The 53,150-nt window shown below is 67.0% G+C and carries 60 protein-coding genes, 4 tRNA genes, 2 pseudogenes and 1 other annotated feature (2 of these 67 cut by a window edge); of the genes and pseudogenes, 31 read left to right on the forward strand and 35 right to left on the reverse strand.

The window, feature by feature from the left end:
* The 4 genes in view from hemE to MAAFP003_RS09700 are tightly spaced (at most 28 nt apart) and all read left to right on the forward strand, a layout consistent with a single transcriptional unit that may run on beyond the window.
* Positions 1 to 53 carry the 3' portion of a uroporphyrinogen decarboxylase gene (gene hemE / locus MAAFP003_RS09685; protein ID WP_096286432.1) on the forward strand. Its footprint begins 997 nt before the window's first position, so 53 of the gene's 1,050 nt are visible here — the last part of the coding sequence; its start codon lies beyond the left edge, outside the window; its stop codon occupies positions 51 to 53.
* On the forward strand, positions 50 to 1,426 hold the full coding sequence (locus MAAFP003_RS09690) for a protoporphyrinogen oxidase (RefSeq protein ID WP_096286434.1): 1,377 nt from the start codon (positions 50 to 52) through the stop codon (positions 1,424 to 1,426). The genes hemE and MAAFP003_RS09690 overlap by 4 nt, the downstream gene beginning before the upstream one ends.
* A gap of 5 nt (positions 1,427 to 1,431) precedes the next feature.
* The gene (hemQ, locus tag MAAFP003_RS09695; protein WP_096286436.1) at positions 1,432 to 2,127 is read left to right on the forward strand and encodes a hydrogen peroxide-dependent heme synthase; all 696 of its coding nucleotides are present in this window, start codon (positions 1,432 to 1,434) and stop codon (positions 2,125 to 2,127) included.
* 28 nt (positions 2,128 to 2,155) lie between these two features.
* Complete coding sequence (locus MAAFP003_RS09700) at positions 2,156 to 2,908, forward strand: class I SAM-dependent methyltransferase (protein ID WP_096286438.1); 753 nt, start codon at positions 2,156 to 2,158, stop codon at positions 2,906 to 2,908.
* A gap of 84 nt (positions 2,909 to 2,992) precedes the next feature.
* Here MAAFP003_RS09700 and msrB read toward each other — a convergent pair whose 3' ends face one another.
* From msrB to MAAFP003_RS09720, 4 genes are all read right to left on the reverse strand, one after another.
* A complete protein-coding gene (msrB, locus tag MAAFP003_RS09705; protein ID WP_096286440.1) occupies positions 2,993 to 3,418 on the reverse strand; it encodes a peptide-methionine (R)-S-oxide reductase MsrB in 426 nt (141 codons plus the stop codon).
* A 15-nt stretch (positions 3,419 to 3,433) separates the two neighbouring features.
* Positions 3,434 to 4,780 carry an arabinofuranan 3-O-arabinosyltransferase gene (gene aftC, locus MAAFP003_RS09710; RefSeq protein ID WP_096286442.1) on the reverse strand — a complete coding sequence of 449 codons (1,347 nt, stop codon included), beginning with the start codon at positions 4,778 to 4,780 and terminating at the stop codon, positions 3,434 to 3,436.
* A gap of 20 nt (positions 4,781 to 4,800) precedes the next feature.
* Positions 4,801 to 6,381 (reverse strand): alpha/beta fold hydrolase, encoded by a 1,581-nt coding sequence (locus tag MAAFP003_RS09715; RefSeq protein WP_096286444.1) that lies wholly within the window; start codon positions 6,379 to 6,381, stop codon positions 4,801 to 4,803.
* Positions 6,382 to 6,599: 218 nt separating this feature from the next.
* Positions 6,600 to 7,421, reverse strand: coding sequence for a pyrimidine reductase family protein (locus MAAFP003_RS09720; protein ID WP_096286446.1), 822 nt, complete (start codon positions 7,419 to 7,421; stop codon positions 6,600 to 6,602).
* Between the two features lie 34 nt (positions 7,422 to 7,455).
* Here MAAFP003_RS09720 and zapE point away from each other — a divergent pair, with 34 nt between their 5' ends.
* Positions 7,456 to 8,520 carry a cell division protein ZapE gene (zapE, locus tag MAAFP003_RS09725; protein ID WP_096286448.1) on the forward strand — a complete coding sequence of 355 codons (1,065 nt, stop codon included), beginning with the start codon at positions 7,456 to 7,458 and terminating at the stop codon, positions 8,518 to 8,520.
* Here zapE and MAAFP003_RS09730 read toward each other — a convergent pair.
* The gene (locus tag MAAFP003_RS09730) at positions 8,498 to 9,046 is read right to left on the reverse strand and encodes a GNAT family N-acetyltransferase (protein ID WP_096286450.1); all 549 of its coding nucleotides are present in this window, start codon (positions 9,044 to 9,046) and stop codon (positions 8,498 to 8,500) included. The two genes, zapE and MAAFP003_RS09730, sit on opposite strands and share 23 nt — an antisense overlap.
* Positions 9,034 to 9,552 (reverse strand): hypothetical protein, encoded by a 519-nt coding sequence (locus MAAFP003_RS09735; RefSeq protein WP_096291019.1) that lies wholly within the window; start codon positions 9,550 to 9,552, stop codon positions 9,034 to 9,036. Before MAAFP003_RS09735 ends, MAAFP003_RS09730 begins: the two co-directional genes overlap by 13 nt.
* 134 nt (positions 9,553 to 9,686) lie before the next feature.
* Between MAAFP003_RS09735 and MAAFP003_RS09740 the strand changes: the two genes are divergently transcribed.
* Positions 9,687 to 10,028: a DUF732 domain-containing protein gene (locus MAAFP003_RS09740; protein WP_096286452.1), complete on the forward strand. Its 342-nt coding sequence runs from the start codon at positions 9,687 to 9,689 to the stop codon at positions 10,026 to 10,028.
* Between the two features lie 7 nt (positions 10,029 to 10,035).
* Here MAAFP003_RS09740 and MAAFP003_RS09745 read toward each other — a convergent pair whose 3' ends face one another.
* Positions 10,036 to 10,644, reverse strand: a complete 609-nt coding sequence (locus MAAFP003_RS09745) for a hypothetical protein (protein WP_096286454.1) — start codon at positions 10,642 to 10,644, stop codon at positions 10,036 to 10,038.
* 90 nt (positions 10,645 to 10,734) lie between these two features.
* On the opposite strand from MAAFP003_RS09745, the gene MAAFP003_RS09750 reads away from it, so the two are divergent.
* The 3 genes from MAAFP003_RS09750 (at position 10,735) to MAAFP003_RS09760 (ending at position 12,891) form a co-directional block, all read left to right on the forward strand.
* Positions 10,735 to 11,103, forward strand: a complete 369-nt coding sequence (locus MAAFP003_RS09750) for a DUF732 domain-containing protein (RefSeq protein ID WP_096286456.1) — start codon at positions 10,735 to 10,737, stop codon at positions 11,101 to 11,103.
* A 35-nt stretch (positions 11,104 to 11,138) separates the two neighbouring features.
* On the forward strand, positions 11,139 to 12,071 hold the full coding sequence (locus MAAFP003_RS09755) for a cytochrome c oxidase assembly protein (RefSeq protein ID WP_096286458.1): 933 nt from the start codon (positions 11,139 to 11,141) through the stop codon (positions 12,069 to 12,071).
* Positions 12,072 to 12,237: 166 nt separating this feature from the next.
* Positions 12,238 to 12,891, forward strand: a complete 654-nt coding sequence (locus tag MAAFP003_RS09760) for a hypothetical protein (protein WP_096286460.1) — start codon at positions 12,238 to 12,240, stop codon at positions 12,889 to 12,891.
* Between the two features lie 34 nt (positions 12,892 to 12,925).
* Here the strand turns inward: MAAFP003_RS09760 and MAAFP003_RS09765 are convergent, their stop codons facing one another.
* The 3 genes and pseudogenes from MAAFP003_RS09765 to MAAFP003_RS09775 all read right to left on the reverse strand — a co-directional run bounded on the left by MAAFP003_RS09765 (position 12,926) and on the right by MAAFP003_RS09775 (position 15,171).
* On the reverse strand, positions 12,926 to 13,633 hold the full coding sequence (locus MAAFP003_RS09765; RefSeq protein ID WP_096286462.1) for a cation efflux transmembrane domain-containing protein: 708 nt from the start codon (positions 13,631 to 13,633) through the stop codon (positions 12,926 to 12,928).
* Positions 13,622 to 13,977: pseudogene (cmtR, locus tag MAAFP003_RS09770) on the reverse strand (Cd(II)/Pb(II)-sensing metalloregulatory transcriptional regulator CmtR); the annotation flags it as partial. The pseudogene cmtR and the gene MAAFP003_RS09765, both read right to left, overlap by 12 nt.
* Before the next feature lie 33 nt (positions 13,978 to 14,010).
* Positions 14,011 to 15,171 carry a glycosyltransferase gene (locus MAAFP003_RS09775; RefSeq protein ID WP_096286466.1) on the reverse strand — a complete coding sequence of 387 codons (1,161 nt, stop codon included), beginning with the start codon at positions 15,169 to 15,171 and terminating at the stop codon, positions 14,011 to 14,013.
* Between the two features lie 188 nt (positions 15,172 to 15,359).
* Between MAAFP003_RS09775 and MAAFP003_RS09780 the strand changes: the two genes are divergently transcribed.
* Both MAAFP003_RS09780 and MAAFP003_RS09785 read left to right on the forward strand, forming a co-directional pair.
* Positions 15,360 to 16,043, forward strand: coding sequence for a GAP family protein (locus tag MAAFP003_RS09780; RefSeq protein WP_096286468.1), 684 nt, complete (start codon positions 15,360 to 15,362; stop codon positions 16,041 to 16,043).
* A gap of 46 nt (positions 16,044 to 16,089) precedes the next feature.
* On the forward strand, positions 16,090 to 17,196 hold the full coding sequence (locus MAAFP003_RS09785) for a glycosyltransferase family 4 protein (RefSeq protein ID WP_165796342.1): 1,107 nt from the start codon (positions 16,090 to 16,092) through the stop codon (positions 17,194 to 17,196).
* On the opposite strand, the gene MAAFP003_RS09790 is transcribed toward MAAFP003_RS09785, so the two are convergent.
* Positions 17,193 to 18,224 (reverse strand): polysaccharide deacetylase family protein, encoded by a 1,032-nt coding sequence (locus tag MAAFP003_RS09790; protein ID WP_096286472.1) that lies wholly within the window; start codon positions 18,222 to 18,224, stop codon positions 17,193 to 17,195. The two genes, MAAFP003_RS09785 and MAAFP003_RS09790, sit on opposite strands and share 4 nt — an antisense overlap.
* A gap of 82 nt (positions 18,225 to 18,306) precedes the next feature.
* Between MAAFP003_RS09790 and MAAFP003_RS09795 the strand changes: the two genes are divergently transcribed.
* The 4 genes from MAAFP003_RS09795 to MAAFP003_RS09810 all read left to right on the forward strand — a co-directional run bounded on the left by MAAFP003_RS09795 (position 18,307) and on the right by MAAFP003_RS09810 (position 21,779).
* Complete coding sequence (locus tag MAAFP003_RS09795) at positions 18,307 to 18,639, forward strand: DUF732 domain-containing protein (RefSeq protein WP_165796343.1); 333 nt, start codon at positions 18,307 to 18,309, stop codon at positions 18,637 to 18,639.
* A gap of 251 nt (positions 18,640 to 18,890) precedes the next feature.
* Positions 18,891 to 20,870, forward strand: a complete 1,980-nt coding sequence (locus tag MAAFP003_RS09800) for a serine/threonine-protein kinase PknD (protein WP_096286476.1) — start codon at positions 18,891 to 18,893, stop codon at positions 20,868 to 20,870.
* Between the two features lie 70 nt (positions 20,871 to 20,940).
* On the forward strand, positions 20,941 to 21,414 hold the full coding sequence (locus MAAFP003_RS09805; RefSeq protein WP_096291020.1) for a GtrA family protein: 474 nt from the start codon (positions 20,941 to 20,943) through the stop codon (positions 21,412 to 21,414).
* An 11-nt stretch (positions 21,415 to 21,425) separates the two neighbouring features.
* A complete protein-coding gene (locus MAAFP003_RS09810) occupies positions 21,426 to 21,779 on the forward strand; it encodes a VOC family protein (RefSeq protein WP_090601366.1) in 354 nt (117 codons plus the stop codon).
* Positions 21,780 to 21,801: 22 nt separating this feature from the next.
* Here MAAFP003_RS09810 and phoU read toward each other — a convergent pair whose 3' ends face one another.
* On the reverse strand, positions 21,802 to 22,476 hold the full coding sequence (gene phoU, locus MAAFP003_RS09815) for a phosphate signaling complex protein PhoU (protein ID WP_096286478.1): 675 nt from the start codon (positions 22,474 to 22,476) through the stop codon (positions 21,802 to 21,804).
* Between the two features lie 757 nt (positions 22,477 to 23,233).
* Between phoU and MAAFP003_RS29120 the strand changes: the two genes are divergently transcribed.
* The 4 genes from MAAFP003_RS29120 (at position 23,234) to MAAFP003_RS09830 (ending at position 26,567) form a co-directional block, all read left to right on the forward strand.
* Positions 23,234 to 23,407, forward strand: a complete 174-nt coding sequence (locus MAAFP003_RS29120; protein WP_165796344.1) for a hypothetical protein — start codon at positions 23,234 to 23,236, stop codon at positions 23,405 to 23,407.
* A gap of 540 nt (positions 23,408 to 23,947) precedes the next feature.
* Positions 23,948 to 24,274: a hypothetical protein gene (locus MAAFP003_RS09820; protein WP_243393845.1), complete on the forward strand. Its 327-nt coding sequence runs from the start codon at positions 23,948 to 23,950 to the stop codon at positions 24,272 to 24,274.
* A 12-nt stretch (positions 24,275 to 24,286) separates the two neighbouring features.
* The gene (locus tag MAAFP003_RS09825; RefSeq protein ID WP_096286480.1) at positions 24,287 to 25,960 is read left to right on the forward strand and encodes an alpha/beta hydrolase; all 1,674 of its coding nucleotides are present in this window, start codon (positions 24,287 to 24,289) and stop codon (positions 25,958 to 25,960) included.
* Between the two features lie 115 nt (positions 25,961 to 26,075).
* A complete protein-coding gene (locus tag MAAFP003_RS09830) occupies positions 26,076 to 26,567 on the forward strand; it encodes a hypothetical protein (protein ID WP_243393846.1) in 492 nt (163 codons plus the stop codon).
* Between the two features lie 16 nt (positions 26,568 to 26,583).
* Here the strand turns inward: MAAFP003_RS09830 and MAAFP003_RS29125 are convergent, their stop codons facing one another.
* From MAAFP003_RS29125 to MAAFP003_RS09860, 7 genes are all read right to left on the reverse strand, one after another.
* A complete protein-coding gene (locus MAAFP003_RS29125; RefSeq protein ID WP_165796345.1) occupies positions 26,584 to 26,727 on the reverse strand; it encodes a hypothetical protein in 144 nt (47 codons plus the stop codon).
* Between the two features lie 164 nt (positions 26,728 to 26,891).
* Positions 26,892 to 27,140, reverse strand: coding sequence for a hypothetical protein (locus MAAFP003_RS09835; RefSeq protein ID WP_096286484.1), 249 nt, complete (start codon positions 27,138 to 27,140; stop codon positions 26,892 to 26,894).
* A gap of 159 nt (positions 27,141 to 27,299) precedes the next feature.
* Positions 27,300 to 27,761 (reverse strand): Rv1419 family lectin, encoded by a 462-nt coding sequence (locus tag MAAFP003_RS09840; protein WP_096286486.1) that lies wholly within the window; start codon positions 27,759 to 27,761, stop codon positions 27,300 to 27,302.
* A gap of 56 nt (positions 27,762 to 27,817) precedes the next feature.
* Positions 27,818 to 28,225 (reverse strand): hypothetical protein, encoded by a 408-nt coding sequence (locus tag MAAFP003_RS09845; RefSeq protein ID WP_096286488.1) that lies wholly within the window; start codon positions 28,223 to 28,225, stop codon positions 27,818 to 27,820.
* A gap of 116 nt (positions 28,226 to 28,341) precedes the next feature.
* Positions 28,342 to 28,416 (reverse strand) — tRNA-Val (locus MAAFP003_RS09850).
* A 16-nt stretch (positions 28,417 to 28,432) separates the two neighbouring features.
* Positions 28,433 to 28,503 (reverse strand) — tRNA-Cys (locus MAAFP003_RS09855).
* A gap of 28 nt (positions 28,504 to 28,531) precedes the next feature.
* A tRNA-Gly gene (locus MAAFP003_RS09860) sits at positions 28,532 to 28,604 on the reverse strand.
* Between the two features lie 180 nt (positions 28,605 to 28,784).
* Here MAAFP003_RS09860 and MAAFP003_RS09865 point away from each other — a divergent pair.
* Positions 28,785 to 28,856: transfer RNA gene (locus MAAFP003_RS09865), tRNA-Val, on the forward strand.
* A 29-nt stretch (positions 28,857 to 28,885) separates the two neighbouring features.
* On the opposite strand, the gene espB is transcribed toward MAAFP003_RS09865, so the two are convergent.
* Both espB and MAAFP003_RS09875 read right to left on the reverse strand, forming a co-directional pair.
* The gene (espB, locus tag MAAFP003_RS09870) at positions 28,886 to 30,259 is read right to left on the reverse strand and encodes an EspB family ESX-1 secretion system-associated protein (RefSeq protein WP_096286490.1); all 1,374 of its coding nucleotides are present in this window, start codon (positions 30,257 to 30,259) and stop codon (positions 28,886 to 28,888) included.
* 147 nt (positions 30,260 to 30,406) lie between these two features.
* Positions 30,407 to 31,045: a TetR/AcrR family transcriptional regulator gene (locus MAAFP003_RS09875; RefSeq protein ID WP_096286492.1), complete on the reverse strand. Its 639-nt coding sequence runs from the start codon at positions 31,043 to 31,045 to the stop codon at positions 30,407 to 30,409.
* A 281-nt stretch (positions 31,046 to 31,326) separates the two neighbouring features.
* On the opposite strand from MAAFP003_RS09875, the gene MAAFP003_RS09880 reads away from it, so the two are divergent.
* Both MAAFP003_RS09880 and MAAFP003_RS09885 read left to right on the forward strand, forming a co-directional pair.
* Positions 31,327 to 31,617, forward strand: a complete 291-nt coding sequence (locus tag MAAFP003_RS09880) for a hypothetical protein (RefSeq protein ID WP_096291022.1) — start codon at positions 31,327 to 31,329, stop codon at positions 31,615 to 31,617.
* 51 nt (positions 31,618 to 31,668) lie between these two features.
* A complete protein-coding gene (locus MAAFP003_RS09885) occupies positions 31,669 to 32,505 on the forward strand; it encodes an enoyl-CoA hydratase/isomerase family protein (RefSeq protein ID WP_096291023.1) in 837 nt (278 codons plus the stop codon).
* Positions 32,506 to 32,518: 13 nt separating this feature from the next.
* Here the strand turns inward: MAAFP003_RS09885 and MAAFP003_RS09890 are convergent, their stop codons facing one another.
* The 4 genes from MAAFP003_RS09890 to MAAFP003_RS09905 all read right to left on the reverse strand — a co-directional run bounded on the left by MAAFP003_RS09890 (position 32,519) and on the right by MAAFP003_RS09905 (position 36,519).
* The gene (locus tag MAAFP003_RS09890) at positions 32,519 to 33,319 is read right to left on the reverse strand and encodes an MBL fold metallo-hydrolase (RefSeq protein WP_096286494.1); all 801 of its coding nucleotides are present in this window, start codon (positions 33,317 to 33,319) and stop codon (positions 32,519 to 32,521) included.
* 50 nt (positions 33,320 to 33,369) lie between these two features.
* Entirely contained in the window at positions 33,370 to 33,771 is a 402-nt protein-coding gene (locus MAAFP003_RS09895; protein ID WP_096286496.1) for a RidA family protein, read from the reverse strand.
* A gap of 33 nt (positions 33,772 to 33,804) precedes the next feature.
* A complete protein-coding gene (locus MAAFP003_RS09900) occupies positions 33,805 to 35,370 on the reverse strand; it encodes a long-chain-fatty-acid--CoA ligase (protein ID WP_096286498.1) in 1,566 nt (521 codons plus the stop codon).
* Between the two features lie 219 nt (positions 35,371 to 35,589).
* The gene (locus tag MAAFP003_RS09905; protein WP_207768499.1) at positions 35,590 to 36,519 is read right to left on the reverse strand and encodes a LysR family transcriptional regulator; all 930 of its coding nucleotides are present in this window, start codon (positions 36,517 to 36,519) and stop codon (positions 35,590 to 35,592) included.
* A 103-nt stretch (positions 36,520 to 36,622) separates the two neighbouring features.
* On the opposite strand from MAAFP003_RS09905, the gene MAAFP003_RS09910 reads away from it, so the two are divergent.
* From MAAFP003_RS09910 to MAAFP003_RS09920, 3 genes are all read left to right on the forward strand, one after another.
* Positions 36,623 to 37,411, forward strand: a complete 789-nt coding sequence (locus tag MAAFP003_RS09910; protein WP_096286500.1) for an SDR family NAD(P)-dependent oxidoreductase — start codon at positions 36,623 to 36,625, stop codon at positions 37,409 to 37,411.
* A gap of 17 nt (positions 37,412 to 37,428) precedes the next feature.
* Positions 37,429 to 38,361 carry a catalase family peroxidase gene (locus MAAFP003_RS09915; RefSeq protein WP_096286502.1) on the forward strand — a complete coding sequence of 311 codons (933 nt, stop codon included), beginning with the start codon at positions 37,429 to 37,431 and terminating at the stop codon, positions 38,359 to 38,361.
* An 80-nt stretch (positions 38,362 to 38,441) separates the two neighbouring features.
* Positions 38,442 to 39,206, forward strand: coding sequence for a sulfite exporter TauE/SafE family protein (locus MAAFP003_RS09920; RefSeq protein ID WP_096291025.1), 765 nt, complete (start codon positions 38,442 to 38,444; stop codon positions 39,204 to 39,206).
* A 5-nt stretch (positions 39,207 to 39,211) separates the two neighbouring features.
* Here MAAFP003_RS09920 and MAAFP003_RS09925 read toward each other — a convergent pair whose 3' ends face one another.
* Together MAAFP003_RS09925 and MAAFP003_RS09930 are read right to left on the reverse strand one after the other, a co-directional pair.
* Complete coding sequence (locus MAAFP003_RS09925) at positions 39,212 to 40,306, reverse strand: glutamate--cysteine ligase 2 (protein WP_096286504.1); 1,095 nt, start codon at positions 40,304 to 40,306, stop codon at positions 39,212 to 39,214.
* Between the two features lie 15 nt (positions 40,307 to 40,321).
* A complete protein-coding gene (locus MAAFP003_RS09930) occupies positions 40,322 to 40,753 on the reverse strand; it encodes an anti-sigma factor antagonist (protein WP_423790870.1) in 432 nt (143 codons plus the stop codon).
* Between the two features lie 156 nt (positions 40,754 to 40,909).
* Here MAAFP003_RS09930 and MAAFP003_RS09935 point away from each other — a divergent pair, with 156 nt between their 5' ends.
* A complete protein-coding gene (locus MAAFP003_RS09935) occupies positions 40,910 to 41,530 on the forward strand; it encodes a TetR/AcrR family transcriptional regulator (protein ID WP_096286506.1) in 621 nt (206 codons plus the stop codon).
* A 13-nt stretch (positions 41,531 to 41,543) separates the two neighbouring features.
* Here MAAFP003_RS09935 and MAAFP003_RS09940 read toward each other — a convergent pair whose 3' ends face one another.
* Both MAAFP003_RS09940 and MAAFP003_RS09945 read right to left on the reverse strand, forming a co-directional pair.
* Complete coding sequence (locus MAAFP003_RS09940) at positions 41,544 to 42,209, reverse strand: DedA family protein (protein ID WP_096286508.1); 666 nt, start codon at positions 42,207 to 42,209, stop codon at positions 41,544 to 41,546.
* On the reverse strand, positions 42,206 to 43,060 hold the full coding sequence (locus tag MAAFP003_RS09945; protein ID WP_165796346.1) for an SGNH/GDSL hydrolase family protein: 855 nt from the start codon (positions 43,058 to 43,060) through the stop codon (positions 42,206 to 42,208). Before MAAFP003_RS09945 ends, MAAFP003_RS09940 begins: the two co-directional genes overlap by 4 nt.
* Before the next feature lie 102 nt (positions 43,061 to 43,162).
* Between MAAFP003_RS09945 and MAAFP003_RS09950 the strand changes: the two genes are divergently transcribed.
* The 3 genes from MAAFP003_RS09950 to MAAFP003_RS09960 all read left to right on the forward strand — a co-directional run bounded on the left by MAAFP003_RS09950 (position 43,163) and on the right by MAAFP003_RS09960 (position 46,787).
* Positions 43,163 to 44,809: an acyl-CoA synthetase gene (locus MAAFP003_RS09950; protein ID WP_096286512.1), complete on the forward strand. Its 1,647-nt coding sequence runs from the start codon at positions 43,163 to 43,165 to the stop codon at positions 44,807 to 44,809.
* A complete protein-coding gene (locus MAAFP003_RS09955; protein ID WP_096286514.1) occupies positions 44,802 to 45,875 on the forward strand; it encodes a permease in 1,074 nt (357 codons plus the stop codon). The genes MAAFP003_RS09950 and MAAFP003_RS09955 overlap by 8 nt, the downstream gene beginning before the upstream one ends.
* 108 nt (positions 45,876 to 45,983) lie before the next feature.
* The gene (locus MAAFP003_RS09960; RefSeq protein WP_096286516.1) at positions 45,984 to 46,787 is read left to right on the forward strand and encodes an IclR family transcriptional regulator; all 804 of its coding nucleotides are present in this window, start codon (positions 45,984 to 45,986) and stop codon (positions 46,785 to 46,787) included.
* 9 nt (positions 46,788 to 46,796) lie between these two features.
* On the opposite strand, the pseudogene MAAFP003_RS09965 reads toward MAAFP003_RS09960, so the two are convergent.
* The 6 genes and pseudogenes from MAAFP003_RS09965 to MAAFP003_RS09995 all read right to left on the reverse strand — a co-directional run.
* Positions 46,797 to 47,516 (reverse strand): annotated as a pseudogene (locus MAAFP003_RS09965) (polysaccharide deacetylase family protein); the annotation flags it as partial.
* Positions 47,516 to 47,748 (forward strand) — a sequence feature (16S ribosomal RNA rRNA prediction is too short). (Overlaps the previous pseudogene by 1 nt.)
* Positions 47,749 to 47,849: 101 nt before the next feature.
* Positions 47,850 to 48,575, reverse strand: coding sequence for a 3,4-dihydroxyphthalate decarboxylase (phtC, locus tag MAAFP003_RS09975; RefSeq protein ID WP_096286522.1), 726 nt, complete (start codon positions 48,573 to 48,575; stop codon positions 47,850 to 47,852).
* The gene (gene hcaB / locus MAAFP003_RS09980; RefSeq protein WP_096286523.1) at positions 48,572 to 49,378 is read right to left on the reverse strand and encodes a 3-(cis-5,6-dihydroxycyclohexa-1,3-dien-1-yl)propanoate dehydrogenase; all 807 of its coding nucleotides are present in this window, start codon (positions 49,376 to 49,378) and stop codon (positions 48,572 to 48,574) included. Before hcaB ends, phtC begins: the two co-directional genes overlap by 4 nt.
* A complete protein-coding gene (locus MAAFP003_RS09985; protein ID WP_096291027.1) occupies positions 49,378 to 49,605 on the reverse strand; it encodes a dihydrodiol dehydrogenase in 228 nt (75 codons plus the stop codon). The genes hcaB and MAAFP003_RS09985 overlap by 1 nt, the downstream gene beginning before the upstream one ends.
* A 20-nt stretch (positions 49,606 to 49,625) precedes the next feature.
* Positions 49,626 to 50,153: a 3-phenylpropionate/cinnamic acid dioxygenase subunit beta gene (locus tag MAAFP003_RS09990; protein ID WP_096286524.1), complete on the reverse strand. Its 528-nt coding sequence runs from the start codon at positions 50,151 to 50,153 to the stop codon at positions 49,626 to 49,628.
* Positions 50,150 to 51,493 (reverse strand): Rieske 2Fe-2S domain-containing protein, encoded by a 1,344-nt coding sequence (locus tag MAAFP003_RS09995; protein WP_096291028.1) that lies wholly within the window; start codon positions 51,491 to 51,493, stop codon positions 50,150 to 50,152. Before MAAFP003_RS09995 ends, MAAFP003_RS09990 begins: the two co-directional genes overlap by 4 nt.
* A 266-nt stretch (positions 51,494 to 51,759) precedes the next feature.
* Here MAAFP003_RS09995 and MAAFP003_RS10000 point away from each other — a divergent pair, with 266 nt between their 5' ends.
* Positions 51,760 to 52,695: a Rieske (2Fe-2S) protein gene (locus MAAFP003_RS10000; protein WP_096286526.1), complete on the forward strand. Its 936-nt coding sequence runs from the start codon at positions 51,760 to 51,762 to the stop codon at positions 52,693 to 52,695.
* A gap of 31 nt (positions 52,696 to 52,726) precedes the next feature.
* Positions 52,727 to 53,150 carry the 5' portion of a hemerythrin domain-containing protein gene (locus tag MAAFP003_RS10005; RefSeq protein ID WP_096286528.1) on the forward strand. Its footprint extends 62 nt past the window's final position, so the window shows 424 of its 486 coding nt (coding positions 1-424); its start codon is at positions 52,727 to 52,729; its stop codon lies beyond the right edge, outside the window.

A 53,150-nucleotide genomic window follows, 5' to 3' on the forward strand; every position in this document is an offset into this window, starting at 1 on the left:
AGACCGACCCGGGCGTGCTGACCGATCTGGTGTCACTGGTCCACTCGCTATGACCCAGCGGTCGTATTGTGTTGTTGGCGGCGGAATTTCCGGCCTGACCGCGGCCTACCGGCTGCGGATGGCGGCGGGAGACGACGCGGACATCACGCTGTTCGATCCGGGCGATCGGCTCGGTGGGATCCTGCGCACCGAGCAGCTCGGCGGGCGACCGATGGACCTGGGTGCCGAGGCGTTCGTGCTGCGCCGGCCCGAAATGCCGGCACTGCTGGCCGAGCTGGGCCTGTCTGATTGTCAGATCGGCACCACCGGTGCCCGGCCGTTGATCTACAGCCAGCGACAGCTGCACCCGTTGCCGGTGGGCACGGTCGTCGGCATTCCCTCCTCGGCCGCGTCGGTGGCCGGACTGGTCGACCACGCCACCGTCGCGCGCATCGACGCCGAGCCGGGCCGGCCGCTGGATTGGCAGCCCGGAAGCGACCCCGCCGCAGCGGAATTGGTCGGCGACCGATTCGGCGAGCAGACCGTGGCGCGGTCCGTCGACCCGCTGCTGAGCGGGGTGTACGCCGGCTCGGCGGCCACGATCGGGCTGCGCGCCGCCGCCCCCAGCGTGGCGGCGGCATTGGACCGCGGCGCCACCAGCTTGACCGAGGCGGTACGGCAGGGGTTGCCGCCGGCCACGGGCGCGCCGGTGTTCGGCGCGCTGGCCGGCGGCTATCAGGTGCTGCTCGACGAGCTGGTCGCCCGTGCCCGGCCGCGGTGGGTTCGCGCCGCGGTGGACCGGCTCGAGCGTGGTGGACAGGGCTGGACGCTGCGCGACGACACCGGAACCGCCTGGACTGCCGACGCGGTGATCCTGGCGATTCCCGCGCCGCGGCTGGCGCGCCTGATCGACGGTGTGGCACCGCAGACGCTCGCCGCCGCGCGCCGCATCACCAGCGCGTCGGCGGTGGTGGTCGCGCTCGCCGTGCCCGCAGACACGGCCTTCCCGGAGTGCTCGGGTGTGCTGGCCGCCAGCGGTGAGCAGTTGCGGGCCAAGGCGATCACCCTGTCGTCGCGCAAATGGGGTATCCCGGGTGACCTGCAATTCCTGCGGATGTCGTTCGGGCGATTCGGCGACCAGCTGGCCGCCACCGCCTCCGACGAGGAGCTGCGGGCCTGGGCGGTCGACGACCTTTTCACCGTGTTCGGGCTGGCCGTCGAACCGGTGGAGGCGCGGGTGCAGCGGTGGATCGAGGCGATGCCGCAGTACGGGCCGGGTCACGCCGAGGTGGTCGCGCGGCTGCGAGCCGGGCTGCCGGAGACGTTGGCCGTGGCGGGCAGCTATCTCGACGGGATCGGTGTGCCGGCGTGTATCGGTGCGGCCGGCAAGGCCGTCGAGCGTGTGATCAGGGCCACCGAGCCCTCGAACCCGGAAGTGGCACGATAGGTCTCATGGCCAAGATCGACTTTGACGCCCTGAACTCCACGATTCGCTACCTGATGTTCTCGGTGTACTCGGTGGAGCCCGGCGAGCTCGGTGAGCAGCGCGAAGCCATAATCGACGACGCCACCCGGTTTTTCAAGCAGCAGGAGGAACGCGGCGTCGTGGTGCGCGGCCTCTATGACATCGCGGGTCTGCGGGCCGACGCCGACTTCATGGTCTGGACGCACGCCGAGCGCGTCGAGGCGCTGCAAGCCACCTACTCCGATTTCCGCCGTACCACCGCCCTGGGCCAGGTCAGCGCGCCGGTGTGGAGCAGTGTGGCGCTGCACCGCCCGGCGGAGTTCAACAAGAGCCACATCCCGGCGTTCCTGGCCGGTGAGGAACCCGGCGCCTACATTTGCGTGTATCCGTTCGTGCGGTCCTACGAGTGGTACCTGCTGCCCGACGACGAACGCCGTCGCATGCTGGCCGAACACGGCATGGCCGCACGCGAGTACAAGGACGTCCGTGCCAACACCGTTCCGGCGTTCGCGCTGGGTGACTACGAATGGATCCTGGCCTTCGAGGCGCCCGAATTGCACCGCATCGTCGACCTGATGCGCGAATTGCGTGCCACCGACGCCCGCCGGCACACCCGTGAGGAGACGCCGTTCTTCACCGGGCCGCGGGTGTCCATCGAGCAGCTGGTGAACGCACTGCCCTGACGGGCGATCCGGAAGCGAAAGGGGAGATATGACAACCGATTTCGACCCGAGCGATCCCACCCGTTTCGAAGAGATGTACCGCGACGAGCGAACGTCGCACGGCCTGCCCACCGCGACACCGTGGGACATCGGCGGCCCGCAGCCGGTGGTCCAGCAGCTGGTCGCGCTGGGCGCGATCAAGGGTGAGGTGCTCGACCCGGGCACCGGGCCGGGCCACCACGCGATCTACTACGCGTCCAAGGGCTACGTGGCGACCGGCATCGACGGGTCGGCGAGCGCTCTGGAGCGGGCCCGTGAAAATGCCCAAAAGGCCGGTGTGACAGTCAATTTCGAGCTGGCCGATGCCACCAAGCTGGAGGGGCTGGAGAACCGCTTCGACACCGTGGTCGACTGCGCGTTCTACCACACCTTCAGCAGCGAGCCCGAGCTTGCGCAGACGTACGCGCACGCGCTGCGGCGGGCTACCAAGCCGGGCGCGCGGCTCTACATGTTCGAATTCGGCGCGCACGATGTCAACGGGTTTACCATGATGCGCTCGTTGTCCGAGAAGGACTTTCGCGATGTGCTTCCGGTCGCCGGCTGGGAGATCAGCTACCTGGGCACCACCACCTACCAGGTCAACGTCAGCGCCGAGAGCATCGAGATGATGGCCAGGCGCAACCCGGAGATGGCCGAGCACGCCGAGGACATGCTCAAGCGGTACCGCGCGATGGAGCCCTGGCTGAAGGGCGGCCGGGTACACGCGCCGTTCTGGGAAGTCCACGCGACGCGGGTGGACTAACGCCCGTCGAGTGTGAATCTCACGACGCGACACGCCGATTCAGCGTCGTCCGGTTCACACTCGGAGACGGGTAACGACGGGCAATCAGGCCCCGGACGGCACCAGGCGCAGCGAGATCGAGTTGATGCAGTAGCGCTGGTCCGTCGGCGTCGGGTAACCCTCGCCGGCGAAAACGTGACCGAGGTGGCTGTGGCAGTTCGCGCAGAGCACCTCGGTGCGCGTCGTCCCCATCGAATGGTCGGGCCGCAGAATCACCGCATCCGAATTGGCCGGATCGAAGAACGACGGCCAGCCGCAGTGCGAGTCGAATTTCTCCGTGCTGCGGAACAACTCTGCCCCGCAGGCCCGGCACTCGTAAACGCCCTCGGTTTTGGTGTCGGTGTACTCGCCGACGAACGGCCGTTCGGTACCGGCGCGACGCAGCACCGCGAACTCCTCCGCCGTGAGTTTCTTGCGCCACTCGTCGTCGGACAATTGCACCTTGGGCCGTGAGACATCGGAGGAAGTCATCTCTCCACGCTAGCGCTAATGAAGATGACCCGCCGCGCCCGGCTGCGCCGCGCTTGCGATCGCCGCGGCGTGCTCTCCCTCGGACGCCAGCCAGGCGGGATCGATGCCGTCGTCCAGCCGGTTTTCGGCCTTGGCGTCCAAATAGCGGAAGTACAGCACCGTGAACGCCACGATCAGCAGCAGCGACCAGCCGTAGGTGATCTTGAGGTAGTGCAGCGCGCGCCCGTACCGCATGAACCTGTAGATCAGCCAGTCGTCCAGCGCCATGAAGCCGTAGATCCCAAGCCAGGCCGGCCAGGTGCGGATCAGCGAGTTTCGCAGCACCACCGTCATCAAGAACGGGAACAGCATCATCGAGTAGTAACCCTGGGCCAGCGGCAGCACCAGCCAGGAGCACAGCAGCAGCACACCCGACGAGCTGGTGAACCAGAACAGCGGGTCTCGGGTGCGGTAGTAGCGGTACAGCAGCCATAGTGCGCCGATTGTCAGCAGGACGAACAGAAGTCGCATGAACACGATCAGCCAGGTAGGCAGGCCGAAGTACACGCCGTTGCCCTCGATCGAGCTGTTGAAATAGTCCCGGGTGCCGCCGATGTACGGCAGCGTCTTGGTGACGAAGTCCATCGGGTCGGCCACCAACGGCCACGCGATCGCGTTGACGACGACCGGAACCACGACCGCGGGCACCAGCGTCCGCCACTGGCGGTTCAGCAGGGGCAACAGCAGCAGCGGGGCCAGCACGGGTTTGAGCGTGAGTGTCAGTCCGATGATGAGGCCGGCCCACCACTGGTGGGCGACCTTGCCGTCCAGCAGCCAGCGCAAGAAGAGCACCTCCGCCAGCAGCACGCAGCCGTTGATGTTCGTGAACACCAGCGTGCTGGTCACGCTCTCGGTGCAGAACATGGCCAGCAGTAGCGCGGGCGCTGCCACCGAGGACAGCGTGAATTTGAACAGCCGCAGCAACAGGTACCAGGCGATCAGAATGGCCACGGTGTTGATCAGGATGAACAGGTAGCGCGACGGGTTGAAGGACAGGTATCCGAACGGCGCCATCAGCAACGTGCCGCCCGGGGGGTACAGGTAGTGCGGGTCGACGTAGTCGAAGTGCTCGTTGTAGATGTCCCAGCCGTTGCGGAAGTTCAGCACCGCGCGGTACACCGGCTTGAAGTCGTCGGTGATATTGCCGTTGAGGGTGAGCACGATGCTGCGGTGCAACACCGACATGATGGCCACCGGCCACAGCGCGGACCGCAGAATCGTCGCGGCGCTGGGGGGCCCGGAGCGGGGACGGAAGGCGGCCAGCACCCAGTCGCGCAGGCCGGTCGGAGTCGAGTGAGCTGCCGTCACCAGCGCACCGTACACCGCGGCGCGGAGCCGTCAGCTCAGGCGGGACAGTATGTGTCGGTTCCGGGCAGCTTGCCGCTGTTGAGATAGCCGACCAACGGCGGGATCGCGCAGGGCGTGTAAATGCTCGCCCCGTGGCCGATGCCCTGCCACATCACCCGCCGGCTGGCCGCGCCCGCGTTGATGATCGTGGCCGCCGTCTGGGCCACGCCTTCGGAGCCGACGATCGGGTCGTTCTGCACGCCCAGCAACACGACGTCGATCTTGAGTTCCTTCGGCGGTGCCGGCGGCGAGATCGTCGGCCAGTGCACGCACTTGACCAAGTTGAGCGCGGCGACCGTGCCGAACTGTGGGTAGAGCTTGCCCCAGGCCACCACGAGTTCCCGGACCCGGTCCGGGGTCGGACGGTTGATCGCGTCGCTGCAGGAGCTGACGAACTGGCCGTCGGTGTCCTGAATGGCGTCGGCGTGGGTGATCAGGCTGGTCAGCTGACTGGTGTCGCCGGAGCGGGCCGCGGCCAGCGCGTTGGCCAGGCTCGTCGTGGCGTTGACGCGGCCGCCGGACGGGAAACCCAGCGCGACGGTGATCGCGTTGACGACCTCGGCCAGCGAGGCGCCGCCGGGGCCCCGGCCGGCCCGGGCATCGGCCAGCAGGGCACTGACCGCGCCTTTGGGATCGGGACCCAGCGCGCAGTTCACCGCGATGCATTGCGAGGCGAACGCGTCGAGCGCGGCCTGCTGGCCCTTGACCTGTTGCTCCGCCGCCGTTTCGGCGTTGACGCCCAACGCAACTGGCGAGTCGAGCATCAGCCGGGCGACCTTGTCGGGGCGCGACGACGCGTAGGTCAGCGCGACCTGGGCACCGTTGCCGATGCCGAGCAACGCGACGGCCGGCACGTCCCAGAGGCTGCGCAGACGCTCGATGTCCGAGGCGGCGTGCGAGTTGTCGTAGGCGCTGTCACCCGGCGCAATCGCGTCGGTGCAGCTCGTCGTCGCATTGTTGGAGATGTCGGACAGATTGGCGACCGGGTCGTCGCCGCTCTGGAATTGCGTCTGATCACGCATCGCCTGGCGGTCGGCGCGGTCCCGGCAATCGATCGGGGCCGACATGCCGATGCCGCGGCGGTCCACGGCGACGATCGGGTGGGCCTGCAGCAGATCGTTGCCGGACCGGGCGAGCCACACCGGCAACTGCGCCGACGACGGCAGGTCGGAGCCCGTCGTGAAGACCACGGGGCCGGCGTCCTTCGGGGTCTGAGGCGACCGGGCGCGCACCACGCCGACGGAAACCGTCCCCGATCCGCCGTTGACCGGATCGAGGTCGGCGTCGTAGTTCGCGCAGTCCAGTCGCACGCCGGCCGGGGCGTTGCGCACGCCGGCATCGTTGAACACCTTCGACGTGCAGTCGCGCCAGGACAAGTCGTTCTTGGGGGCGGCGATCGGCGGCGGACCGGCCGGCGGCGGCTTCGTCGTGGCCGCGCCCTGTGGCCGGGCACCGGAGTTGGTGGCGAAGCGCGGGTCGGCGGCCAGGCCCGGAACGCACGCGGTCAGCAACACGGTGACCGCGACCAGGGTGGTCGCGGACCTGATGCGCCGACTCATGCCGACCACAGTAGCCATGCCGCGCGGTTTCGCCCGGCTTGGCACGATTACCCGCTTCCTCCTCACCCCGCTGCGCGGGGCGCATCGTCACCGGGCCAGGCACGATTACCCGCTTCCTCCTCACCCCGCTGCGCGGGGCGCATCGTCACCGCGCCAGGCACGATTACCCGCTTCCTCCTCACCCCGCTGCGCGGGGCGCATCGTCACCGGGCCAGGCACGATTACCCGCTTCCTCCTCACCCCGCTGCGCGGGGCGCATCGTCACCGGGCCAGGAGGGCCGAGTCCGCACGTAGCGCGTGTACAGGTAGCCGGCGTCATCGCGCAGGATGTGGGTGCAGCCCATCTTGGTCAGCGCTTGGCCGGGACCCGTGGCGATGCGCCGGGCCAGCCCGCCGACCACAAACGGCGCGATCGTCAGGCACAGCTCGTCGAGCAGGTCCCGTTGCATCAACGCGCCCAGCAGCATCGGGCCGCCTTCGGTCAGCACGCGACGCAGTCCGCGGGCCCGCAGGATCGCCAGCAGCGCGCCCTCGTCGACCGCGTCGGGATCGCGTCCGGAGCAGTCGATCACCTCGGCCAGGTCGCCCAGGCAGCGGCGGGTCTCGTCGGCCGCGGCCGTGCAGGTGAGCACCAGCGGCGGCACCTCGGTGCGGGTGAACACGCCCATCTCCCGGTCCAGGCGCCCGGATTTGGTGACGATGGCCAATTGCGGCACTTCGGTTTGCCCGCGGGCCTGGCGGCGTTGTCGCTCGGCGATGCCCGCGTGCGCCCCGGAGTAGCCCTCGATCCGCACGGTGCCCGCGCCGACGACGACGACGTCGGCGAGTTCGCGCAGCAGGAGGAAGATCAACCGGTCACCGGGCCCGGCCATCGAGCCGCTCTTACCCTCGGCGGTGGCGCCCCCGTCGATGCTGGTGATGAAATTCGCCCGTACCCAGGTCTGCTCCCCGTCCGGATAGGCGTAGAGCCGGGGGAGTTCACCGTCGTCGAGTTCGCGCGCCGATCCGAGCAGGGTCAGCGAGATGTCGGCGGCTCTGCCGGTGCCGGACTCGGGCATGAGGACGATTGCAGCACGCCGTTAGAGTTTTCGCATGCACGGGTCCACGTCCGCGGATGGTTTCGCGCGGGTGGACCACCTGGTCGACCGCCATCCGAGCGTGTCGCCGGAACGGCTGATCGCCCAATTACGGCCGCCGCCAACGTTCGCCGACGTCAGCTTCGGGACTTATCGCCCGGATCCGGCGGAACCGAGCCAGGCCGCCGCCTTGCTGGCCTGCCAGGACTTCTGCCGCCAGGTCGGCCAGCGGCGTGCGGGCCGGCGAAAGTTGTTCGGCAAACGGGCGGTGCTGCCCGGGGTGGGCATCTACCTGGACGGCGGATTCGGGGTCGGCAAGACGCATCTGCTGGCCTCGGCCTACTACGAAATGCCGGGGATGCCGGAGCATCCCAAGGCATTCGCGACGTTCGGGGAGTTGACCCAGCTGGCCGGGGTGTTCGGGTTTCGCGAATGCATCGACCTGCTGGCCGACTACACCGCGGTGTGCATCGACGAATTCGAACTCGACGATCCCGGCAACACCACGCTGATCTCGCGGCTGCTGTCGTCGCTGGTCGAGCGGGGAGTGTCGGTGGCCGCCACCTCCAACACGCTGCCCGAGCAGCTGGGCGAGGGCCGGTTCGCCGCTCAGGATTTTCTGCGCGAAATCAACACGCTGGCAAGCATTTTCACCACCGTGCGGATCGAGGGCCCGGACTATCGGCACCGCGGCCTGCCGCCCGCGCCGCGGCCCCCATCCGACGACGAGGTCGTCGCCCGCGCCGCCGGCGTGGCCGGGGCGACGCTGGACGACTTCGACTCCCTCTGTGCGCATTTGGCGACCATGCACCCGTCGCGCTACCTGACGCTGATCGAGGGTGTGACGGTGGTGTTCCTGACCGGCGTGCACGGCATCGACGACCAGAACGTGGCGCTGCGACTGGTGTCGCTGACCGATCGCCTGTATGACGCCGGCATTCCGGTGGTGGCTTCCGGCGCGAAACTGGACACTATCTTCAGCGCGGAGATGCTGGCCGGTGGCTACCGAAAGAAGTACTTGCGGGCCACCTCTCGCTTGTTGGCGCTGACCGCCGCGGCTATCCAACCTCGCGGATCATGACGTAGTCGTTTTCCAGATGATCGCCGACTTGAAACGTCCTTCTGCCGTTGATCTTGAACCCGCTCTTGGTGTAAAAGCGTTGTGCGCGTTGGTTTGCCTTGCTGACGCCCAGCCACACGCAGCGCACGTCCCAGTCGGCGGTGACCGCCAGCGCGCTTTCCATCAGCGCCGCCGACGCCCCGCTGCCGTGGTAGTCGGGCAGCACATACAACTTGGATAGCTCTGCGGCCGGGCGGATTTCGACGGCCTGCTGGACGCCGGGGTGGTCGGAGACGCCGTGAACAAGCATGGCGTAGCCGATAATCCGGTCGTCGCGCCGCGCGGTGAGAACGGCCCGTTGCGGGTCATCGAGATAGTCGCGGAAGCGTGCGGGCGACAGGTTGGCGTCGATGAAGGACGCGATGTTCTCGGGGGTTGCCGTGGGCGGGCACGCCAACGGAAAGGTAAGGGCCGCAACGTTAGCCAGCTCTGCGACGTCGACGGAATCCGTGGCGGCGCGCTGGATGGCTAGCGTCAGAGGTTCCACTGGGCCAGGTGCTTGCCGGTCTTGCGGTCCAGCAGCACGACGTTGGAGACAGGGTCGCGGTAGGCGTCCCAATACACCCCGCCGCGCACGATCGCGCCGTTCGGCGCGTTGGTGAGCACGTTGTCCAAAGCGTCGGGTGCGTCGGAGGCGCGTGGCTTGTAGGCGTCGGCGAACGGCGTTACCCCGTCGAAGCTGAACGCGGTCGCCATGATGAACGGGTTGGGCACCTGGATCGCGCGGACCGTCACGTCGGCGCGGTTAGGCGTGCTGCCGGGGAAGCTTTTGATCGGAACGCCGCTGCGGGTGTAGCCGAACCCGGGCGGCGGATCGCAGGGCGTCACGCTGCTCACGGTGACGTCGGCGATGTAGGTGCCGGTGTCCACCCGAAGGGTGTCGCCGATGTGACCGATCGGCGCGTCCTGCGCCCACGCACGCCCGGCGGCAACGCCGGCCGTACTCGCGGCGGCGATGAGCAAGGTCGACAGGACGATCAGCCAGCGGCGCATCTTCGAATAATCGCACATCGGCTCTGCCCGGCGGGAGGGCTTCGCACCGGCTGGTCAGCCGTGGTGACCAGGGCTCGGGTCGGTCACGGCGGCGGGATGCGAATTTGCCGCTGGTCTGCGACGATCATGGGGCTATGAGACGCCTCCTGTTGCTGGTAAGCGCCGTCGCCATGGTCGGCACGGCCGCCCCGGCGTCCGCCGACGCCATGGATGACCAATTCCTCGCCGCGCTGACGGCGTCCGGCGTGACCTTCCCGGATCCGGGCCGGGCGATCGCGGCGGGCAAGTGGGTATGCCAGGCGGTCGGCCAGGGCACGCAGATGGTGGACGTCGTCAAGACCGTGGAAGACCGCAATCCCGGACTGCGCGAGGAGAACGCGGCGAAGTTCGCGGCGATTGCGGCCACGGCGTATTGCCCAGCGTCGCTGCCGCACACCACGTCGACGACCGCTCCCGCGACCAGCGCTCCTCAATAGCGACGCGCTAATCCTCGTCGGGGGCCTCGGCCGTGGGCGCCGCCGCGCGACCCCGCCCGGGAGCCCGGCCCAATTCCAGCGGCCCCATCCCGGCCACGGTGCGCGGGGGAGTCGTCGGGCTGCGGCGCCTGCGCCAATGGCCGGCGCGTGAGACGCGAAAGTCGGCAGCCCATCTCCACTCGTAGGTGTGCGCCGTGCCCAGGTTCGACGCCAGCGCGGCCATCCGCAGGTCGGCGTTCTCGGTCGACATCCACGAGGCGATGACCCAGACATTGTCGAGCTCGTCTTCGGGAATTTCGAAACTCCAAGACATTTCGGCGTCCTCGCAGCCCATCGACGGACGCATCTCGGGCTTGGGCGTCGACACGTCGAACGCCGTGCCGTGTGCTTCCAGGTCGAGTCCCACCTCGTAACGCACGGTGGGTCCGACCATGCGCAGGCTCACCTGCAGACGGGCGATGTTCTTTCGGCGCGGGGTGAGTCGATCGACGACCAGCACCACGCCTTTGGCACCCGACCGTCGGCGGCGGGCCCGCAGTTGATTCCACGTGAAGAACAGCCCGACCACGGCGATGATGCCGATAAAGACGTCGAGAACAATCAAGATGGCGGCCACGTCGTCCTAGCCAACACCATCCGCGCCCGGCTCGCCCGGGCGACTAGGCGGGATGCGTGTTCTCGGCAACTCTGGGAGAATTCCTAAGTTATGAGACGTCTCGTGATGCTGCTCAGCGTCGCTTTCACGATTGTCCTGGCGGTTCCGGCGCACGCCGACCCCAGCCCGAGTCCCAGCCCCGAACCGGATCCGGCCGCCGACGCCAACTTCCTCAAGGAGCTCAAAGACGCCGGGCTCACCTTCCAGGACCCGGCTGCCGCGATCTCGGCCGGCAAGACCGTGTGCGCGCTGGTGGACGCGGGACATTCGGACCAGGAGATCGTCAACAATCTCCAGCTGCGCAATCCGGGATTCGCCGACAACGGCGCGGCCAAGTTCACGGCCATCGCCGCCGGTTCGTATTGCCCGCATTACCTGACCGGCGAGGGGCGCGGACCCAAGCCTGAGGGCACTCCCTAACCAGCAGCTAGCGCGAGCCGCAATACGCTTGGGCCATGCCCGTCGATCCGGGCCCGCTGACCTGGGGCGCCCTGGTCCAGACCTGGTGTCTGGACCCCACCTCCGCGATCGTGATCGTGTTGGTCGCCGGCGGCTATGCGTGGTGCTACCGGATGGCCCGCGGCGGCACCCGATCCGTCGCGCAGGTCGGATGCTTCGCCGCCGGCATCGCCGCCTGGGCGCTGGCGACCGTCGGCGCGATCGGCAGCTACGCCTACGTCCTGTTCTGGATGCGTGCGCTGCAGGTATTGCTGTTGCTGTATGTGGTGCCGTTCCTTCTCGCGCAGGGCAAACCCGTCACCGTCCTGCGTGACGCGGCGGGGCCGGGCGGTCGCGAGCGCATCGACCGGCTGCTCGGCACGCGCTGGGCTCGAGTGCTGCTGCATCCGTTGACGACGTCGCTGGCGATGCTGGCCACGCCGTGGCTGCTCTACCTCACTGCGTGGTACGCGGCCGCTCTGCGAAACCAATGGATCGGCGCGCCTACTCGAATAGTGTTGGTAATCATAGGATTTGGTTACTTCTACGCGCGGCTGCAGACAGATCCCGTGCCACGCAAGTACCCGCAGCTGATCTCGTTGCTGATCTCGGTCGGCGAGACCCTGGGCGATGGACTGCTGGGGCTGGTCATCTGGCAGGGCTCGTTGATCGCCGCGGCGTACTACTCGGCGTTGCACCGCTCGTGGGGGCCGGATCAGCGGCTCGACCAGACCATCGGTGCCGGCGTGCTGTGGATTCTCGGCGACGTGGTCGGGTTGCCGTTTGTGCTGCTGTTGATGCGGGCGTTGTCACGCGACGAACGCGCGCACGCCGTCGAGGTCGATGCCGAACTGGACCGCACCGACGTCGTCGAGAGCGAGCCCGCCGCCGGCCCGGGGCTGTGGTGGGAGAACGACCCGCAAATGCGCGAACGGTTCCGCCGGGGCTGAGCGGGCCGCGATCCGTCCGGCGTCGTTCACCTTCCCGCAATGCCGCCGGCGTCTCCGTGGTAGCGCTGCGCGCCGGGGTGTGGTTTGTTAATCAGCAAACTCACCCAGGATCCGTTATGTTGCGCGAGACGCTGGCAAATCGGGACGACAGTCAAGGGAGCCTATCGTGAAGAAGGTATCGGTGGCGGCAGCCGGTCTGGCGGCAACCACTTTGGTGGTCGGCGTAGCGGTCACGGGGTGCGGCGGCGACAAGTCGGCCAGCCCCTCGTCGTCGTCCAAATCGTCGACGACGAGTTCCTCCGCGGCATCCTCGTCGTCGGGCGCTGCGACGTCGACCAGCGGTGCCGCGCAGCCGTCGGACTACAGCAACCTCCTGATCAAGTCCACCGACATCGTCGTGCCGGGTGACAGCTTCAGCGGGCCCAAAACGCGGCAGCTGACCGACCCGGCGCCGGGCATCGAGGGTGTGTTCACCAACCAGGCCGGCTCGCGCAGCATCGTCGACTCGCTGCTGGTGTACCCCGACCCCGCTGCCGCGGACAAGGACCGCGACCCGCTCACCAAGTCCTACACCGACCCGCAGAACGGTGCGATCAAGGGCGGGACGCCGGCGCCGGCCGACGTGGGCGTCGGCGGCACGATCATTTCCGGGCCCGCGGCAGACGGCGCCAAGGCCAAGACCTCGGTGATCTTCGGCGAAGGCAAGGTCGTCGCCCTGATCGAGTTCGAAAGCGCGCCCAACGACCCGGTGCCACCGGAGATCGCGCTCGACGTGGCGCGCAAGCAGGACGCGGCCATCAAGGCTGGGCTACCCGGCTGAACGCCGAAATATACTGCGGCGCAGCGTATTTAAGTCAGCAGCAGTGCTCGCCGCGCCAGGCGGTGCGGCCCTCCCGGACCGCCACCGCGGCAATCACCAATGCCACCACCGGATCTGCCCACGTCCAGCCGAACAGGTAGTTCAGCAGCAGCCCTACCAGCAGCACGCCGGACAGGTAGGTGCACAGCAGGGTCTGATTCGAATCGGCGACCGCGCTGGCCGAACCCAGCTCGCGCCCGGCGCGGCGCTGCGCGTACGACAGCAGCGGCATGACCACCAGTGAAGCGGTCGCCAAAATGATTCCGGCAGTGGAGGATCCGGCAGTCTCGCCGCCGGCTAGGGACCGGATTGATTCGACCGTCACGTAAACGGCCAAGGCGAAGAATGACAGCGCGATGACCCGCAATGCCGCGCGTTCGCGGGCCTCGGGGTGGTGCCCGGAGAACTGCCAGTAGACCGCGGCGGCCGAGGAGACCTCGATGACCGAGTCCAGCCCGAACCCGATCAGCGCGGCCGACGACGCCACCGCCCCGGCCGAGAGCGCGACGATCGCCTCGATGATGTTGTAGCTGATCGTCGCCGTGACCAGCAGCCGCACCCGCCGCGACAACACGGCACGCCGTTGCGGCTCAACGAGATTCGCGGTCTCGGTGCTGCAGCATCCGGCATCGCAGCCGTCGGGCTCGGGCGCCGAGAGCGGCAACACGGGGCCGGCCGGGCTCGGGGCATCCCTATCGGTCATCGCGGCGCACCGGCCTTGCCTGGCGCGGGCTCGTCGAGGCACGGCTGGTCGGTGTCGACGGCGAGCACCACCTGAACGAGCTCGCGCAGCGCCCGGGCCAGGTGCGCGTCGGCCAACGCGTAGCGGACCTGCCGTCCCTCGTAGCTGGCCACCACCAAGCCACACCCACGCAGGCACGACAGGTGGTTCGACACGTTCGACCGGGTCAGGCCCAGCTGGGACGCCAATTCGCCGGGGTAGCGCACGCCGTCGAGCAGCGCCACCAGAATTCGGCAACGCGTCGGATCCGCCAGCGCCCGCCCCAACCGGGCCAGCGCCGATTCCCGCGCCTCACACGTCAGCATTCGCAGAACAATACAGCCGCGGCTGTATTGACGCTAGCGTCCCGCGCGGGCTGCCTCTTCCAGGAGATCGGCCGCGCGGGTGATGCTTTCGGCCGGCGTGGCCATCAGGGCCGCAATCGCACGGGCGCGGGTGGTGTACTCCGGAGCCAGGATGTGGCGCAGTGCCTCGACCAGGGAATCCAGTGTGGTCGACCGAAATTCCCCGCCGACGCCGACTTTCAGCCGTTGCACGGTCTCGGACCAGACCCGTTGATCGTCGACCCCGAGTCCGAGGATCAACGCCGGGACTCCGGCCCGCATGCCCGCTGCCGTGGTGCCGGCGCCACCGTGGTGCACGATCGCGCGGCACGCCGGGAAGACGGTCGCATGGTTCACCTCGACCACGACTTTGACGTGGTCGAAGCGCGCACCGGCGGTGAAGTCATTGGGGCCACTGCAAATCAGCGCCCGCTCGCCCAGCCGTGCGCAGGCCTCGGCGATCACCGCGACCGTGTCGACCGAGGCGACCCGCACACCGCTGCCGAAGCCGAAGTAGATCGGCGGCGTTGCGGCCTCGATCCACGCCAGCGCCTCGCCGTCGGCCGCCGCCGGCAACTCCAAAGTCAACGCGCCGACGAAGGGACGACACAGACCCTGTTGGGCCCACTGCGCGCCCAGGCCGGGGAAGCAGAGCTTGTCGTAGGCCTGGATCTCCAGCGCGATCGATCCGGGGGCCTGCGCCAGGCCCAGTTCGGCGCGCTGAGCGCCTTCGGCCTCGGCCGCCAGGCCGGCCAGCATGTCGTTGGTCTGCGCCGCGCCGTCGGGGAAGAAGTGCAGCGCGGCCTGCGGAATGCCGTAGTGCTGCGCGACATTGGCGGCCAGTCCCTGCTCGCTCCTGCCCGTCAGCACCAAGTCGGCCCCGTTCGCGAGCGCCAGCAGCGACGCGCCCCACTGCGTCCAGGCCGCTCGGATCTGATCCGTGACCGCGGCCATCATCATGATCGGGTTCTGCAGGGTCGTGTGCGAGAAGTCCTTGTGCTGCGGCGGATCGGGCCCGAACGCACCGGCGGCCAGCCCGGCCGACTCGACGAAGCCGATCATGTTGGGCGTGACCGCCATCGCCACGTCATGGCCCCGGCGCAGCAGCTCCCTGCCGACGGCCGCGAAGGGCTCGATGTCGCCGCGGCTGCCGTAGCCGGCGAGCGCAAATTTCACAGGGCGACCTCACTCGCGGAATACCTACATGTCGACCGTCCGACCTTGGCGGTCGTGGCGCTCGGGCGCAACCCGGGACGGCAACGGCAGGATGCATCCACGCATTCTTAGCATTTCCACATCTTTCTGCGCCGAACGCCCCCTTTGTGTCGTCACGTCCAGGCGGTTGCAGTAACTTCGGTGCGATCATGGAAGCTCTCTTGCTGGCGCTCGCCGGTCTGGCCTTCCTCGACTCGCTGAATGTCCTCAACGTGGGCGTTGTCTCAGCCGTCGTCTACGCCAGCCGACTCGATCGCCGCTCACCGATCCCGGGCGGCATGAGCTTTATCGCCGGGTTGTTCGCGATCACCACGACGTTCGGCGTCTGCACGGTACTCGGACTTGGCATCTTGAAGCATTCGGTCGACTTCAAAATCACTCCGGCACTTCACTTTTGGGGTCAGTTGGTGCTGGGCGTGGTGCTGATGTGCCTGGCCTACTTTCCGTTGACCGCGCAGACCTCGGCGCCGGGCTGGGCGCTGGCGGCGATGCGGCAACGCCCCTGGCTGCTCGGAATACTGGGCGCCGCGGTCGGCATCGGGCAGGCGCCGACCTCGATTCCCTACATCACCGGGCTGGCCATGCTCGCGGCACTGCATCCCCGGCCGGCCGCGTGGCCACTGCTGGTCTACGCCTACTGGACGCTGGCACTCACGCCGTCGCTGGTGATCCTGTTCCTCGCCACCCGCAAGACCAAGCGGGCCGTCCGGATACAGCGGGGCATCGTGCGCGGCCTGACTCGCTACGGTCCGATCTCGGTGCGCATATTATTTCTGGTCGTCGGTGTCGGACTCGTGGCGGATGCGCTGCTGTTCCGCAGCGTCCTGTGGTGAGGCGAGCTTGAGCGGTGAGAACTCTGGTGCACGTTGGGGCACCCTGGTGACGAAGGCAGCCGGTCGTCCGATCCGGGTGCTGCTCATCGGGAATGCCCCGGCGGGTCCCAACAGCCGCGGCGGTATGGCGACGATGATGCGCTTGCTGCTGGAGGACGCCGATCCGCGATTTCAGGTGCGCCTGGTGACCACCTACATCGATGACTCGCTTGCCGCGCAGCTGTGGACCGGCATCACGGGCATGCTCAAGTCGTCGGCCCTGCTGTTGTTCGGCTCCGTCGACGTGCTGCACGTGCACTATTCGTTGCGCGGCAGCGTCGTCCGCAAATCCGTGCCGTTGTTCGTCGCGCGGCGTCGCCACATTCCGACCATCGTTCATTGCCACAGCTCCCACTTCTTCGCGTGGCTGGACGAGCTGTCCTGGCTCCAGCGCCACGCCGTGCGCGCGGCGTTGCGCGCCGACTATTCGGTGGTGCTCGGTCGTACCCACTTCGAGGGGTTCCGGTCGAGCCTTGGGGTCGACGAAGCCAACATCCGGGTTCTCTACAACCCGGTGGTCCTTCCCGGCACTGTCCCGTCACCGCGTGACGGACAGCCGTTGCGGCTGGTGTCGCTGGGCCGACTGGGGGCCAACAAGGGCAGTTACGACCTGGTCCGGGCGATCAATATGTTGCCCAACAAGATTCGCAGCGGAATACGGCTCACCCTGGCCGGCGACGGAGAAGTGGACGAGGTGCGGGAGTTCGTCCGCAGCAACGCCCTCGACGACACGATCGACGTCGTCGGCTGGGTCGGCCCCGAGCGCCGCGACGAGTTGTTGGCCGAGTCGTCGATCTTCGTGTTGCCCAGCTACAGCGAGGGCCTTCCGATGGCGGTGCTGGAGGCGATGGCCAACGGCGTGGTACCGGTGACCACCGCGGTGGGCGCGATACCGGAGGTGGTCACCGACGCGGTGAACGGACTGCTGGTCCGGCCGGGCGATGCCGCTGGGCTGGCCGACGCGCTGAAATCGCTGATCGTCGATGTCGAGCTGCGTAATCGACTCGCCGCGGCGGCCTACGCGCGCGCGTGCGAATTCGACGTCGCCCGCTGGCGAGAGGGCCTGCACGACGTGTGGCTGGCAGCCGCCGCGATGAAGGCCGGTCGCCGCTAGCGGCGCGGCAGCCCGCCGCAGACCATGAGCCGGAAGTAGTCGAACGACGAATTGCTGCCCACCGCCAGCCGCGGCAACGCCATTGGGTCGCAACGACGGTCGGCGAATCCCGGGGTCGTCGACAACGCCCAGCGCACACCGCGGCGACGCAGTACGTCGCGGGCGCGGGCGTCGAAATCCTGCGCCCGGCCATTCGGATAGGCGAAAACCGTTGGTGCTCGGCCGGTTTCACGTTCGATGGCCGCACAGGAATCCGCGATCTCCCGCTCGAGCTTGTCGTCCTCGCAGCGGGCCAGGATCGGATGGGTGACCGAATGCGGATACAGCGTCACCAGGCCGTCGCCGGCCATCGCCCGCGCTTCGTCCCAGGACAGCATCCGAAACGGACCCCCGTCGGCGCTGTCGCGATAGCCCAGTGCGCCGAAAACGTGGTCCAGCATCGCGATCCGTTGGGCGTCGGCCAGGTCTTTACACCGCTGCACCGCGGACGCGTAGACCGCCCCGCGATGGGCGTTCCCGTTCAGTGAACAAGTGCCCAGACCCAAGGCGGTCAGATCGACCTCGGTCGCGGTGGTGTGTGCGATCGCGAGCCAAAGCCGGTCGGGCCAAAGGGTTTCGCCGCTGTTCATCGGGCCGGTCGCGAGGAACACCGCGGCGGGCAGCCCCAGCTCGCGCAGCACCGGGACCGCGTGCGTGGCGAGGTTGCGGGTGCCGTCGTCGAACGTGATCGCCATCGCGCGCGGCGGCAACGTCCCCGCGGCAAGCCGGTCCAGGGCCTCCTCGAGCGCAAGGACGTTGAAGTGGTCGCGGATGTATTCGAGTTGACGGCGATACATCGCCGAGTCCAGGACATGCCAGCACGCCGGTGACAACGGTTGGTCCTCCACGCCGTGGAACATCACGATCGCGAGCGCGTCGCGGTGGCGCCGGCGGGCTAACGCCGGTACGCCCGCGGCGCAGAGTAGCCCGGCCGCGATGTTCTTGACGGTCGCTCGGGCCGCGGGCGAGGTGAGGTCGCTCGGTCGCATTTTTTTGCTAAGCCCTGCCGTGAGTATCGCCGTTTGCCTATAGTTCACCTGAAAGTTCGGGGGTGATCCTATGCTCGGTTCCATGAAAACAGCACTCGCGGCGTCTCTCATCGCCCTGCCCGCACTGCTGTGTTCAGTGCCGGCAGTCGCCCACGCCGACCCAGAGAATACGCCCGACTACATCAACTACCTGGACCAGAACAACATTCACTACTCCAGCCGCGAGACGATCGTGCACGTGGGGACGAATCTGTGCAACGAGCTGCGCAACAACCTCGTCTCGCCGGATCAGGCCCTGCAGCGGATTCAGAACATGGGCTACAGCCAGCAGCAGACCAAGCAGATCGCGTTCGCCGCGGTCGAGGCGTTCTGCCCGGACATGGATATCGACGCTCAGAAGGCGCCCAAGTCCTAGTCGGTCCGCCCCCGGTTCCGCATCGTTGTTGGCATTGTGGTTCGCCATCCGCCGCTTTTGGTGATGGTGATGTTATTTGCTTGAAAGTTTGCTGTGCGCGTCCGCGCGGCCGTCGCTTTGCCGTCGCCGCGTCCACTGGGCGGCACCCATCCGAATAACTTTGCGGGGGAAGCGGATTACCGGGAACCGCCCGTCGACAGGCGGACAGAACTTGACCCTCAAACGACGGCTCGGCTGGGTATGGTGAGCCCGTGGAGGGAAGGGAGTTCGGTCGCTACCGGCTCGTCGAGTTGTTGGGCCGGGGCGATCTGGGGGAGGTGTGGCGCGCGCACGACACCGAGACCGGCAATCGCACTGCCGCGATCAAGCTGCTCCCGCCACAGCTGGCTGCCGATCCGGCGATCGCTGAGCAGTTCCGCCGGGAGGCGGCCGCGGCGGCACGGCTGAACAACCCGCACATCGTTCCCATCCACCACTACGGCGAGATCGGCGACCAGCTCTACATCGACATGGAGCTCATCGACGGGCGCAACCTGCAAGAGGTGTTGGCCAACGGGCCGCTCGAACCGGCTCGCGCGGTGGGCATCATCGGGCAGGTGGCTGACGCATTGCATGCCGTGCACGAGATCGGCCTGGTGCATGGCGATGTCAAACCCTCCAACATCCTGATTGATCGCCACGACTTCGCTTACCTCGTCGATCTCGGGATCGCCCGGCTGGCGCCCTGGTACGAAACGCGGTTGACGAACTCCGACAACGAGGTCGTCAGTTGGCATTACATGGCGCCGGAGCGATCCGGGGCCCGCGAGGCCGACGCCCGCGCCGACATCTACTCGCTGGCGTGTGTGCTCTATGAATGCCTGACCGGGCAGCCGCCCTTCGCCGGGGACACGTGGCTGTTCGCCGCACACCTGAGCACCCCGCCGCCGCGACCGTCCGTCACCCGGCCCGGCGTGCCCCCGCGCCTCGACGACGTCATCGCCACCGGGATGGCCAAAGACCCTGCCAACCGGTATGCCACCACGGTTGCGCTGGCCGACGCCGCGCACGACGTCATCACCGCGACCACGCGGGAACCGGCCAGGGCCAGACATGCGCTGTCGGATAAGCAGGCGCAATCCGCGCCCCCACCGGAGCCGGAGCCCAACCCCGCCGCGAACGGGTACCCCGCGGAGCCCGCACCGCCCGTCAGTTCGCATCTCGCTAAGCCGCCGCCACCGGTCACCTCGTATCTCGCGGTCGAGGCGGCACCCGCCGACGAACCGTCAGATCTCGAACCGTTCCAGCAGCCGTGGCCCGACGACGCCGATACCCCGGCGCGGCGCCCGTGGTTGCGCCGACCGGTCATCGTGGTTCCAGCCGCGCTGGCGCTCGCGGCCGCCGTCGTGCTCGCCTTCATCGTCATCGCCGGCCAGTTCGAAACCCATGACGTCAAGCCGTCCAATCAACATCGCGATCCCTCGTACGGCGCGCAGGTCACATTGCCGTTCACCGGGCTTGGCCACCCCGCGGATGTGGAGGTCGACCCCGCCGGCAACGTTTACGTCGCCGACGACATGAACAACCGGGTGCTCAAACTGGCGCCGGGCTCCAACGCTGCGATCGAACTTCCCTTCATCGGCCTCAACTCGCCGGAGGGTGTGGCGGGGGGTGGCGCCGGGGACCTGTATGTCGCTGACACCAACAACAATCGGGTGCTCAAGCTGCCGGCCGGCTCGAGCACCCCGATCGTGTTGCCGTTCACCGGCCTGCACCGGCCTCAGGGTGTGGCGACGGATGGAGCGGGCGCTCTCTATCTCGCCGACACCGACGCCAATCGCGTGCTGGAGCTGCCGGCCGGCTCGAGCACCCCGATCGAGTTGCCGTTCACCGGTCTCAACGCGCCCGAGGGTGTGGGGCTCGACAAGGTGCGCAACGTCTTCGTCGCCGACTCGGGCAACAGCCGGGTGGTGAAGCTGGAGGCGGACTCAAACCGCCAGAGCGTGGTGCCGTTCAGCGGCCTGTTGACCCCCGGCGACCCCAGCGGCGTCGCGGTGGACGACGGGGGCGACATCTTCGTCACCGACTACACCGACAACCGGGTGCTGAAGATGGACGCCGCGACGCAGCGGCAGAGCGTGCTGCCCTTCGTCGGGCTCAACCACCCCAGCGGTATCGCGGTGGACAAGGCCGCCAACCTCTACGTCACCGACTACACCGGCGACCGGGTCGTCAAGCTGCCCGCGAAGTGATGCACCCGGGCGAGCGAAGAGTTGGCCAAGTGCTCACGTGGCCGAAACCCGGTCATGGCACGGTGACCGCGTGACAGCCGAATCGCGGGTCAGCCAGTCGCGCGCGGTCGATCGATTCCACAAGTCCTGTGAGGCGGTCGTCAGTCGGCTTCCGTTCGGGCTCAGTTCGATCATCGCCCCGACGTTCCTCGGCTTCTGCGTGATCAACGGCTTCACCTTCAGCGTTGATCTCGTGCTGCTCACCACGCTGCGCGACGGCCTCGACCTTCCGGTGCCGATTGCCGTGACCGTCTCCTACGCGTGTGCCTTCGCGCTGAGCTACGTGCTCAACCGCACCTTCAACTTCCAGTCCCACGGGGCGGTCGGCTCGCAGCTCGCGGTCTACGTCGTCGTGGTGGTCGTCAATTACCTGGCCTTCATCCTCGGCGTGACCACGCTGTTGTCGGCTATCGGGCTGCAGTACCAACTGTCGCGAATCGTTGCGGGCATGTGCGAAGCGGTGTACATGTATAGCGCGATGCGGTGGGTGGTCTTCCGCCGCTGACTGGAGGCACCGTGAGCGAGCACGAAGTAAAGATGATCATCCTGTCGACCGACGACTTGGACGAGTCGATCCGGTTCTACAGCGAGACCCTGGGCATGGCGCTGAAGTTCCGCGACGGCGCCCACTTCGCCGCCCTCGACGGCGGGCCGGTCACCCTCGCCCTGGCGACCGACGTCGACCATCCCATACCCGGGCAAGTTGTCGTGGGTATCAAGACCGCCGATGTCGACGCGGCGGCCAAGGCCGTGGAGGCCAGCGGCGGCGGCATCGTGAAGGGCCCGTACGACGACGCCCACGAGCGCCGTGCCGTGGTCTACGACAACAAAGGCAACGGTGTGGTCTTCTACAAGCCGTTGGCTCGCTGAACAACGCGCGGCCACAACGGCATCACGCGGTGTGATGCCGCTCGAGTTGAGGTTGGCCGCCGTGGGAACCGGTGGCCTGGAAGATAATCCGCTGTCCCACTTTCACGGCGTGATCGGCGAACCGTTCGTAGTAGCGGCTCAACAGCGTGCTGTCGACCGCGGCGGGGACGCTGTGCGACCACTTCCGGTCCATCAGGATGGTGAATACGAGTCGGTGTAGCTCGTTCATCGCATCGTCGTCGTGGGCCAGTTCGGCGGCTTGCTCCGCGTTTCCGGACAGCACGACCCTCCTCGCGTTCCGGCTGAGATCCACGGCGATGCGGCCCATTTCGGCGAAGTAGGGCTTGATGTCGTCCGGGATTGCGGTGCAGGGGTGCCGCAGCCGGACGGTATCGGCGACATGCAGCGCCAGGGCGGCCATGCGATAGACGTCGGCGACGTTTTGCAGGCTAGCGAGAATGGCCCTTAAGTCGCCGGCGACCGGAGCCTGCAGGAGCAGCAGGGTGTAGGCGTCATTCTCGATATCGGTAGCCCGGACGATGACGTCCGGGTGCGCGCTGATCACGCCTTCGGCCAAGACGATGTCCGCGCCCAGCAGGGCCTCGGTGGCCTGGGCCATCGCGGTGCCGGTGAGATCGCACATGTCGGCGATGCTGCGCCGCAGTGCGTCGAGCTGGTGATGGAACGCGGTCCGCATGGTCGACTAGCTGTTCGCGTCGGACGCCCAGCCGATCGCCACCAGGCGACGCGGTATGCGATCGAGGTCGGTTCGGACGAACTCCACCCTGAGACTCATGGCTCGCGGATGCCACCATTCGGTCCCGCTAAACGTCAACGTTCGAAAGCGGTCGGCGACGGTGCGGCGAAGCCTCTGACCTGCGCAGTCCTGGGCACGAGCGGTCCGATCTTCGGATCCGCGGAAGAACTCGCGAAAAACGGCACGCGGATCGCGGGCGAAAGCTAGCATCGTTTAATGGCCGACGAGGCGGCCACCGGGCGGATCCTCGGTGGCCGCTTCACTTAATTTTCCGGCCGGCATCCCTGAACTCTGGTTAGCGCAGGCTGTCACGCTGCGGCCGAGTTTGCCTGTGTCCCAAAGCTATTGCGGGAGCCTGTAATGGCTCTCCGGCGTTCGCGCTGACGATGGCTGTTGCATCCCCTCCGGCCGGACGCCACGGCGGGTGTCCCGGCGCCGCAGGCCAGGCGTCGGCATCGCCTCGGTCTCTTAGCACACGACGCGGCGGGTCGTCTTGCCGAAATGGGCTAATCATTGAAATTTCTGATCCGCTCAAGTCCCGCGAGCAACTGATCTTGATCGTCATAAGTATTGATCTTGATTTATTTTGCATTTGAACTTGACGTTGATGACAATTTGGTCCATTTTTGTTGATTAGACGCCTTGAGTTGGTGGTATATACGTCGCAATTAATTCAGGGTTGGGTGGGAGGTCAGAAATGGAGACGGTCGCAGCGCTGTTTGTGGCGTCAGTGGGAGCGTTCCTGTTGACGATCGGGATCGGCAGTGCCGACTGCACCAGCCAATGCTTCGGCAACGGCGCCGGAATGCAGTGCACCTCATGTGACTCTCCCAAGGACGGCGAGAGCCGGATGGCCACCCTCTTCGAGTAGGAATCTGCTGCTCAGAGCTCTTTTCCATATCTTCGTCCGCTGCCGCCGGGGGGTCGGCGCCGGTGTGGACGGCCCCACCCAAACAACTCTTGCCCACCCACGTTCGCGCGTGGGACTGCCGCACCCGCCGACTCGCCGGGAATGGTGGCCTGTGGCGGGGGGGGCATTTGAGGCGGCCAATAAATAATTGATAAATCCCGGGGTCTGTTATTTCCGCGTAATCCGTACAGCGGAATTCCCAATGCTCATTCACAAATCCCTCAGTCTGCCCTGATCATGAAATACATACCGGGTCGCTCTTATTCACGTGTTGAACGGGCCGTAAGCAAATCGTTTAGTTTGCAATCGCCGCGAAGTTCATACCTGGGGGCTCTGTTCGCCGGTTGAGTTACAACCTTCGGCATGTTGATCGGCGCGCCGGCGCCGGCGCCCGGGCCCCGGACACCCGCTGCCTGCACAAGGGTGAAGTGCGTTCGGCGCCCTGCGTGCTTACTCTCCGCAGATGCCAGCGGGATCGCTTGCCGGGAAGGGGATCCGACGGTGTCTGACATCAGCATCGATGTGGAACAGTTGACGGTTTCGGGAAGGCGGGTGAGTGACCAGGCCGAGGATCTGGCGGCAGGGTTCCTCACGGCCGACAACCGGATCGAGGCGGCTCAGTACGGTTGGGCCGGTACGTCGGCGCTGGCGCTGAGCGCCAGGGCGGCGCGCTGGCTGCCGGAGTCGCGGGTGCTGGTGGGCAAGGTCGGCGATCACGGATTCGCGCTGCAAGATGCCGCGGTCCTGCATGCGGCGGCCGAGGCGGAGCGAGCGCGCGCACTCGCCGGGGTCGCTGCCAGGGCTGCCGCGGTCAGTGGCCGCGGCTGAGAACAGTGGGGTATGGCCTTATCGGTCGCAGACATTGACCGCTGGAACACCGAAGCGGTGCGCGAGGTGTTTCACGCGGCCTCCGCGCGCTCGCAGAGCGCCTTCGGCGCCTCGCGTGAGTTGGCGACGCTCTCGGTGTTCGCCGGCTGGGAGGGTGCGTCCCGCGACGCCGCCGCACACCAGAATGCGGCGGTGCGGCAAGATCTCGACGCGCATGGGAACGAAGCCCTCGCCGTCGCGCAGGCCGCCGAGAAGGCCGCCGGCGGCATCGACAAGGTCAAGGCCGAGCTCGCGACGTTGCGGGCGGACGTGGCCGCGGCTCGGCTGCAAGTCGACGCCGCCGCCAGTCAGGTGGTGGCGATTCCTGCGCTGCGTTACACCGCGGCCGAGTGGGCGAAGATGCAGACGCAGCGCGCCGAGTTGCAAACCCGATTGGACGCGATCGTGGCCGAGGCTGACGCCGTCGACCAGGAGTTGGCGTCGGCCATCAATATGGCCGACGGCGACGCGCCCATTCCGCCTGGGCCGCATGACAACCGGCCCGACGTGCAACGGGCATTGGAGCAACCGCTGCCGCAGGATCCCAAGCAGTTCGCCGACCTGTGGAACAAGCTCACGCCGCAGGAAAAGGACTGGCTGTACAGCCAGGACCACAACATCGGCAATCACCCCGGCATGCCGTGGGACCCGCAGGATCATCTCGGCAAGGATCACTACAACCGGCTTCATCTGCCCGAGTTGCAGCAGCAGACGCAAGCCGACGTCGACCGTCTGCAGCACCGCGTCGACGAACTGGCGGCCCAGATCTACATGGGCGATCACACCGAAGCGACGACCGGCGAATTCAACGCACTTGCGCCCCAACTATTGGCGGCCCGGCACAGCCTCGAGGGGTACCAGGCGGTGCAGACGGCGTTGAACCGCAACGACGGCGTGCGGCGCTACCTCGGCCTGATCGACAACCAGGGCCACGGGGCGGTCGCGATCGCAAACCCCGACTACGCCCGGCGTAATGCGATCCTGGTGCCCGGCACCGGGCAAGACCTCGCGACCTTCGAAGGCAGCGACCTGAAGTCTTTGGCGATGTACAACTCCGCGATGGCGGCCGACCCGAACCTGAGGCCGGGCGATGTCGCGGTGACGACGTGGATGGGTTACGACCGTCCGATGGATCTCGTCGAGGCGGCGTGGCCCGATCGGGCCCGGGCCGGTGCGGGCGCGTTGGACGCGTTCGAGAGCGGGCAGCGCGCATCGCACGTGGGCACGCCGTCGATCGACACGGTGATCGGGCACAGCTACGGCTCGACGCTGGTCGGTGCGGCCGCATCTGGAAGCCATCATCTGGACGCCGACAATGTCATCGCGGTCGGCAGCCCCGGGATGCTGGTCAAGCACGCTGGTGACCTGAACCTGGATCCCGGTGCGAATGTCTATGCCATGCGCGCCCGCAATGACATCATCGAGTTGGTGACCGACATGACGCTGGGGCACGATCCGACCGCCGACGACTTCGGTGCGACGCGGCTGTTCGCGGCTGCCGGGCCGAGCAGTGACCCGCTCGGGGTGACGCCGAGCGTCGCGGCCCACAGCAGCTACTGGAGCGAGGGGAACCCGGCGCTGCTCAATCTGGGCGCCGTGATCGCCGGTGTGCCACCGCCCCAGGCCATTCCGAGCGGGGGAGGCTAAACGCATGCGCCGTACGTGTGCTCTGTTGATGGTCATGCTCGTCGTTGCCTGTGGCCACGAACGCCCGCTAGGACCACCCACGCCGACCGGTGCTACGCCCATTGGAGGACCACCCGTGGAATCAACGCCACCGCCACCGCCCGGCTGGAAACTGGAACCCGTCATCCCGAAAACCCAACAGCAGGCCCAGGATACGGTGATCGGCTACCTGAAGAAGACGCTTGCGGCGCTGCCGCCCGGGACGACGCTTGACGCCAGTCGTTACAGCGGTGGCGGCACCGTGCATCCGTGTAAGGATGTCGAAACAGGCACGCCGCCAATGGAATTCGCGACCAATGGTGATCTGACGCTGCCGGCCGGCGTTGACACGAACACGATCGTCGCCAAGGCCGGAGACATCTGGAAGAGCTGGGGCTGGCAGGTGTACGAGCGGGACGGCTTCTACAAGCCCAATCGATTTGGTTATGCGCCCGACGGTTACATCCTGCAAATCATCGCCCGGTATCAGCCCGGTTATGCCCCGACGCTGCAGGGTGTCTCGCCGTGTTTCCCGCCCGACCTGCCCGCGGAGCGCAGCCCCTTCCCGACGATCCTGACGGGCTCCTGAGTCCAGTCGGGTTGGCTCAGTCGCCCCACTCATCGTCGTCGAGGACGTCGACGGTCAGGTCGTTGTCGGCGGCGCCTCTTGTCCCGTAGGCGAACGTGATCAAGGTGCGCTCGTCGGGAAGGGCCTCGACGGCGACGACGGTGGCACGCCCGATCTTCATTCGTATCCGGTCGCCTGGCCTCAACTCGTCGACGCGCTTAAGGGGCACAGCGTGTGGCACCCCCCTACCCAGACCCGCCGATGACGTCGGCGGGGCACAACTGCATTATGGCAGCTCGAATACCTGCTGCCGCAACTGAAGTCGTCGGATCTAGGCTCGCAGCGTCAACGGCGCCGGACGCCGTCGCGATGGTCGTCGCCGTCTTCGTCCCAGTAGGCCCACTCGGGCAGCGGTGTTGTCGGCATAGCGCCGAGCGCGGACGCCTCATATCCGGGTTGGATGCGGTGGCTCGTCCAGCGCGGATCGAACCGATTCGCGCGCGAGCGCCGAATGCCGCGGGCGATCAGCGCGGCGGTACCGCCGACGACGAAGGCGATCAGCGCGACCTTGAGGACTAGGAGCAGCAGCGGCATGTCTCATCCGTCCTCTCGTAGCAACAACGCGGGCCATCCGATCCCACCTGCGCGAGTCTAGGATCGTTTCGGGCGGCGAGCTATTCACCTCTCGGCTGACGGAACAGCAGTCGCTGGATGAGCGAATTGAAATCTCGTAACGCAGTGTGCGTCAACGTATTACGCAACGATATCCCAACCTTGCGCCGGATCATCGCCGCAATAGCGGGTGGACACCCAAGTCCCAGGGCCGGGTCCGCCGAGGACGGTAAGACAGAGCATCCCGGGATCGGTTGAGAAGTGGCCGTTGGGGTCGATATTCCAGTTCAGGTTCCACATCCCGGTACAGGGCGCTAGGTGGGCAAACATGCCGTGACCCGCCGGATTGACCAGACAACCCCCGCCGAGTGCCACGTTCTGCAGCTGCCGCCCGATGAGATTCCAGCGTTGGGAGTCCGAACCATTGCACGGGTTGACCACCACCGCGGCGTACCAGTTCCCGCCCGGTGCGTCCAGACACGCATCGCCGAGCCTGCTTTTCACCTGGACCGGGCCATCGGCGTTCGCCGCACCAGCGTTCAACACCGCGACACCGAGCACCACGCTGACGACAGCAAGTGCTCGACCGTTGATCAATCGCACTGTGGGCTCCTTGCTCAGCCGTCGATGTGACGCCGCTCGGCGAGGCGCGCGCCATCTCACGGCAGACCGAGTTTCGTCGCCTTCATGTCGAGGTAGGGATGGGCCATGCGTGGATCGACGCCGGCCTTGGTCGCAGCGGTCTGTGTGCCCTCTTCACTGCGGTGCAAAATGACGTGGTTGCGCTCGGTGGGGGTCAGTGAATCGAACCATCCATCAAGCTTGTGGCCGGCCTCCTCGAGGTTTGCCCTCACTGAGTCGTCGAGCTTCCAGCTGGACGTGCCGCTCCACTGTGTTTCGTCGACGACCGTTTGCTCTATCCCGTGCTGTTTGACTTGGGCGAGAATGCGTTCGACGAACTGAGATATCAGAGACTGGCGCGGGTTGTTCAGCAGGTTGACCCGGTCGTGCAGATTGAGCGTGTAGAACCACGACAGGTCCACCGGTCGCGCGGGAAATTCGGGCATGGCCAAACGGTAGCCCAGGGTTGGCAGCGTGTGCTGACTTGAACGGTCGGGTCGGCGGTTGGCGATCCGGCCGGAGACTTGAACAGCCAAATAGCTGGATTGAACTGCAGTAATACTGGTGCGCGATACTGGGATTGAACCAGTGACCTCTTCCGTGTCAGGGAAGCGCTCTCCCGCTGAGCTAATCGCGCTGGGAGAAAAATTCGGAGGTGGAGACGGGAATCGAACCCGTGTGCACGGCTTTGCAGGCCGTTGCCTCACCACTCGGCCACTCCACCGCGGGGGTTGATGCCATGTGCACCTTCGAGCGGATGACGGGATTCGAACCCGCGACCCTCACCTTGGCAAGGTGATGCGCTACCAACTGCGCTACATCCGCGCGCAACGGGCGAGATCGTCGCCCGGTGCGAAGGAAGACGATAGTCCACCTGAGCGGGCGTGCACAAATCTCTAGGCCGTTGTCGCTCTAGGCTATCGGGCGACCCCTGGGGGCGCACACGGCATGTACTGGACACTCGCCGTTCGTGCTAGTCTTCTCCCTCGTTCGCCTCTCGGCGCCGGTCCCGTGGCTCAGTGGAAGAGCGTCCGCTTCACACGCGGAAGGTCGCTGGTTCGATCCCAGCCGGGACCACAGACAACGGCCCGCATAATCCGAGCGTTTTACGAAGCCCGGCGCCGGCCGATCACGCCCTCGGTCCACGCCCGGTCCTCGGTGTAGATCGCCTCGTCGCCATGCTGCACGCGCTTGCCCTTACCGCCCTCCTGACCGTGGTTGGCAGGCGCGGCGCCCATCGGCATGCCCATGCCACCGCCCTTGTTCAGCGCCGCGTAAGCGGCCGGGATCGGGACCCCTCCGGCGGTGATCGGTCCGGGCCGGGACACCGCTGTGGAATCCTGCGCGAGCTGTAGTGGCGTCTTGGGCATCGCCGGCAGCCCGGCGCCGCCGGCTCCGACCGACGCCGGCTTGAGCCCGGCCCCTTTGGGCAGATCGGGCACCACCTTGAGGTTTTTCGAGTCCTTGGTCAGCGTCGCGTCGGTCGGCATCGACGGCGTCGCGCCCGACGGCAGCATGGGCATGGCACCCCCGAGCGACGGTAGTCCGCCGTCCGGTACGGGCAGCGGCTCGAGTCCAGGACCAGGCCGCAGATCGGGTGCGGACGGCACATCGATCTGGTAGGCGACCGGGGGCCGCGGCGGATTCACCGGACCCAGCTCGACGCGCTGCTCGTATTCGGCCAGCACCGCCTCCGACTTCGCCTGGTACTCCGCGTAGACCCGTAGCAGCGCCGGCTTCCCCCATCGTTCCCAGCCCGGCACCGACTGGTTCGATATCCATCGCTCGTCGAGCTGACGCAGCTTCTCGAGGCTGGGATGCTCACTGACCGCCCAGCGGTGCGCGGCAACCAGGTTTCGGGCCTGGGTGGACAGCTGGCCGCACAGTCTCGCCATGTGGTCGAGCCAATTGCGATCCAGATCGAAGTGCCGCTCGACGGCGTCGCTCGCCTCGCTGTCCCAATCCGAGAACGGCCGGAACCGAAAGCTGGCCTGCGACAACGTCCGCAGGTACGCCGCCCACTCGTCGGCGAAGGCGAGGAGAGACCTGCCCTGGTCGCCCTGCATCAAGGCCTTCGCGGCCTCCTTGACCGGGTAGTAGGGGATCGGGTCCAACCCGCGCAGCGAAACCGTGCTGGCCAGCATCGCCGGCTCGGCGTCGTCGGGCTCCGCGTGCGCGGGCGCGGCCGCGGCCACCGGGGTGTCATTGTCCAGCGCGTCGGCGGCCAGCGCGTCGATGTCCTCGTAGGCCTTGGCGGCGTTGCGCAGCGATTGCGCGAGTCGTGCGTGCTCGCGTTCGCCCGCGTGCAGATAAATGCGCATGTTGTCGGCGGAGAAGGCGAGTTGTTGGGCCGCCCGGGTGGCCAGCTCAAGGGCGCAGGGCGCGTGGCCGTTGTCGGAGGGAACGCCCGCGATGGGGGCTTCCAGCTCGCCGGCTCGGGCCACCAGCTCGGCATGCTCCACGTTCAGTGTCTTCGTCATCGCGATTCGTCTCCTGGCTGCTCAGGTCGGGCGGTCGGTGTGGTTATCGCTTGATAACTAGAACAAAGGTTATCAGCTGATAACCGAATGTCAAGCGTCGGCGAGCCCGATATGTTTGAGCGATTGCTGCGGCCGAGGCCGCGGCGGTTAAACGCTGATGTTCGGCCGGGCGGCCTGAATGTCCAAAGCGTCTGCGGCAGAACGGATTTCAGGTAAACGGGCCTGGTCGGTCAACAGTCCGATCATGGCGAACTCCACGATCTCGTCCGGGCTGACCGTCAGTTGCGGGGTCAGCGCGTCGAACAGCGCCTGCAGGAGTCTCGATGCCGAGATCGGGTTCATCGCGCGCACGTCGCCTTCGGCCTGCGCCGTTTCGACCAGATCGGCAAGCGCCTGCTCGATCTTCGACGCCAGGGCCTGCTCCGCGGTGAAGCTGTCCTGCCACAGGTCCGGAGTCGCGATGACCGAGACCACCACTTCGGGCGAGGCGTGCAGGTGGTCCAGAGATTCCCGCAACATGCGGTGCAGCTTGACGACGGCCGGCGCGGGCAGCGTCGCGAGCTCGTCGGCCAGCTCGCTCGGCCACTCCAGGGCCAGCCGGACCAGCGCCGCGAAGATGTCGCTCTTGGCCTTGAAGTGCTTGTAGAGGGCCGGCTGCTCGACGCCGACGGCGGCCGCGATGTCCCGGGTCGAGGTGGCGGCATATCCCTGCTTGGCGATCAGCTCAGCGGCGGCACGCAGGATGCGAACCTTGGTCGGGCTCGGCTGCTTGGCATCTGCGGGCATGGGGCTGAGGTTAGCCGTAACCCCGGCACGCCCGCGGCAGCTGCCCCGGCCGCAAACGCCGACAGCCCCTACTCACGCCGGACGGTAAGCATGACTTCCTCAAGGCTAATCAGCAGGGGGACAGCGGATTACGGCGAGGCCGCTGTCCACTTCATCGGCAACACCACCACCCTGATGCGTTGCCACCTCGCCCACGGCGAGACCTACACGTTTAAGCCCGGCGCGTCACGACAACAATGAGAGAGCACGAGCGCCAGACCAAGACCCCTAAGGAGCAGACGATGAGTAACCAAGAAGGGATCGGCATTCTGAAACTCGAGTGCCCGCAAAGCCATCCCGTCGGCAGAATCCTCAAGGAAGCCCCGCATCAGCAGGTCGTCTTCGACCCCGGGGTGCAGGTCGGGCCGCGTCGATTCTGGCCGGACGAGCAGGACCAGCCGCAGTTCGCCACGCGCTGCCCGCAGTGTGACCGGGCCGTCGGAGACGCCTCGACCACGCTGCAGGACAAGCACCGCAACCTCGTCATGAGCATGTCCGAGACCACCGAGGTCGCCACGCTGCCGTTCGTCTAGGGCCCTCGCGCATACTGTAAGAGTTTCAGTAGCGTGATCCTGGAGGAGCCCGTGGCGCAGACCCCGACATCGCAGAGCACGCCCCGGCCCCCGGACGGGGATTGGCTGGGCACCCCGTATCTGTCGTTCGAGCGCCAGGGACCGATCGCGGTGTGCACGATCGATCGTCCCGAGGCGCGTAACGCGTTGACGCCCGCGATGTACTTCGGAATCCGTTACGCCGTAGGCCTTGTCAACTCGGACCCGGGGCTGGCCGGCTTGCTGATCACCGGCACCGGGGACGTGTTCGCGCCCGGCGGTGACATGACCGGGGGCGGCGGCGTCGACGATTGGATCACCTTCGGCGCCGCGCTGGGCATGGACGTCACGCCGTTCGACGCGGTGCGGACCTCCGCCAAGCCGATCGTCTCCGCCGTCAACGGGCTATGCCAGGGCGGCGGCATGCAGATCGCGCTGTGCAGCGACCTGTCCGTGGTGAGCGAGCGGGCGACCTTCCGGGTGCCCGAGCTGTTCCGTGGCTACGCCGACACCTACTACAGCCAGATGCTGCTGCGTCTGGTCGGGCCGGTCCGCACCCGCGACCTGATGTTCACCGGACGGGTGCTCACCGCCGGGGAAGCGCTCGACTGGGGCCTGGTCACCCGGGTGGTGCCGCATGACGATCTGCTGGCCACCGCCCGCGACCTGCTCGCCCAAAGCTGCCGGACCGCGCCGCGCGCCCGCAACGTGATCAAGTCCAGCATCGACAGCTACCTGGGCCTCTACGACCGCATCGGCATGACCAGCAGCCTGATGGATGCCGAGGCGCGGGAAGGGGTGCGCGCATTCATGCAGCGGCGCTCGCCGGACTGGGTGCATCCGGAGTTGCGGACGCAGGGCCGCCTCTGAGGCGGCCGCACCGCTACTTCAGGTCGATCCACTCGCCGTGCGGAGCCGTGTGCAGCACCCGCTTGATGCCCGCCTGGTCGAATGCCGCGGCAAGTTCGCTCGGCCCCTCGCTGAAGTGGGCCCAGCCGTCGACGTGGGCCGGGATCACCACCTTGACCCCGAGCACCTCGGCGGCCGCGGCCGCACGCGCGGAGGTCAGGGTCAGCGGGCGCCCGCGCTCTTTGGCCGGCACGGTCGCGGCGCCGGCGAACAGCACCGCGACGTCGATCTCGCCGATCCGATCGGCCACCTCGGCGACCACGCTCATCGAGGCGTTGTCGCCGCTGAGATAGATGGTGGGCAGCCCGGGCCCGTACAACACGAAACCCGTCACCTCGCAGTTGACGTTGCCCTCCATGTCGCGCATCCCGTCGGCCGGACCGTGCACGGCCGGAACGGCTTGTGCCGCAACACGTCCGGGCCCACCCGGCAAGTAATACGACTGCCAGGGCTTCAACCCGACCGCCGGCGGCCCGAAGCGCCCGGCCGCCCCGGGATTGGTGACGATCAGCGGCGCGGCCTCTGCCATCCGGCGGCCCGCGTCGTCCAGATTGTCGGGGTGCTGGTCGTGGCTGATCAGCACCACGTCGACCTGCCCGAGGTCGTCGGCGCTCACGGCCGGACCGGTGAGCTTGTTCAGATAGTCATGAGGACCCGGCGGGTCGAAGGTCGGGTCCATCACGATCCGGCGGCCCGCGATATCGATCACCGTCGTGGGTCCACCCAGCACCGCGATCGCGCCGTCCCGTCGCTTCGCGTCGACTATCTCGCCCATGTCGCCCCTGATTGCATTCGCGGAGAATCGATATCGGGTCGAAGAGCAGGCTATAACATCGCCGGACGGCGGACGGCGGTGACTTCGACTTCGACCCGGATATCGGGCCAGACCAGCGCCGGGACCACCGCGAGCATGAACACGGGTTCGTGTCGGATCACCGACGAGCGCACCGCCGCGTAGGCCGGAATGTCCGCCGCGTCGGTCAGCCACTGCCGCACGCTGACGATGTCGGACAATCTCGCCCCGGCCCGGCTCAGCGCTTCCTCGACGTTGCGCCATGCCTGGGTGGCTTCCTCGGTGAAGTCCTTGGGCAGCGTTCCGTCCGGACGCAGTCCGGGCGTGCCGGAGGTGTAGATGACCTCAGAGCCCGCGGGCACGCGTACCGCGTCGGCGTACCTGCCGATATGAGCGGCGACGCCGGTGTTGACGGATTCGAACGGCCTGCTCATATCGCCCTTTCGTTGTGGATCGTGCAGCCGGCGTCATACCTTGCGGGCGTGATCCTTCCAATATGGTTCGCGGAGCTGGTTTTTCAGAATCTTGCCGCTGGCGTTGCGGGGCAGCTCGTCGGCGAAATCGACCGTGCGCGGGCACTTGTAAGCGGCCATCCGCTGCCGGCAGAACTCGATGATCTCGGCGGGTTCCAGGCCGGGGCCGACGACGATCGCCTTGACGGACTCGCCCCATTGGTCGTCGGGTACCCCGATGATCGCGGCGTCGGCGATCCCGGGATGCTCCAGCAGCACGCTTTCCACCTCGGGCCCGTACACGTTCTCGCCGCCGGTGATGATCATGTCCTTGAGACGGTCCTCGATGAACAGGTAGCCGTCGGCGTCGAGACGTCCGATGTCACCGGTGCGCAGCCAGTCGTCGGCGGTGATGGTGTCGGCGGTGGCTTCGGGCCGATTCAGGTAGCCGATCATGCGCTGATCGCTGCGCACCCAGACCTCACCGGACTCGCCGTGTGGCAGCTGCTCGCCCGACTCCGGATCGACGATGCGAATCTCGTTGCCCTGAGCGGCTTTTCCGGCTGACATGAGCAGTTCGGGCCGGCTGGAATTGCGGTGGTCGTCGGCGTCGAGCGCCGCGATCGCGCCGCACAGCTCGGTCTGTCCGTACACCTGCACGAAGTTCATCTCGGGCCAGGCCGCGAGCGCGCGCTGCAGCAGCGGCACCGGCATCGGGGCCGCTCCGTAGACCAGGTAGCGCAGACCCGACATCGCGCCGATAGCGGCCTCGCCGGCGTCCAGGAACCTGGCAATCACCGGGGGCACCAGAAAGGCATGCGTCGCACCGGCTTTCACAGCGCCAATCAGCGTCGCGGCCTCGGGCTCGCGGGTCAGGAACGTCGGCGCGCCGGCCCGGATGCCGAAGAACGCATACGCGATACCGCCGACGTGGAACAGCGGCATGGCAACGAGGTTGGCGTCGCCGTCCGAGAACGGAAACGGCGGCGACAGATTGATGATGTGGTTGACCAGCGCCCGCTGGGTCAGCTGAACACCCTTCGGGCGACCTGTGGTGCCGGAGCTATAGATCGTGATCGCGGCATCGGTGTCGGCGACCTCGGGATCGACCTCGACGGGTGACGCGGCGGCGAGCAAGGATTCGTATTCGTCCTGGGCGCCGCCCACCACGATGACGCGCTGCACGCCGGGGACTTTCGCGCGGATCGCCTCGACCGTCGGCGCCAGCTCGGCACCGACGACAAGCACCTGCGCGCCGCTGTCGTTGAGCACGTGGACCAGCTCGTCGCCGATCACCCGCCAGTTGACGATCGTGGCCACCGCGCCGATCGACGTGGCGGCCAGCAGGGTTTCCAGACAAGCGGGGTGATTCTTGTCCAGGAATGCCACCACCTGGGCGCGCCGCAAACCCGCGGCCCGCAGCGCCCCGGCCGTCTGGCGAATCCGCGACGCCCACTGTGCCCACGACCACTGCCGCTCGCCGAAGTGGATCGCGACGTCGTCAGGCCGGCGCGCCGCATGCTGCTCGACCATGCCGACCAGCGTCTCCGTCGTTCCGGTGTTGACGTCGGCTGGTGGCATGGTTTCTCCGCTCATCGAAAAATTCCTGGGTCCCCGGGTGCAGTCAAGCCAAGGGTAGTCACCGTGTCCACGACGAGTTTCGTGAGAGTAGGAACCACCCTCCGGACCCGCGATCTCCTACGCTGGAGGAAGCCGCGCCGGGTGTGCGGCCCCCGGCCGATGGGAAGCCGATTCTCGGGGGTACCCGGACGCTACGGTTTCACCGCGTCAGCCGCGTAATTACGCGGTTGCCAAGGTGATTCGCGACCGGTAGGGATCGGTGAAGGGCAGCCAGGCCTCGTCCAGCTCGGGCACTTCCGCTTCGGCCGTCAGCGCGTCGATCACCCCACGCACGGTTTCACGGTTCTCGATGCGCCGCCACACCAGCGACCACGTCCAAAAAGGCGCGGGCGCGACGATCGGGCGCTGCACGAGATCTGCCGGCAACGCCACGGTTTGCACCTTGGGCGAGGCGAGCACCGGTCGGCCCAGCCGCCGCACATGCTCGAAAAACATTGGGGCAGCAAGGCCCCCGTCACTTATTCGCACCGTGCGAGCGCCGGTCTCCCTGGCGAACTGTTCCCCATACCGGTTCCACGAGAACCAGCTGCCGGAGTCGGCGTCGAGCAGCACCACTGCGTCGGACGCCTCGACCGGGGAGGCATCCGATCCGACGCTGACCGTGTAAAGCTGCTCGGCGCCAATAAGATGCGCGTTCAGGCCGTGCCGGTCCAGGTCGGAGGCGCGTACCCCGCAGATCGCCAGATCGACGCCGCCCTCGGCCACCCGGGCGACCTGCGCGTGCGACGGCAGCACCCACGTGTCGATGTGCACCTTCGCGACCGCCGAGGTCCGATCGGTCAGGTCCGGGGGAAGCCACTGCGCATAGCCGATCCGCACGGGTTCGGCCAGCGACAGCCCGATTGCCGACCGGCGCAACTGATCTGCCTGATCGAGCAGCGTGCGGGCCGACGGAAGCAGCGCCGCTCCCGTTGCTGTGAGGGTGACCGAGCGCCGGTCGCGATCGAACAGTCGTACCCGCAGATCCCGCTCGAGGACCTTGATCTGCTGCGAAAGTGACGGTCCGGCAATGCATAAGCGCTTCGCGGCCCGACCGAAATTAAGCTCTTCGGCGACCGCTACGAAATAACGAAGATGACGCAACTCCACACGGAAAATGTTAGTGCGACAGTGGGAGTCATGGCCTAGCAGAATCGCGATGACAACGTATGTAACCATTGCTGGGCAAACCCTCGGATAAAGGAATCAACACATGGTCAATGTTGATCGCGCCCGTCATCGCACTTTCGTCGTGACGGGTGCGGCGTCGGGCATCGGCCTGGCTACCGCGCGGCGCCTGATAGCCGAAGGCGGCACCGTGATCGGAGCCGACCTGGAATCTCCGCCCGACTTGGGACCCGACTTCCACTTCGTCACGGCCGACGTGACCGACGAAACGGCCATCCAGGCCGTGCTCGCCGCGGTGCCGGGCCGCCTCGACGGCGTCTTCCACGCGGCCGGTGTTGCCGGCGGCGGCCCGGTCCATCTGCTCGACCGCACGGAGTGGGACCGGGTGATCGGGATCAACCTCACCGGCACCTTCCTGGTCGCCAAGGCGGCCCTGGCCAAGATGATCGAACAGGACAGGGTCGACGGCGAACGCGGCTCGATCGTGACCGTCGCCAGCATCGAGGGACTGGAAGGCACCGCGGGCGGCAGCTCCTACAACGCGGCCAAGGGTGGAGTTGTGCTGCTCACCAAGAACATTGCGCTCGATTACGGCCCGAGCGGCATCCGGGCCAACGTGATCTGTCCCGGCTTCATCGACACACCGATGGCCCGAAGCGTTTTCGGCCTGCCGGGAATGGAGGGCCCGCTGGCCTCGATCACCGAGGAGCACGCGCTGCAACGGCTCGGCCGGCCAGACGAGGTCGCTGCCATGGCGGCGTTCCTGCTCTCGCTCGACGGGTCGTTCGTCAGCGGCCAGGCCATCGCCGTCGACGGCGGCTACACCGCGGGTCGCGATCACGGTGTCGTCAAACTCTTCGGCTTTCCCGAGTAGCGCCTTAAGATTCGCGCATGGTCACTCCTGACGATGCGATCGAGGCGATTCGAGGTACCGGGGGAGCCCAGCCCGGCGCTCGGGCGCTGCACGCGAAAGGCACGCTCTACCGCGGCACCTTCACCGCCACCCGGGATGGGGCGACACTGTCCCGGGCTAAGCACCTCGACGGGTCGACGGTTGCGGCGCTGGTTCGGTTCTCCAACGGATCGGGCAACCCGAAGCAGCCCGACGGTTCGCCGGGAGTGCGGGGGATGGCGGTGAAGTTCACCCTGCCCGATGGATCCACCACCGACGTGTCGACCCAGACGGCCCGGCTGTTCGTCTCCAGCAAGCCGGAGGGGTTCGTCGATCTGCTCAAGGCCATGCGGCCCAGCCTGACCACGCCGCTGCGCATGGCCAAGTACTTCATCACGCATCCGCGACTGCTCGGCGCGTTGCCAGTGGTGCGCGATGCCAACAAGGTGCCGACCAGCTATGCCACCATCGAATACCACGGCCTGCATGCGTTCCGGTGGACCAGTGCCGACGGGAACGCCAGATATGTTCGCTACCACCTGATTCCGGCCGCGGGTGAGAGCTATCTGTCGGCGGCTGACGCCCGCGACGCGGCCCCGGACTTCCTGACCGGCGAGCTGAATGCGCGTCTGGCACAAGGTCCGGTCCGGTTCGACTATCGCGTGCAGATCGCCGGACCGCAGGACTCGACGATCGACCCGTCGGCGCCGTGGCGAAGCGCCGAGACGGTCACTGTCGGCACCCTGGAAATCACCGGGCTCGATACCGAGCGCGAACACGACGGTGACATCGTCGTTTTCGACCCGATGCGAGTCACCGACGGCATCGAACCGTCCGATGACCCCGTGCTGCATTTCCGAAGCCTCGCGTATTCGGCGTCGGTCAAGCTGCGAACCGGTGTGGGCCGCGGCTCCGAAGCGCCGCCGGCCTGACAGAAACGCGCCGAGCTGCACGATTGCCGGCGCATTGCGTTGTCCGGCTAGTGTTTTTGAAAGTGTTGGCTTCGCATGTCATGTTGATCGGTCTGGCCGGGTTCGCCGCCGGCGCAATCAACGCGCTCGTCGGATCGGGGACATTGGTCACGTTCCCGACCCTCGTCGCCCTGGGCTATCCGCCGGTCACCTCCACGATGTCCAACGCTGTCGGTCTGGTCGCCGGCGGCGTTTCGGCCACCTGGGGTTACCGCGCCGAGCTGGATGGTCAGTGGGATCGATTGCGTTGGCAGATCCCGGCATCGCTGGCCGGTGCCGTGCTGGGCGCGTACTTGCTGCTGCACCTGCCGGAGAAGGTGTTCATCGAAGTGGTGCCCGCGCTGCTGGTGCTGGCCCTGCTGCTGGTGGTGGCCGGACCGCGGATCCAATCCTGGGCGCGCCGCAGGGCCGAGGCCCAGGGCCGTTCCGCCGAACACGTCTCGCCGGCGCGGTTGGCGCTGCTGGTGTTCGGCACGTTTGCCGTCGGTGTTTACGGTGGCTACTTCACCGCCGCGCAAGGCATCCTGCTGGTCGGCGTGATGGGCGCGCTCTTGCCGGAGTCGATGCAGCGCATGAACGCCGCGAAGAACCTGTTGGCCCTCGTCGTGAATATCGTTGCGGCGGTGGGCTATACGTTGGTGGCATCGGAGCGCATCAGTTGGTCGGTGGCGGCGATCATCGCAGCGAGTTCGCTGGTCGGCGGAATAGTCGGCGCGAAGTACGGCCGACGCCTGTCGCCGAACGCATTGCGCTCCACGATCGTGGTGGTGGGGCTGATCGGGCTGTATCGCCTGTTGGCCGTGTAGACCCGTCAGCCCGCGGTGGCGGCGGCGGCGTCGTCGATGACGTCCATCATGTCGCCGCGTTGTTGCCAGATCTTGCGCTGCCGCATCGCCCCGTTGCCCTGCGTCAGGATGCGCTCGAGTTCGGCGGTGGCACGGTCGTATTCGCCGAGATCCTCGAGCGCCGGACGCACTCGTTGCAGCAGGGCATCGAGCTGCTGACGGGCCGGCACCGCCCGGTGCTGGTTCGCCGGGTCGAGCAGGTGTCCCGACAGCCCGTCGTGGGCGGCCTTCCAATACGCCGCCCGCATTGCCGCCGGTGGCAGTCGGCCGCCGTCGTCGCCGCGGCCGTCCACGTTCAGCGCCGTCATCACCGCGGCCCGGATCAGGGTGGCCAGCAGCACCGTTTCCTCGACCGTCGCCGGTACGTCGGCCACCCGCACCTCGACCGTCGGGAACTTCGCCGACGGGCGCACATCCCAATAGATCATCTTGGGATCCAAGATCACTGCGCTGTCGACCAGCATCCGCACGGTGCGGTCGTACTGCTCTGGTGAGGCGAAGAACGGCGGCGGACCGGCGGCCGGCCAGCGTCGCCACAGGATGCTGCGCCAGCTGGCATAGCCGGTGTCGGTATTGCGATACAGCGCCGAATTCGCCGACAGCGCAAGCAAAGACGGCAGCCACGGTCGTAACCAGTTACTGACCTTGATGGCGGCAGCCCGGCTGGGTACCTCGACGTGCACGTGGCACCCGCAGATGCCTTGCTCGTGCGCGATCATCCCGAACTCTTCCCCGATCCGCCGATAACGCTCGGTGTCGGTGAGCGGGAACTCGTGGGGTGTGACCGGGGGGAGCCCCAGGGCCAGCAGCCGTACTCCACTGGCCTCGGCCGCCTGCGCCGCGGTGCGCCGCAGCAGGGCGAGTTCCGCATGCAGTTCGGCGCTGCTCGCGGCCACACCGGAGGCGGTTTCGACTTGGCAGCTGCTCAATTCCAGCTGCAGCTCGATGCCCCGACGCCGGGCCTGCGCGGCCACCTCGTTGTTGGATGGGGCGGGTTCGCCCGTTTCCGGGTCGACGAGGAGAAATTCCTCCTCTACGCCGAAGCTGGGTAGGTGATACATCCAGCGCCCGGGGAGTTAACGAGCCAGCGCTGAGTCCACGGTCGGGTACACGGGCAACATGCCGCTGAGCCCGCACGCGTCGACGACTCGGGAAACGATCCGCTGCGGGCTGACCAGCCGCAGTTCGATTCCGCGCCGGCGCAGGGCTGCTGCCGCATCGGCCAGCACCTCGACCGCGCAGCAGGCCATGAAATCCAGCCCGGTGACGTCGACGATCAAGGGGCCGGGGGACGCGACGACGCCGGCCGCTTCGTTGACCAGATGGCGCCACGTTTGCTCATTGCAGGCGTCGATCTCGCCGCCGGCATAGATGATCACGGACGCGCCGCGGCGATCCGTGGTCGCCCGCAGCGTGCTGTGCGGGTCGCCGAGCTCGTAGACCAGGCGGGTGCTGAGCATCAGCCGCGGGCCCGACGTGGGGGGAGCATGATCGGCAGTTGTCTTCATTGGGGACTCCTAATCGACCGGCGCCGACGGCGCCGCGATGGATGTCCGTCCTAGTGTCTGAAGACAGACTTTCCGCGAAGTGCGCGGATCTCCTTTGTATAACGAGACAGAGCGGTCTGTCTACATGTGGTGGTTAAGAGTATCGTAAGCCGAAATATGGAAAATTCCGACATCGTGCCGGCCGCACCGTCTGCCCGTGAACGGATATTGAATGCGGCATATGAGCTGTTCAGCCGGCGTGGGATTCGTGCGGTCGGCACCGACGAGGTAATCGACCGCGCCGGTGTCGCCAAGGCGACGTTGTACCGGCATTTCGCGACGAAGAACGACCTCGTGCTGACCGTCCTGGAGCGCCGCGAGGAAATCTGGACGCATGGGTTGATCGAGGCGCAGTCGGAGCAGCGCGGCACGACGCCCGAGGAACAGCTGCTGGCGATCTTCGACGTGATGCACGAGTGGTTTCACCTCCGCGACGGCTTTGAAGGCTGCTCGTTCATCAACGTGCTACTCGAACTGGGCGCCGATCACCCCGCCGGGCAGGCGTGCATCGCACACATCGACCACGTCCGCGACATCGTGCGCCGCCGGGCGCTGGCCGCCGGGCTCACCGATGTCGAGGACTTCGCCTCCTCATGGCACATCCTGATGAAAGGGGCCATCATTCTCGCGGCCGTGGGCGATCTGGAAGCTGCTCGGCGCGCGCAGAAGATGGCCGTCGTTCTGATCGAGCAACACCGGCCGGGCGCTGTGATCGAGCTGGGGGAGGCGACCGGCTAGGTCGCGCGGGCCGTCAAGCGGCGTCGGCGGCCGTGGTTCCGGTCTTTTGCGCGTGTTCGGCCTCGAGTTCGGCGATCGCGCGGGATGTACGCTCGCGCAGCAGGATTGCGGCGATCAGGCCGACGATGATCGCGATGACCAGGGCGATCCAGGAGAACCGCTCCAGCCATCGTTCGGCGGCCATGCCCGCGAAATAGACCAGCGCGGTTGTGCCGCCGGCCCAGCAGATGGCGCCCGACACGTTGGCGGCCAGAAAGCGCTTGTAGTGCATGTTCAGCGCGCCGGCCAGCGGCCCGGCAAAGATCCTCAGCAGGGCGATGAAGCGGCCGAAGAACACCGCCCGGATTCCCCAGCGGTCGAATAACCGCTCGGCCAGCATGACGTGCCCCGGGCCGAAGTGCCTCGGGAAGCGCTGGCCCAGCCTGTCGAAAAGGCCCATGCCGAATCGGCGCCCGATCGAGTAGCCGATCGAGTCGCCGATCACCGCACCGATCACGGCGGCGACGCCCACACCGATCGGGTTGACGGCAAGGTCGTGATGGGACGACATCAGCGCCGCGCTGACCAGAACGATCTCCCCCGGAAGCGGGACACCCAGGCTTTCCACTCCGACCACCCCCCCGACCACGAGGTAGACCGCGAGCGGCGGGATGGACTGCAGCAAAGCCTCGACGTTCATGGATCAAGGATGCCTGACTGACGTCCGCCCTGTGCCGCAATGTCACCCCTGGGCGCGGCGTCGGGCGGCCCGCTGACCGGTTCCAGCTCGGGGCGTTTGGGGAACCGGCCGTCGGCCGCGGACAGGCCGCGCATCCGTCGCCACAACCAGGGGAAGAAATTGTCCTGCGTCCAGCGCAGCTTGCCGTAGGCGCCGTCGGCGATGGACAGCTGGGTGGGATTGGGGTGTGCTGCGGCCCAATCATGGCTGCTGTCAGGCAAATTGAGGGCCTCGGCGGCCGCGGCGGCGAACAGAATATGGCCCTTGGGGGACGCGTGCACGCGGTCGTAGCTCCAGGTGTCCCAATCGCGCATCGAGGCCGCGTTGTACAGGTCGATCAGCTTGAATCCGTAGCGGCCGGCGGCGACGGTGATCGCGTTGTTCATCCGGGCCAGCCGTTTGGACACGATGCGGCCGAACGGCAGGAATTGAGCGACGTTCGGGAAGGTCGTCGTCACCACCGTCGCGCCCGATCTGGCCAGCGCGGCATAAACGTAGTCGAGCTCGGCCAGCGCCCGCGGGAATTGTCGCCCGGGCTGGATGACGTCATTCATGCCGGCGCAAATGGTGATCAAATCCGGCTTCATCGCCAGGGCGGGTGGAATTTGCTCCGTGAGCACATCGCCGAGCTTCTTACCGCGGACCGCGAGGTTGGCGTACTGCAGCCCGGGGTAGAGGGTATCGAGCATGACGGCGAGTCGATCGGCAAAGCCCAAGAGGCCGGTGGTTTCGTCACCGTCCCAAAGACCTTCGGTTTGGCTGTCGCCGAGGGCGACGAACCTGGAGTATCCGGCCCGCATCGCTCCGTACACGATGCCGAGACTAAACCCGTTGCTATTTCCAGTGCGTGACATCCACCGCGAAACGCTGTTGTAGCGTGACTCTCGCCGGACCACGCGGCGTGAGGAGAGGTAGTGGAATTCAATCTCGCCCAAGTGTTCTCGGCTGTTGCTGCCGCCAATCCCGATCGCGACTGCATTGTATTTGGTCACCGACGATTCACTTACTCGCAAACTGACGAACGGGCCCGCCGGCTCGCTCGGGCGCTGAACTCGTGGGGACTCGGCGTGCGCCGGGAACGCCACGAGCTGGCCCCGCACGAATCCGGTCAAAGCCATCTCGGCCTGTACCTGGCCAACGGCAACGAGTACCTGGAGGGCATGCTCGGGGCGTACCAGGCGCGGGTGGCCCCGTTCAACGTCAACTATCGCTACGTCGCCGACGAATTGGTCTATCTGCTGGGCAATGCCGGCGCGGACGCGGTCATGTACCAGGCGCGGTTCGCCCCGACGCTGGCTGAGGCGCTGGATCGGCTGCCGTCGATGCGGCTGATCCACGTCGACGACGAGTCCGGGAACGATCCGTTGCCCTCCGCGGTGCGGTACGAGGAACTGCTGGCCTTTTACGGCGGGGGGGCGTCCGACGAGCCGCTGGACCTCGCGTTGTCGCCCGACGACCTCTACGTTCTCTACACCGGCGGCACCACCGGGATGCCCAAGGCGGTGCTGTGGCGCCAGCACGACATCTACATGAACGCCATGGGCGGGCGACCGCCGTTCGGCGGCGACCCGATGACCAGCCTCGACGACATCGTCGAACGCTCGCGTCCGGGCGGACCCGCGTCGATGACGTGCGCGCCGCTGATGCACGGCGCGGCACAGTGGGCGGCGTTCATCAACCTCTGCAGTGGGCGGCCGTTTGTGATGGCCCCGACGACCACCCATTTCGATCCGGCCGAAGCGTGGGCGCTGGCCAGCGCCGAACGCGTGATGTCGCTGTCCTTCGTCGGCGACGCCTTCGGGCGGCCGCTGATCGACGCGCTCGAGTCCGGGGACTACGACCTGTCCGGGTTGCTGATTCTGGTCACCGGCGGAGCGGCGCTGAGCGCTCCGCTCAAGCAGCGATTCCTCGATTTGCTGCCGCAGTTGACGATCCTGGACGCGGGGGGATCGTCGGAGTCCGGGAACCAGATGGGGCAGGTGTCCAGCCGCCAGCAGGGCGGCAGCGGCCGGTTCGCCCCGAACCCGGGTGCGGTGGTGGTCAGCGAGGACATGACCCGGATTCTGTCGCCCGGCGACGACGAAATCGGCTGGCTGGCCCAACAGGGCCTGATACCGCTGGGCTACCTCGGCGACCCGGACAAGACCGCCCGGACCTTCCCGGTGATCGACGGGATCCGGCATTCGGTTCCCGGGGATCGGGCCCGCTGGTTCGCCGACGGCGAGATCGAGTTGCTGGGCCGCGATTCGGTGACGATCAACTCCGGCGGCGAGAAGATCTTCGCTGAAGAGGTCGAAGCCGCGATCGCCGAGCATCCGTCGGTGTACGACGTGATCGTGACGGGCCGGCCCAGCACCCGGTGGGGAAACGAGGTCGTCGCGATCGTCGCGCTGGCCGAGGGCCAAACCGCGGATGCCGACAGCATCCTCGCGGAGGCGGCCCGCCACATCGCGCGCTACAAGCTGCCGAAGGCGATCGTCTTCCGCGACCGCCTGCAACGGTCGCCGTCCGGCAAGGCCGACTACCGGTGGGCGAAAGCCCAAGCGGCACAAGATGTCTGAGCAGAACTGGGTGCCCCGGCAGATTCGGGGCCGCGCGGGCGTCGCGATGGGTGTTCTCGTCACGGTGGCTGTGTTCGTCGTGGGGCTGCTCTGGGCGAAGTGGACGCCGTACCTGGCCAGAGCCTTGAAGGCGCAGCGGACTCACCACTGGTCGGGGTCCAACATCCTCGCGGTCGGTGGCGTCCGCGCCGGGGACGCGCCGACGTGGCATGCGGCCACGACGTTCTTCCACGCGTACTTCGCCGCGATTTGGCCTGCGCTGGTGGTGGCGCTGCTGATCAGCGCGTCGGTTCAGGCGCTGGTGCCGCGGGCGTGGCTGCCGCGGGTGTTCAACCGGCGCGGGCTGATCTCGAGTGCGCTGGCCGGGGGAGTCGCGAGCATGCCGTCGATGATGTGCACGTGCTGCGCCGCGCCGGTCGCTGTCACGTTGCGGCGCACCGGCGTCACGCGCGCCGCGGCCATCGCCTACTGGCTGGGGAACCCGTTACTGAATCCCGCGGTACTCGTCTTCCTGTTCTTCGTCGCCCCCTGGCAATGGACAGTGACCCGGGCGGTGGTCGGTGTCGCGACGGTGATCTGCGTGGCCGTCTCGGTGGGTGTGGTCACGGGCGCGCGGGGCTCCGGACCGCCCGTGGCCGAGGCGATCACGCCGGCTGGTGATGAATCTGCCGGGCCGGCAATCAGATTCGTGCGTTCCCTGCTCTGCCTGTGTCTGGTCCTGTTGCCGGAATACGCGATCATGGTGCTGGTCGTCGGGGCGTGTCGGGGCTGGCTGGTGACGTTGACGCAACCGTCGCATCACGGTCTGCTGATCGTTGTGGTCGCGGCGATTGTCGGCACACTGCTTGTCATTCCGACGGCGGGGGAGATACCGATCCTGCAGAGCCTGGCGCTGCTGGGGCTTTCGTCGGGGCCGATTGGTGCACTCCTGATCACACTTCCCGCGATCAGTGTTCCCGGTGTGGCGATGGTCGCCCGCAGTTTCGGATGGAAGGCGATCGCGACCGCCACGGGCACGGTCGTCGCGATGGGGTTACTCGGCGCTGGTGTGCTGAGCGCGTTGTAAGGCCGTGGCCTCCGGCGGTATGCCTCGCGAGTGTGGGGCCTAGGGACGGGTTCAGGGCGGAATTGGTGCGTAGGCCCCACGCTCGGCGCAACGGGTTACCGTGAACTCGTGCCGAAGAAGGAGCAGCGGGCCCGCGGCGAGCCGGCCGCCGATTCGCTTGTGCCGCAGTATCCGATCGAATCGGTCGACAATGCGCTCAAGCTGCTGCTCTTGCTGGGTGAGCAGCCACAGATCCGGCTGAGCGAGGCGACCCGATATCTGGGTGTGGCATCCTCCACCGCGCACCGGCTGCTGGCGATGCTGACCTACCGCGGGTTCGTTCGTCAGGACCCGGTGTCCAAGGCCTACCTGCCCGGTCCGTCGCTGACCGGCGTGGCGTTTGCGATCTTCGGCCGGCTCGACATTCAGGGCGCCGCCACGCCGATCATGCGTGCGCTGTCCGACCAGATCCGCGAAACCACGCACGTCGGCATGCTCGACGGCGCCAATGTCCGTTTCGTCGCCGCCGTCGAAGGCCCCGCCGCGGTTCGGGTGGCCTCCCGACTGGGACGCACAATGCCGGCGCACTGCACCTCGACGGGCAAGGTGATGCTGGCCCAGCTGTCGCAGCCGGAACTGCATGCGCTGCTGCCCGACGAGCAACTCGAGTGCATCACCGCGCGCTCGATCGCCGGTCGCGCCGAGTTGGAGGCCGAGCTCGCCCGGGTCCGCGAGCGCGGGTATGCGATCAACCACGAGGAAAGCGAGGAGGGCGTCGCCTCGGTCGCGGTGCTGATCCCGACTCGTGCGCCCGGCCTGCGGCTTGCGCTCAACGCCGCCGCACCGCAGCACCGGCTCGACGGTACCAAGCACGCACCGGTAGCGGCAGCACTTGCCAAGGCGGCCAGGGAAATTGGTGACCAACTCGGCTGAGACAGCCGCTTAGCTAGCGAAACTCGGTGTCCGGTAAGGGATTTCCGGACGCAGGAAAACGTCGTTGAGGGTGACGGTGCGCAACCGGCGGGCCCGGATGATCTCCACCAGCTGCCCGTACACTCGGGTGACCGGCGCGTGGTTGAGATGGCCGATCACGATGTTCTGCGGCGTGAAGTACTGGTTGGCCATCTTGACGATCTGGTCTTCGGAAAGCACCGCGGAATCCCGCAAGTCACCATTCCACAGCGTGGGTATCTGGTAGCCGAGGTCGGCGGCCACCGCGTCGACCACGGCGCTGTGATGGCCGTAGGGCGGCCGGAAGTAGGGTGCGGCGTCCACGCCATACGTATTGCGCAGGAACACGTCCGTGCTCTTGAGCTCGTCGGCAATCTGCTTGGGCGACAGCTTGGTCAAGTCCGGGTGCGTCCAGGTGTGGTTGGCCAGCTGAATCTGTCCGGATTCGACGAGCGGTCGAAGCAGCGGTGCGTTCTCCGTCCAGGACTTGAAAACGCCGGTGACGAAATAAGTGAGCCGCACGCCGCTGTCCTTAGCGAACTGGGTGTAGAGCCGCACCACATCGGTGTCGACCCCGTCATCGACGGTCCAAGCCAACAGATCCCCGTTGCCGGGAAGCTTGCTGAGCGCCGCGCCGCCGGGCGGCGTGGCGCTCAGCAAGCTTCCCGGCAACGGGGATCTGGTGGCTTGGACCGTCGATGACGGGGTTCGGAATTACTGGGCGTAAAGCGCACGCAGGCGGTCTGTTAAGGCAGATGTGAAATCCCCGGGCTCAACCTGGGAACTGCATCTGATACTGGCAAGCTTGAGTCTCGTAGAGGCGGGAGGAATTTCGTCGGCAGCGTCGAAAGTGTATGAGACCACGAGATCCCGGTCACCGCAACGGTTGCCGCCACCGCGACCAGGAACCGTCGCCGGTCCAATTCGGTCACGTGTGCACTCCTTGATCCAGTTCAACCTTTGCAAGGCTAAGCTGGCCGCCCCGGCAATCCCGCTCGTAACCGTCGAGTGTCGCCGGCAGATATGAACTTGTGACCTTCGTGGTCAGTCGGCTCGCAGCCGGGCGACCTCATGGCGCCAGGCGGCGTCGGTGGTGAAGGCCGGCCCCAGATCCGGCAGGTCTTCCCAGTCGGCGTCGTCGATGTCGTGCAGCGTGCCTCCGGCCGAAAGCACCCGCAACGCCATTCGGGCCAGCCCGTCGACGCTGATCGCCTGCAGCACCGCCTGCTGCAGTGTGGCTGCGGCACTGGTGATTCCGTGCCCGCGAAGGATCACCACCGGGCGGTCGCCCATCGCGGCCACCATCTCCTTGGCCAGTCCTCGCGTGCGGATCAGCACCGCGCGTTGGTAAACCGGGACGCCGTCGCGCGCGAGCCACGCGCCAGCAATGTCATATGCCCCATAGATCGGCCGGATCGTGACGCCGGCCAGATCCGCGGCGACGACCGCCGGCGGATGCAGATGCGCGACGGCGAGGTGCTGGGCATCGGCCAGCATGGTCTCGACGTGGATGGGCAGTTCATTGGGGACCCGGTAGCCGTCGAGTTCGCCGGCGGCACCCGCACTGCCGTCGAATCGGACCAGGCGGATGTCGCTGGGCGCGGTGAAGGCCACCCCGGTATCGGAGTCGCTGCGGCAGCGCACCAGTAGCCGGTCGTCGTCGACGCGCAGGCTCAAGTGGCCGAGCATCCCGTCGACCAGGCCGCGGGCCGCGGCGATGCGGCAGCCCAGGGCGACCAGCGCGCGTTGGCTGTCCAGGTCGCCGGTCATCGTGGCTGCGCCTTCGGTGTGCCGATGCCGAATCCGCCGTCCGGGTGGATGGTCTCGCCGGTGATGCCGCGGGACCGGTCGGAGGCCAAGAACAGATACGACCAGGCGTGATCCGGGCCGGAGAGCGCGACGTTCAACGGGGTGCGGGCGGCCACGTCGCGCGCCCGATTGGGGGCGTCGTCGAGTCGGGTGTCCTTGAGCCCCAGGCTGTTCAGGCCACGCAGGTCGGTATTGAGCGTGCCGCCGGGTGCCACGCCGTTGACCCGGATCCGGGGCGCCAGCTCGTGAGCCAGCGACGCGACCAGGCCGCGCACGGCGAACTTCGAGGAGACGTACAGCACGCCACCGCGCCCGGGGTAGTACGACGACGCGGACTCGGTCAGAATGATCGACGGCCCGGTCCCGTCGCGCAGGGCCGGTACCGCCGCCTTGACGGACTGCAGATGGCTCAGCACGTTGGTGCGAAACATTTCGTCGAAAGCGACCGCGAGGTCGTCGGCGTCGAGGTCGGCCACGCCCCGGTAGAAGTCGAAGACTCCCACGCAGTTGACCAGGATGTCGAGCCCGCCGAAGGAATCGACCGCCGCGGCCACGGCGGCGTGGTTGGCCTCGCTGGTGATCGCGTCTCCTTCGACCACCCACACGTCGGGTAGCTGTGCGCGCAGCGCATCGCACTTGTCTGGATCGCGTTCCAGTACAGCAACTCTGGCCTCTTCGGCGATAAAAGCGTCCACGACGGCCCGCCCGATTCCGGATCCGCCGCCCACGACCAATGCACGTTTGCCGTGCAACCAGGTGGTCACTAAGGGTCGGGGAGCAGCGGCGCCGGGGAGTTGCCCACCATCGCCGCCATCGTCGCGGGGTTCTGCCACGTCAGCGCCTCCACCTCTAGTGCGTCCAGGCTGATCCACCGTCCCGTCCTCGGCGCGCGGATCAGCAGCCTCGATCCATTGCGGGTGTCAACTCGCTGTATCACTACTTCGGTGAATTCGTTTGCGACCGCGAGCGGTTCGCCGACCGCACCCGCCATCAACCGCTCGAGTTCGTCGTTCACAGGAACACCGCCAGGTTCTGCATCCGCAACACCGACTCGTCGGCGCTGATCGTGCGCCGCGCGAGTTTCCATCGATCATCGCACCAGCGCAACAGGTCCTCGCGCCCGCACGACATCAGCGCGCTCTCGTTGACATCGCCGCGACTGCGGAACAGCAGTTCGGCGGATTCGACCACCAGGTGCTCGGCATCATCGGACTCGAATGTACGCACGTTGGTGATGAAGTGGCGTAACCGCGACGGCGGATCCTCGGCCCACACGTGGTCGGTGCCCATTCGCGCCACCCGCTGGCTCAGCGAGTACTTGTCCTCGTCGAAGTGAGCCATCCCGGGCGAGGTGTCGAACCCGGCTCCGCGTGCGGTCGTGACGCGTACCGGCATCCGGTAGCGGACGTCGTCGGTCAGGGTGTCCAGCCACGCCTCGTAGTGCTTGGCATCCAGCAGGTAGGCCTCGTCCACCAGAAACTGATGGGCCTGAAGATGCCGGGTGTCACCAAAGGGCAAGGACCGCAGGGCCTTTCTCACGCGGTGCCCCCCTGTAGGTAATCAGCCCACATCTTGAGCAGCTCGCGCTGGTTGTACTCGTTGTAGCCGACCTGGGCGCGACCCGGGCCGTGGAAGGACTCGGCGGGCAGCGCCTCGGCCACCGGACGATCGTCGGACAGCAGGCCCATCCGGCTGTTCAGCAGCATCCGTCGTGCCATCGAGCCACCCGCAGTGGTGGTCAGCGACACCCAGTTCTCCACGTCGTCTTGTTCGAACATGCCCGTCGAGCCGAAGCACATCAGATAGGCCTTGTAGGAATCACGCTGGTACTGCGGGGGCGCGGCGGAGTCCACCGCGAACCACGAGCAGACTTCGGTTTCGTGCTCACTGATGGGCTGCCACAAGCGGATTGAGATAAAGGGCAGCACCTCGTCATGCCGGTCGTGAACCTTCGGCCAGTTGTGCACGAAGCTCAGGTTGGGAAAGCAGGTGGCCGCCGAGATCATGAACCCGTCCTCGCCGACCACCCGCTGTTGCTCCGGCGTCCACACGCCCTTGATCCGCCCGATCATCTCGTCGGGGTAGCCGACGTAGCGCATCCGGTCCTCGAAGCTGCCCGGTGGAAGCTTGTACGTGGTGCCGCCGCCGCGATGTGCCCAGTAGGTGGCGCCGTCCTTTCGCTTCTGCGCCTTGGGTTCTCGGAACAGGCCGATCTCCACGATCGACGCGTGCGTGTGCGGCGTGTGGTACATGTCGCCGGAGAAGTTCTCGGCACCGATCTTCCAGTTCGCCTTGATCCGCCAGCGCTGCGGCCCCCGCACTTGCAGGCCGCCCGTGCTCTGCCTGCTGTAGAAGTCCAGATAGAAGCGGAAGTCGCCGAGGAAGTCCTCCAGCGGCTCGGCATGCGGATCCAGGCTGATGAACAGCAGGCCGTTGTAGCTGGCGAAGTTCGGTGCCGGCAGCAAGCCGTGGGCGCTCCTGGGGAAGCCCTGGTCGCCGCCGTAGGCCTCGCGGTGGAACGGCAGCCCGGTGAGCCGCCCGTCGTTGCGATATGTCCAGCCGTGGTATGGGCAGCGGAAGTTGGAGGCATTGCCCATTTCGGCGCGGCACACCTGCATGCCGCGGTGCAGGCACATATTGAACAAGGCGCGCACCTCGCCATTGCCGTCGCGGGTGAGGATGAACGAGTCGTCCAGAAGCCGGCGCACCACGTAGTCGCCGTCCTGCGGGATCTCCGATTCGTGGCCCACGAACATCCAGGCGCGGCTGAACAGCCGCTCCTTCTCGAGCGCGAACAGCTGCCGGTCGTTGTAGATGTGGGCGGGGATCAGTCCGCGGCGCACGTTCTCGAACAGGCCGTCCTCGACGACGTCTGTCATGGCCACCTCGCCCTCTGTTCTACAGAAACATCCTCCACTCAGTAGAATCCCGCGTTAAGCCCCGGCTGGTCAAACATGACCGGTCAGGGCGTTCAGCCGCCGGAAAGGAGCCTCGGGGGCAATTCACAGGCTTCACACAACCGGGCGTCCAGCGCCCGCGGCTAGCGTTGGTCACGGTGCATCGAGGGGTGTGTGAGGGAGCTTTAACCTGCCGTTTCGTAGCTCCCGCCGCCATCTGTGGCCTCTTCAGGGGAAGGACTGTTTCCATGGCTCTTCGGACCAGTGCTCGACTACGGAATCTCGGACCGCGCGCGTTGGCCGCTATCGGCCGCCAGAAGTGGCTGGACCGGCCCAGTTACCGGCTGGAACACGCGCTCAGCTTCGCCTTCAACGGATTGGGACCCGCCCGCAACACCGTCACCAACGCGCTGCACGGGGTCTGGCTCGGGCACCCGGCGCATCCTCCGCTGGCGTCGCTGACCAGCGGGGCGCTGGCCACCACGGTGGCCCTCGACGCGCTCAGCGCGGTGCCCGGCCGCCCCGCCCACGAAATGACCGACGCCGCACGGTTCGCCTCGCGCGCCCTGGGGGTCGGGATCGCGGCTAGCGTCGGTTCCGCCCTCACCGGCGCCGCCGATTGGCAGCACACGCACGAAAAGGACCGCCGGGTGGGCCTGGTGCATGGCGTGGTGAACCTGGTCGCGACCGGGCTGTACGCGCAGTCCTGGTGGGATCGCCGCCGGGGTCGTCACCGTCGCGGCATCGCGCTCACCGCGCTCGGCTACCTGATCACCGTCGGCGGCAGCTATCTCGGCGGCGCGCTGGTGTTCGAATCCGGCATCGGCATCGACCAGTCCGGCCGGCGGCTGAGCACCAGCGAATGGACGCCGGTGCTGGAGGCGAACTCGTTGAACGGGAAGCCGGTCCGGGTCGAGGTCGACGGCGTGGGGCTGGTGGTGTGCCAGACCAAGCCCGGGGAGGTATCGGCGTACGGCGAGTTCTGCCCGCACCTGGCGGCGCCGATGGCTGACGGCTGGGTGGACCGCGGCCGCATCGTATGTCCTTGGCACGGTTCATGGTTCGCGGCCGAGTCGGGCGAGGTGCTGCGTGGCCCGTCGGCTGCACCGCTGCCGTGCTACGAAGCCAGGTTGGCCAACGGAATGGTCGAAGTTCGCGGCGAGGCGCAGCCCAGCGGGACATAGGGATCGAAGGGATCGAAGGGATCGGAGCAACGTGAACGCGTACGAAGTGTTGAAGGACCACCACGTCGTGATCAAGGGCCTCGGCCGCAAAATCAGCGAGGCGCCGGTGAACAGCGAACAGCGCCATGCACTTTTCGACGAGATGCTGATCGAACTCGACATTCACTTCCGCATCGAAGACGACCTCTACTACCCGGCACTGAGCGCCGCCTCGAAGCTGATCGCGGTGGCACACGCCGAGCACCGCCAGGTCATAGACCAGCTCTCGGTGCTGCTCAAAACCCCGCAGACCGCGCCCGGTTACGAGGATGAATGGAAATCGTTCAAGACGGTGCTCGAGGCGCACGCCGATGAGGAGGAACGCGACATGATTCCCGCCCCTCCCGAGGTGAAGATCACCGACGCCGAGCTCGAGAAGCTGGGCAACAAAATGAACGCGAGAATCGCGCAGTACC

The organism is Mycobacterium ahvazicum (assembly GCF_900176255.2).
GTDB classification, from domain to species: Bacteria; Actinomycetota; Actinomycetes; order Mycobacteriales; family Mycobacteriaceae; genus Mycobacterium; species Mycobacterium ahvazicum.

What these genes read in the sequence shown, in the direction of transcription:
- MAAFP003_RS09955 (WP_096286514.1), top strand. Translation starts at nt 44,802, where the DNA reads ATGTCTGAGCAGAACTGGGTGCCCCGGCAGATTCGGGGCCGCGCGGGC.
- MAAFP003_RS09995 (WP_096291028.1), bottom strand. Translation starts at nt 51,493, where the DNA reads ATGACAGACGTCGTCGAGGACGGCCTGTTCGAGAACGTGCGCCGCGGA.
- MAAFP003_RS09825 (WP_096286480.1), top strand. Translation starts at nt 24,287, where the DNA reads ATGGCCTTATCGGTCGCAGACATTGACCGCTGGAACACCGAAGCGGTG.
- MAAFP003_RS09765 (WP_096286462.1), bottom strand. Translation starts at nt 13,633, where the DNA reads ATGACCGATAGGGATGCCCCGAGCCCGGCCGGCCCCGTGTTGCCGCTC.
- MAAFP003_RS09930 (WP_423790870.1), bottom strand. Translation starts at nt 40,753, where the DNA reads ATGAAGACAACTGCCGATCATGCTCCCCCCACGTCGGGCCCGCGGCTG.
- MAAFP003_RS09910 (WP_096286500.1), top strand. Translation starts at nt 36,623, where the DNA reads ATGGTCAATGTTGATCGCGCCCGTCATCGCACTTTCGTCGTGACGGGT.
- phtC (WP_096286522.1), bottom strand. Translation starts at nt 48,575, where the DNA reads ATGACCGGCGACCTGGACAGCCAACGCGCGCTGGTCGCCCTGGGCTGC.
- phoU (WP_096286478.1), bottom strand. Translation starts at nt 22,476, where the DNA reads ATGCGGACCGCGTTCCATCACCAGCTCGACGCACTGCGGCGCAGCATC.
- MAAFP003_RS09935 (WP_096286506.1), top strand. Translation starts at nt 40,910, where the DNA reads ATGGAAAATTCCGACATCGTGCCGGCCGCACCGTCTGCCCGTGAACGG.
- MAAFP003_RS09795 (WP_165796343.1), top strand. Translation starts at nt 18,307, where the DNA reads ATGAAAACAGCACTCGCGGCGTCTCTCATCGCCCTGCCCGCACTGCTG.
- MAAFP003_RS09845 (WP_096286488.1), bottom strand. Translation starts at nt 28,225, where the DNA reads ATGCCCGAATTTCCCGCGCGACCGGTGGACCTGTCGTGGTTCTACACG.
- MAAFP003_RS09790 (WP_096286472.1), bottom strand. Translation starts at nt 18,224, where the DNA reads ATGCGACCGAGCGACCTCACCTCGCCCGCGGCCCGAGCGACCGTCAAG.
- MAAFP003_RS09755 (WP_096286458.1), top strand. Translation starts at nt 11,139, where the DNA reads ATGCCCGTCGATCCGGGCCCGCTGACCTGGGGCGCCCTGGTCCAGACC.
- MAAFP003_RS09920 (WP_096291025.1), top strand. Translation starts at nt 38,442, where the DNA reads ATGTTGATCGGTCTGGCCGGGTTCGCCGCCGGCGCAATCAACGCGCTC.
- MAAFP003_RS29120 (WP_165796344.1), top strand. Translation starts at nt 23,234, where the DNA reads ATGGAGACGGTCGCAGCGCTGTTTGTGGCGTCAGTGGGAGCGTTCCTG.
- MAAFP003_RS09715 (WP_096286444.1), bottom strand. Translation starts at nt 6,381, where the DNA reads ATGGCTACTGTGGTCGGCATGAGTCGGCGCATCAGGTCCGCGACCACC.
- zapE (WP_096286448.1), top strand. Translation starts at nt 7,456, where the DNA reads ATGCACGGGTCCACGTCCGCGGATGGTTTCGCGCGGGTGGACCACCTG.
- MAAFP003_RS09700 (WP_096286438.1), top strand. Translation starts at nt 2,156, where the DNA reads ATGACAACCGATTTCGACCCGAGCGATCCCACCCGTTTCGAAGAGATG.
- MAAFP003_RS10000 (WP_096286526.1), top strand. Translation starts at nt 51,760, where the DNA reads ATGGCTCTTCGGACCAGTGCTCGACTACGGAATCTCGGACCGCGCGCG.
- MAAFP003_RS09720 (WP_096286446.1), bottom strand. Translation starts at nt 7,421, where the DNA reads ATGCCCGAGTCCGGCACCGGCAGAGCCGCCGACATCTCGCTGACCCTG.
- MAAFP003_RS09900 (WP_096286498.1), bottom strand. Translation starts at nt 35,370, where the DNA reads ATGCCACCAGCCGACGTCAACACCGGAACGACGGAGACGCTGGTCGGC.
- MAAFP003_RS09915 (WP_096286502.1), top strand. Translation starts at nt 37,429, where the DNA reads ATGGTCACTCCTGACGATGCGATCGAGGCGATTCGAGGTACCGGGGGA.
- MAAFP003_RS09875 (WP_096286492.1), bottom strand. Translation starts at nt 31,045, where the DNA reads ATGCCCGCAGATGCCAAGCAGCCGAGCCCGACCAAGGTTCGCATCCTG.
- hemQ (WP_096286436.1), top strand. Translation starts at nt 1,432, where the DNA reads ATGGCCAAGATCGACTTTGACGCCCTGAACTCCACGATTCGCTACCTG.
- msrB (WP_096286440.1), bottom strand. Translation starts at nt 3,418, where the DNA reads ATGACTTCCTCCGATGTCTCACGGCCCAAGGTGCAATTGTCCGACGAC.
- MAAFP003_RS09940 (WP_096286508.1), bottom strand. Translation starts at nt 42,209, where the DNA reads ATGAACGTCGAGGCTTTGCTGCAGTCCATCCCGCCGCTCGCGGTCTAC.
- MAAFP003_RS09895 (WP_096286496.1), bottom strand. Translation starts at nt 33,771, where the DNA reads ATGAGCAGGCCGTTCGAATCCGTCAACACCGGCGTCGCCGCTCATATC.
- MAAFP003_RS09780 (WP_096286468.1), top strand. Translation starts at nt 15,360, where the DNA reads ATGGAAGCTCTCTTGCTGGCGCTCGCCGGTCTGGCCTTCCTCGACTCG.
- MAAFP003_RS09690 (WP_096286434.1), top strand. Translation starts at nt 50, where the DNA reads ATGACCCAGCGGTCGTATTGTGTTGTTGGCGGCGGAATTTCCGGCCTG.
- MAAFP003_RS09735 (WP_096291019.1), bottom strand. Translation starts at nt 9,552, where the DNA reads ATGCGCCGCTGGCTGATCGTCCTGTCGACCTTGCTCATCGCCGCCGCG.
- MAAFP003_RS29125 (WP_165796345.1), bottom strand. Translation starts at nt 26,727, where the DNA reads ATGAAGATCGGGCGTGCCACCGTCGTCGCCGTCGAGGCCCTTCCCGAC.
- MAAFP003_RS09740 (WP_096286452.1), top strand. Translation starts at nt 9,687, where the DNA reads ATGAGACGCCTCCTGTTGCTGGTAAGCGCCGTCGCCATGGTCGGCACG.
- espB (WP_096286490.1), bottom strand. Translation starts at nt 30,259, where the DNA reads ATGACGAAGACACTGAACGTGGAGCATGCCGAGCTGGTGGCCCGAGCC.
- MAAFP003_RS09880 (WP_096291022.1), top strand. Translation starts at nt 31,327, where the DNA reads ATGAGTAACCAAGAAGGGATCGGCATTCTGAAACTCGAGTGCCCGCAA.
- MAAFP003_RS09925 (WP_096286504.1), bottom strand. Translation starts at nt 40,306, where the DNA reads ATGTATCACCTACCCAGCTTCGGCGTAGAGGAGGAATTTCTCCTCGTC.
- MAAFP003_RS09985 (WP_096291027.1), bottom strand. Translation starts at nt 49,605, where the DNA reads ATGGCGGGTGCGGTCGGCGAACCGCTCGCGGTCGCAAACGAATTCACC.
- MAAFP003_RS09750 (WP_096286456.1), top strand. Translation starts at nt 10,735, where the DNA reads ATGAGACGTCTCGTGATGCTGCTCAGCGTCGCTTTCACGATTGTCCTG.
- MAAFP003_RS09835 (WP_096286484.1), bottom strand. Translation starts at nt 27,140, where the DNA reads ATGCCGCTGCTGCTCCTAGTCCTCAAGGTCGCGCTGATCGCCTTCGTC.
- MAAFP003_RS09890 (WP_096286494.1), bottom strand. Translation starts at nt 33,319, where the DNA reads ATGGGCGAGATAGTCGACGCGAAGCGACGGGACGGCGCGATCGCGGTG.